Origin of the sequence: Nitrosospira multiformis (genome assembly GCF_900110185.1) — a bacterium.
GTDB lineage: Bacteria > Pseudomonadota > Gammaproteobacteria > Burkholderiales > Nitrosomonadaceae > Nitrosospira > Nitrosospira multiformis_A.
Genome location: NZ_FOCT01000002.1, coordinates 230,687 through 288,357, shown reverse-complemented (window position 1 = coordinate 288,357; position 57,671 = coordinate 230,687). Strand labels below are relative to the sequence as shown.

Below are 57,671 nucleotides of genomic sequence, written 5' to 3'. Positions count from 1 at the left end.
AGGCATATTCCCGGGCTACGCGCCCCATGTTTTCAAATGAGTCCTCGGGGTAGTCCGATGGGTCGTTCGACATGATTGCGATAGCGCCGACACCCTGCTCACGCAATTCGTTGACATCGCGGATGATCCGTTCGCGCACGGCCTTCACATAAGGACAATGATTGCAGATGAACATCACGAGCAATCCTTTTTCACCCTTGACTGAGGCCAGATTGTAGTGCTTTCCATCTACTCCCGGTAAATCGAAATCAATTGCTTTCCAGCCGAAATCACAGACCGGTGTTTCCAGGCTCGCCATATTTTTCCCCCAGATTTCATTTCCTTATAACGAATACCAGATGTCGTTTCCTGCGCAATCCAGGCAGAAGCCGAGCGGTGTCTTTTCGCAGAAGCTTGTCGTGCGGATATAATTGAAAGCAGCGCGGCTATCTCGACAGCGTTTGTTCAAGCAGGACTGCTGAGACCCCAATACTATCATGAGAAAGGCGCATTGATTGTTCCACCGTCTGATACTGAATATGCAATGACGCTTCCCCGCTTTTACTGCCCTATCGAAATTCTTGCCGGACAGATCCTGGAATTGCCCTCAGCAGTTGCGCATCATGCCGCTCGTGTTCTGAGACTCGAGCCAGGCGATGAAGTGGTGTTGTTCAATGGCGACGGTGGAGAATTCACCTCTGTCATTTCGCGAATCAGCAAGCAGGGTGTGGCTGTTGTAGTCGAAAGGCATGTACAGGTCGAGCGCGAATCCCCGCTCACCATTCTGCTTGCTCAAGCGGTGTGTATGGGTGAAAAGATGGACTGGATCGTGCAGAAAGCAGTGGAACTGGGTGTAACCCGAATTCAGCCTCTCATTACCAAGCAGAGTGTGGTGAGACTCAGCGGTGAACGCGGGGAAAAACGCGTGAGCCATTTGCAAAAGGTCGTTATCTCCGCGTGCGAGCAATGCGGCAGAAACCATGTGCCGGAAGTGCTGCCACTCGCGACCCTCCAGAACTGGCTGGGTAGGCAAACCGAATCATGCAGAACGTCCAGTGGCAGTCTTTCTCCCGATGCTTGCTTCATGCTCTCGCCTTTTGCAACAAAGGGTTTGCGGGATTTCAAGCACCCTTCGAATATCGGCTCGATCATTTTGCTCGTAGGGCCCGAAGGAGGGTTTACCGAGGATGAGGAAGCGGCTGCAATGGTTGCGGGTTTCATTCCGCTGCGTCTGGGTCACCGCATACTGCGAACGGAGAGCGCTGCGCTGGCGGCAGTGGGAGCAATGCAGGCGCTATGGGGTGATTATTGATCATGGATTTCGTGACCTGGTTCCGGTCGGTAGCGCCTTATATCAACAGCTTCCGTCATAAAGTTTTCGTGGTCGCTTTCGGCGGGGAAGTCGTTGCGGACGGAAAATTCATCGAACTCGTACACGATCTCAATCTGCTCGCCAGCTTAGGCGTACGTCTGGTGCTGGTGCACGGTGCGCGCCCCCAGATCGAGTCGCGCTTAAACGAACATGACCTGCAGACGACATATATACGGGGTATGCGCGTTACCGATGCGGCTGCGTTGCAGTGTGTCAAGGAATCGATCGGGCGGGTACGTGTCGAAATCGAAGCACTGCTGTCAATGGGTTTGCCGAATTCACCGATGGCCAACGCTGCGATTCGCGTCGCCAGCGGCAACTTTGTTACTGCAAGGCCAATCGGCGTGATAGAGGGTATTGACCTGATGCATACCGGAGAAGTACGCAAGGTGGATATTTCCGCCATCCGCTCGCGGCTCGAGCAAGGTGAGTTGGCATTACTGTCGCCGCTTGGCTACTCCCCTACCGGCGAGATCTTTAATTTGACGCTGGAAAATGTCGCAGCTGAGACTGCGATCGCCCTCAAGGCCGAGAAACTCATATTTCTGATGGATACCGAGGGGATCGAAAAGAGCACTGTAGACAGCGAACAGGCGTTGCTGCTGCGGGAACTGACGGTGGCGGAGGGCAGGAGCTTGCTTAAGGAGTTTGGCAGGAAAACGGTAAAGCTTGCCGAGGATGCACAGCTTTATCTGCCTTTTGCCTTGCACGCCTGTGAACGCGGAGTATCGCGCGTTCACCTCATAAGCCGGCACGTCGACGGCGCTATTTTACAGGAGCTATTCACCCACAGTGGCATCGGGACAATGATATCGGAAGGTCCGTTGCAAAACCTGCGGGATGCACGAATAGAGGACGTGGGCGCGATTTTGCAACTGATCGAGCCTCTCGAAGCGGACGGGACGTTGGTGCGGCGGAGCCGCGAGTTGCTGGAGATGGAAATCGATCGCTTCGTCGTGATCGAGCATGATCGCATGACTGTCGGTTGTGCGGCACTCTATCCTTTTCCGGACGACATGGCGGGCGAGCTCGCCTGTCTTACCGTTCATCCTGAATATCGTAGCGCGGGCTGTGGAGATGCGCTGCTCAAGGCTATTGAGGCGAAGGCGAGATCCCAGGGCAGTAAAAAACTGTTCGTCCTTACCACTCGGACAGCCCACTGGTTCGTCGAGCGCGGCTTCCTTTCAGCAGACGTGAGTCAATTACCCAAGGTGAAGCAGGGGCTATACAATTATCAACGGCGCTCGAAGGTATTTATGAAACCCCTTTAATCAGCGGTCAGATTCCGGCTGCTGGATCGACTATCCTGTCGCGGTAATCAAAGAGTGCAGCGCACGGCGCTCTGATAGTCTGCATTTTGTTATATTTCGGAGACAGCAATGGGAAGAACCGTAAATTGCATCAAGCTTGGGCGGGAACTGGAAGGTCTGGATTTTCCGCCTTATCCAGGCGAGTTGGGAAAGCGTATTTTTGAGAATGTCTCGAAAGAGGCATGGGCGGGCTGGATCAAGCACCAAACCATGCTGGTCAACGAGTATCATTTGAATCTGTCGGACATCAAGGCGCGCAAATATCTGGCCGAACAGCTCGAGGCATATTTCTTCGGAAGCGGTGCGGAACAACCTCGTGGCTATGTACCTCTTGCTAAATAATGCCAGATACATGGCAGCTTGAAGTGATTGCATTGGATATATTCAGAGACGGCATGACCGATTCCAGAGCTTCCGGTCAATTCCTCAATCGAGAGGTTGGCCAGATTGAATTCAACCGGAGGGTGCTTGCGCAGGCCGAAAATGAGGACACCCCGCTTCTTGAGCGCCTGAAGTTTCTTTGCATTGTCAGCAGTAACCTGGACGAGTTCTTCGAGGTTCGTGTCGCGGGGATCAAGGAGCAGATCAAACTCGATACCCGCGGTTTTGATCCAGCTGGCATGCTGCCGCATCAGATATTCAGATTGGTGAGCGAACAGACGCATACGCTGGTGGCGCGGCAGTACGCGTTGCTGAATCAGCAGATTTTGCCCGGCCTTGCCAGTGAAGGGATCCATTTTCTGAGGCGCGCCGCCTGGAATGACGCACAGCGCGCGTGGATCAAGTCTTACTTCTTTCGCGAAATGATGCCGGTGCTGACTCCCATCGGCCTTGACATTTCACATCCCTTTCCTCGAGTGCTCAACAAGAGCCTGAATTTTGCGGTTGAACTCGAGGGCAAGGACGCTTTCGGGCGTAATTCCGGAGTTGCCATCGTGCAGGCCCCCCGCGTGCTGCCCAGACTGATTCAGTTGCCGGCTGAAATCAGCAGCAGCACTTATAATTTTGTATTTCTCTCTTCCATCCTGCATGCGCACGTAGGGGAATTATTCGCCGGGATGAATGTGCTCGGCTGCTATCAATTTCGCGCCACGCGCAATAGCGATCTGTTCGTGGATGAGGAAGAAGTCAAGAATCTGCGCATTGCGCTACAGGGTGAACTGCCGCAGCGCCACTTCGGCAATGCCGTGAGGCTGGAAGTGGCGGACAATTGCCCCCTGCATATGTCGGCTTTTCTGCTGGAGCAGCTCGGTCTTGCTCAGGAGGATTTCTATCAGGTAGAGGGGCCCGTGAATCTGGCGCGGATGATGCACGTCTTCGAACGCATAGACCGGCCCGATCTGAGATATCTGTCTTTCATCCCGGGTTTGCCGCTCACGCTGCAAAAGAAAAAAGCGTCTGACATTTTTCAGTTGATTCGCAAGAACGATATCCTGTTACACCATCCCTACCAGTCGTTCCAGCCGGTAATTCATTTTCTCCAGCAGGCTGCAACCGATCCGGACGTAGTCGCCATCAAGCAGACCGTATATCGTACCGGTGCCGATTCCCAGGTCATGGCCGCGCTTATCGCCGCCGCGAGCAGCGGAAAAGAGGTCACTGTGGTGGTGGAGCTGTTGGCCCGGTTCGATGAAGAGGCCAATATCAACTGGGCCAGCCGGCTGGAGAATGTGGGGGCGCATGTGGTGTATGGAGTGGTAGGGCATAAGACACATGCAAAGATGGCAATGATAGTGCGGCGTGAGGAAGGCAGCCTTCGGCGTTACGTTCATGTCGGCACCGGGAATTATCACGCCAGCACAGCCCGGCTCTATACCGATTTCGGCTTGTTCAGCTGCCAAGAGGATTTCTGCGCTGATGTGAACGAGGTTTTCACGCAGCTTACGGGACTGGGCAAAGCGGGAAAACTCAAATATCTCTGGCAATCTCCCTTCAGTTTCCATAGCCAGATGATCGCATCCATTGAAAACGAAGCGCAGAATGCGAAAGCAGGAAAGCCTGCCCGAATTATCGCAAAGATGAACGCATTGCTGGAACCGGGAGTCATCAAGGCCCTCTATGCCGCTTCCGAGACAGGCGTAAAGATCGATCTCATTGTTCGCGGGGTGTGCGCCTTGCGGCCTGGGATTAAAGGACTCTCAGAAAACATTCGGGTACGCTCCATTATCGGCCGCTTTCTCGAGCACAGCCGGATTTTCTATTTTCGCAATGGCGGCGCTTACGATATCTACCTTTCCAGCGCCGACTGGATGGATCGAAACTTTTTTCGAAGGATCGAGATCTGCTTTCCGGTTCTGGAACCCAAGCTGAAAAAGCGCGTGCTCGAAGAAGGTCTGTATGTATTCCTGAAGGATAATTGCCAGGCCTGGGAAATGGACAGCGAGGGTCGTTATCATCTGAGGCAGTCCGGTCAGCGCAAGAAGCGAAGCGCTCAGGAGACGCTGCTGATGGAACTGGCCGCGGCGCAATAGAGGCGGCAGTCAGGAACGTTTTCCCCGTAGCGAGTAGTCGTTCCAGACACAGTCGGAAAAGAATCGTGCCGCTCGAAATCGAACTCAAATTAAGATTGTCCCCCGAGGATGCCGCCAAGCTTCAACATCACCCGTTCCTGAGATCTCTTACCGTTTCCCGCCCTGTTACGCGGAAACTTTTCACCACCTATTACGACACGCCTGATCTGTATCTGCAGAAGCATCACATGGCGCTCCGGTTGCGGCATATCGGAAGAAAATGGATACAGTCCATCAAAGGAGGGGGGGAAGCTGCCCTTGGATTGCACCAGCGTCATGAATGGGAGTCCATGGTGCCGACAGGGCGGCCCGATTTCTCTCAAATAACCGATCCGTCTCTCATCCGCCTGTTCGACGGAGCAGAACTGCACGACCAATTGCGTGTCCTGTTTACGACCGACTTCAAGCGCAGCAAGCGCATTTTGCACTTGGTGGACGGAAGCGAGATCGAATTTTCGCTGGATCAGGGAGTAATCAGAACGCCGGCTGATTTTACCAGGGAGATTTGCGAAATCGAGCTGGAACTGAAGTCCGGGAGGGCACAGTCGCTATACCGGTTTGCGCTGGATATATTGCACATCGTTCCTCTCAGATTGGAAAACGCAAGCAAAGCCGAGCGGGGCTATGGGCTCGTTACCGGCTTCAAACCCGCGCCTGTCAAGGCGGTACCTGTTCGACTCGAAACGGAAATGAAATTGGGCGAAGCCATCAAGGCGATCGCGTGGAATTGCCTGCAACACTTGCATGGCAACGAGGCAGGCATGCTGCAACATCAGGATCCGGAGTATCTGCATCAGATGCGGGTGGCATTACGCAGGATACGTACGGCGCGCCGTGTTTTTGCCCGGGCATTCGATGCAACTGCGTTTGCTTCTGCAACCCCGGACTTGAAATGGCTGTCGCGTTCCCTCGGTGCAGCGCGGGACTGGGATGTATTCGTGTCGGAAACATTAAGCGAAGTGAGGAATTACTTTCACGGGCGTCCCGGTATTTCTGCCTTATGGGAAGAGTGCGAGCAGATGCGGCAAAACCACAATGATGGAGCGTGTGAGGCGGTAGGATCTACCCGATACACGGAAGCAATGCTGAGGCTGGGGGCTTGGCTGAACGCGGAAACCTGGCTTCCGGCACCTGATCCGCAGCAGAGTGAATTGCGAAAGGCCCGGCTGGAATGGCCGGTGAAGAAATTCGCAGATAATGCGCTGTCGCACGGACAAGAAAAATTGAAAAAGTATTACAAAAAAGCGGACGGGCAGGGTACAGAGGAGTTACATGCCCTGCGCATTGCGGTGAAAGAACAGCGATATACCGCTGAATTTTTCTCGGACCTGTATCGCCGAAAAAAAGTGAAGCGCTACATCAAGTCTCTGACCGTGTTGCAGGAAACACTGGGGGCGGTAATTGATACTAGCGTGACCGAACGATTGCTGAATGAAGTCGGAGTTGAAGGCAGAGGCGAGAATGGCAGCACGTGCGAAGCAAGGGGTATTGTCCTCGGTTGGATCGGTCAGCGTGGGCTAACGAAAAGAAGTGAGCTTGATGAGGTATGGGGGGAGTTCGAGAAAAAGGAGGTGTTCTGGTAGCTGCCCGGATGCTTGCCGAGGTGGCGATTGCAAGTGCAAGATCAGGGGCCAGTCGTCAACTCTGGAAATTCGAGCAATTCGACCAGACCTTCAGCCTCCGGTAATAAAAAGGCGAACCGTATCAGTTCGCCTTTTTATCTCGTTCGAATTCCAGTTGCTTATAAACCCGGCACTGGCGTTGAACGGGTGGAACTGTCGGTTTACCTGATTACTTGATGACGGCCTTCAATTCCCCCTTCGCGTATTTGCCTGCCATGTTGTCCAGGGCGATAGGTTTGATTTTAGCCGCCTGCCCCGCACAGCCAAACGCTTCAAAGCGCGCCTTGCAAATATCCTTGGCGGCGGCAGTCGCATCCTTCAGATATTTACGCGGGTCGAATTCGCTCTTGTTCTTGGCAAGATGACGCCGTATCGCACCGGTCATCGCCAACCGGATATCGGTATCGATATTGACCTTGCGGACGCCGTATTTGATCCCTTCCTGGATTTCCTCGACTGGAACACCATAGGTTTCTTTCATCTCCCCACCATATTCGCGGATGATGTCGAGCCAATCCTGCGGCACGGAGCTGGACCCATGCATCACCAGATGGGTATTGGGAATGCGGGCATGAATTTCCTTTATGCGCTCGATGGCGAGAATATCTCCCGTTGGCTTGCGCGTAAACTTGTAGGCGCCATGAGAGGTGCCGATGGCGATTGCCAACGCATCCACACCCGTTTGCTTGACGAAGTCGGCCGCCTGTTCCGGATCGGTCAGCAGCTGATCATGAGACAACTTCCCTTCGGCGCCATGGCCATCTTCCGCTTCACCCATGCCGGATTCCAGGGAACCGAGACACCCGAGTTCACCCTCGACGGAAACACCCACTGCATGTGCCATTTCCACCACCTTACCGGTGACTTCAACATTATATTCATAGGAAGAAGGTGTCTTTGCATCCGCTTCCAGGGATCCATCCATCATGACGCTGGAAAAACCGCTGCGAATGGCATTCACGCAAACCGCTGGCGAGGCTCCGTGATCCTGGTGCATGACGATGGGAATGTGCGGATAGGCCTCTACGGCTGCGGCAATGAGATGGCGCAGAAAAGGCTCCCCGGCATATTTACGCGCGCCTGCTGAGCCCTGCATGATCACCGGGCTGTCGCATTCATCCGCCGCCTGCATGATGGCGTGAATCTGCTCCAGGTTGTTGACGTTGAAAGCGGGCAGGCCATAGCCATTTTCTGCCGCGTGATCCAAAAGTTGACGCAATGATACGAGTGCCATTAGAACCTCCTCAAAGTTAGAATCAGTGTATATGGTAAAACATCACAGGCAGTGAAAAGATCGAGGCGGATATCTGCACCATGCTCAGGATTCCACCTTCCGTTCCTGTTTTCTGTGCTCGCCTACCTTCACTATTTTCATCGTATTGGTGCCGCCTGCCTTGCCCACCGGTTCGCCGATGGTCATGATCATTAGGTCGCCGTTACGTACCGCGCCCCGTCTGAGCAACTCGTTTTCGGCGTGATTCAAGATGATCTCCGGGTCGTTCGAGCCTCCCCCGAACTTGACCGGGTACACACCCCGAAATAACGTCATCTTGCGCCGTGTATCCTCCTGAGGACTCAACGCGAATATGGGCACGGTGGAACTCCTGCGCGACATCAGCAACACGGTCCTGCCGCTTTGTGTAAGCGCCGCGATGGCTCTGATCTTTAATCCTCCTGCAGTGAACATGGTCGCACGGGCAATCGCTTCCTCGATATTATCGGGCAGGCCGCCCTGCAGCCGTCGGTTTTCACTGCTTACCAGGTATTCCTTTTCCGCCTCCAGGCATACCCTCGCCATTGCCGCAACCGCTTCGACGGGATATTGCCCGGTAGCGGATTCCGCTGACAGCATTACAGCATCAGTGCCATCCAGTACCGCATTTGCAACATCCGATACCTCCGCGCGGGTGGGGATGGGACTGCTGACCATGGACTCCATCATCTGGGTGGCGGTTACCACCAGCTTGTTCCCGGCTCGGGCAGTACGGATCATGCGTTTTTGCAACGCCGGCACGACTGCGTCGCCTACCTCTACCGCAAGGTCTCCGCGCGCCACCATGATCGCATCGGAGGCCTCCAGAATATCATCCAGCGCCAGGATTGCTTCCGATCGTTCGATCTTCGCCATCAATAAACTTTTTCCGCCTGCCTCGCGCATCACATCGCGCGCCCAGCGCATATCATCGCCAGAACGGGGAAATGATACCGCCAGATAATCGGCTTTAAGCGCTGCGGCGGTCCGGATATCTTCCACGTCCTTGCCGGTGAGGGCAGGCGCACTCAGGCCCCCGCCTTTGCGGTTGATTCCCTTGTTGTTAGACAGTATTCCGCCCTGCTCAACCACGCAATAAACCTGGCTTCCCTTGACTTCGGAAACGCCGAGCACGATGCGTCCATCATCCAGGATCAGCGTTGCACCGGTCTCGACATCACTGGGCAATTCCTTGTAATCCAGACCCACCCGTTCCTGGTTTCCAAGCTCGCATTCGGCGTCGAGTATGAATTGATCGCCCGTTTTCAGGAGAATTTTATTATTTTCGAATTTGCCGATCCGGATCTTGGGTCCCTGCAGGTCTGCCAGCACACCCACCGCGTGACCTGCGGCGCGTGCGAGGGAGCGCGCTAACTCGGCGCATTCGATATGCTCTTCCTTGGTCCCATGGGAAAAGTTGATACGGACTACATCAACGCCGGCGTTTATCATCCGCTCCAGCACCTTTGCATCTCGGGATGCGGGACCGAGTGTTGCTACGATTTTCGTTCTTCGAATCATTCTGATGAATGCACGTGTTGAATCCGCGTATCAATCCGCATATTCGCTACCTGGACCTATCTGCTGCCGGCGGCACGCTGTTCGAGTATTTCCACGGCAGGCAACTTCTTGCCTTCCAGAAATTCCAGAAAGGCTCCACCGGCAGTGGAAATGTAAGAAACCTTGTCATAGATATCGTATTTCTGGATAGCGGCAATGGTATCTCCTCCCCCTGCCAGGGTAAAGGCGTCGGTATCGGCGATAGCCATGGCGATGGTTTTGGTGCCTTCACCGAACTGATCGAACTCGAATACTCCGACAGGGCCATTCCATACTACCGTACCGGCTTTCATGATGATGTCCGACAACTCGCGGGCGCTCTTCGGGCCGATATCGAATATCATATCGTCATCTGTTACCGCATCTGCATTCTTCAATACCGCCGGTTCACTGGCGTCGAATTTTTTCCCGACAACAACGTCAACGGCAATTGGAATGGTCGCATCTCGTTTTGCCATTTTTTCCATGAGCATTTTGGCGGTGGGAACCAGGTCATCTTCGCACAGGGATTTTCCAACGTTCTTTCCCGCCGCTTTGAGGAAGGTATTGGCGATGCCGCCGCCCACCACCAGTTGGTCCACTTTTTCTGACAGGGATTCCAGAACGGTCAATTTTGTCGAGACCTTCGAGCCTCCGACGATTGCCACCATGGGGCGGGCTGGATTCAACAACGCCTTGGTCAGTGCGTCCAGCTCTTCTGTAAGCAGAATGCCGGCGCAGGCAACAGGAGCGTATTTGGCAATGCCATGGGTCGACGCTTCGGCACGGTGCGCTGTGCCAAACGCATCCATCACAAACACGTCGCAGAGCTTTGCATATTTCTGCGCCGTCTCATCTGCGTTTTTCTTTTCCCCCTTATTGAAACGACAGTTTTCGAGGATGACCAGTTCGCCTTCGGCAACGTCGAAGTTGCCGTCCACCCAATTCTTGACCAGGTGCACCGGCTTGCCGAGACGTTCGGAAATATTATCGGCCACCGGTTTGAGCGAGTTTTCTTCTGACCATACGCCCTCTTCCGGTCGTCCCAGATGGGAGGTAACCATTACTTTGCCGCCTTGCTTCAGGCAGTAGTCGATGGTGCCCATGGAGGCACTTATGCGTGCGTCGGAGGTAACTTTGCCATCTTTCACGGGCACATTGAGGTCGGCGCGGATGAACACGCGCTTGCCTTTCAGATCAAGGTCGGTGACTCTAATGACAGACACTGGGAACTCCAAGTTTTAAGACATAAGGACGTTTAGGGATTCCTTATGATGAATTGAAGAGAAGGACAGGGATCAGGGGGAAGAAAAACGATCCCAGGTTTCTTCCCCTTGTGACGAATTCGTCCTCTGCTACTTGCCGGCCACAACGCGGACCATCTCCAGAATCTTGCTGGAGTAACCCCACTCGTTGTCGTACCAGGAAACCACTTTTACAAAATTCCCGTCCAGAGCCATTCCCGCTTCTGCATCGAAAATCGAGGTTGCGCTTTCGCCCCGAAAATCGGTGGAAACAACCTTCTGGTCCGTATAGGCCAGCACACCTTTCATCGATCCCTCGGATGCCTTCTTCATGGCATCGCAGATCTCTTCGTAGCTGGCTTCCTTCTCCAGCTCAACGGTAAGATCCACCACGGAAACATCAGAGGTCGGAACGCGGAAAGCCATGCCGGTGAGCTTCGTATTGAGTTCGGGAATAACCTTGCCAACGGCTTTTGCCGCGCCGGTGGAGGAGGGAATGATGTTTTCCAGAATACCCCGGCCACCGCGCCAATCCTTGTTGGAAGGACCGTCCACGGTTTTCTGGGTTGCGGTGGCGGCGTGAACTGTCGTCATCAGGCCACGTTTGACGCCAAAGGTGTCGTTCAATACCTTTGCAACTGGAGCCAGGCAGTTTGTAGTGCAGGAGGCATTGGAAATAATCGCCTGACCGTCATATGAGTCATTATTCACTCCATATACGAACATGGGTGTATCGTCTTTCGACGGCGCAGACATGATGACTTTCTTCGCACCCGCGGCGATGTGTTTCTGGCAGCTTTCCTTGGTGAGGAAAAGTCCGGTTGACTCAACCACGACTTCAGCACCGACTTCTCCCCATTTCAATTCAGCCGGGTCTTTAATCGCCGTCAGCCGTATTCTTTTGCCATTGACAATGAGCGTACTGTCTTCGATCGAAACATCACCCTTGAAGCGGCCATGCACGGAATCATGCTGCAGCATATAGGCGAGGTAGTCGGGCTCAAGTAGATCATTGATGGCAACGACTTCAATATCCGGAAAATTCTGTACCGCCGCGCGGAAAACCATTCGCCCGATACGGCCAAATCCATTGATACCGACCTTGATTGTCATGTTTTACACTCCTTGGATAAAAAAAGAACCTCGGACGCGGAGAAAATTTTCTCCGCGTTTCGGCTGGCAATTGGTCAGAATTAAATGACGCTGTTTACCGCCTTTACCACATTCTCTACGGTGATGCCGAAGTGCTTGAACAGCTCTCCAGCCGGCGCGGACTCGCCGAAGGTATCGATGCCGACCACTGCTCCCTCCAGGCCTACATACTTGCGCCAGTAATCCGTCACGCCTGCTTCCACCGCCACGCGCCCTATACCCTTGGGCAGCACACTGTTTTTATAATCGACATCCTGGCGGTCGAATACGTTTGTGCAGGGCATCGAAACGACGCGCACATGAATTCCCGTTTCGGCCAGCGCTTTTTGCGCCATCATCGCCAGGCCGACTTCCGAACCTGTGGCAATGATGACTGCCCGCGGCTTGTTATCGGAGGCTTCCGACAGGATATAGCCGCCCTTGTCGATCAGTTTGAGCGTGTTCCCTTCGCGTTTCTGAAAGGGAAGGTTCTGGCGGCTGAAAATCAATGTGGAAGGGCCATCCTTGCGTTCGATTGCCCGTGCCCAGGCCACGGTCGACTCGACCGTATCGCACGGACGCCACACATCCATATTGGGGATGTAGCGCAATGTGGCGGTCTGTTCCACCGGTTGGTGGGTAGGGCCATCTTCGCCCAAACCAATGGAGTCATGGGTGAATACGAACAGGCATCGTATTTTCATCAGGGCGGCCATGCGAAGCGCATTCCGCGCATATTCCGAGAACATGAGGAAAGTGGCGCCGTAAGGAATGATTCCGCCATGCAACGCAAGTCCGTTCATGATGGCGCTCATGCCGAATTCGCGCACGCCGTAATATACGTAGTTGCCGCCATCCTGCCGGGCGATGCCTTTTGAACCTGACCAGAGAGTAAGATTCGATCCTGCCAGGTCTGCCGAGCCGCCGACCAGTTCCGGCAACTTGGGTGCCAGCCCTTCAATCGCATTCTGCGATGCCTTGCGGCTTGCAATGGTTTCTTCCTTTGCATGAACACGTGCAACCAGGGCATCCACGTGCTCCTGCCACTCCTCCGGCAGTTCACCTGCCATCCGCCGGCTGAATTCGGCCGCCTCAGTCGGGTATTTTGCAGCGTACTCTGCGAACTTGCGATTCCAGTCGTCTTCCAGCTTTTGTCCTTTTGCGCGCGCATCCCAGTTCTGGTAGACATCCTCGGGGATCTCGAATGGCAGGTGATTCCACCCGATATGCGGGCGCGCAGCGGCTATTTCCAGGTCACCCAACGCCGCGCCGTGCACCTCGTGAGTATTTGCCTTGTTGGGCGAGCCCATTCCGATCACGGTCTTGCAGCAGATCATGGAAGGTTTGTCCACGGCCTGCTTGGCAGCTTCGATGGCGGCCTCTATTGCTACCGGATCATGTCCGTTGACATTCGGCACAACATGCCAACCATAGGCTTCAAAGCGTTTGGGCGTGTCGTCTGTGAACCATCCCTCCACATGCCCATCGATGGAAATGCCATTGTCGTCATAAAAACAAATTAGCTTACCCAGTCCCAATGTGCCTGCAAGCGAGCAGGCTTCATGGGAAATACCTTCCATCAGGCAGCCATCGCCCAGGAATACATAGGTATGGTGATTGACGATATCGAAGCCGGGACGGTTGAATTCCGAGGCAAGTATTTTCTCTGCCAGAGCCATTCCCACAGCATTGGTGATCCCCTGGCCCAGCGGACCTGTGGTCGTCTCGACGCCGGGTGTATAACCATATTCCGGATGGCCGGGAGTCCTGGAATGAAGCTGACGGAAACGCTTGATTTCCTCCATCGGTAAATCGTAGCCCGTGAGATGCAGCAGGGCGTAAATAAGCATGGATCCATGTCCATTGGATAAAACGAAGCGGTCACGGTCAGCCCACTTCGGATTTGCCGGATTATGGCGTAGGTGATGTATCCACAATACCTCAGCAATCTCAGCCATGCCCATAGGCATTCCCGGATGCCCCGAGTTGGCTTTTTGCACGGCATCCATCGCCAGTGCACGAATGGCGCTGGTCAGGTTTTTGAATACCGGCGCTTCAAAATCTCGAAATGTTCCCATGAACATGAACTCCCTAGCTCAACAATTTATACGCACACAAAAACACCGCTCAAATAGCGGTGCGGGTCGGCAAAACCATTATTATCTCTTAAGATAGGATGTCAGACAATATGACAACTCCAATTGTAGAGAATGAATCTCAATTCCCTCGCAGCCTGATGCCAAGCAGCTTGAGCTTGCGGTACAGATGGGTGCGCTCCAGGCCTGCGCGTTCCGCCACTCGGGTCATATTGCCGTTTTCCTGTTCGATAAGCTGTTCAAAATACGTTTTTTCGAACATGTCCCGCGCTTCACGCAACGGTATGTCGAGCGGGATACCCGCCACTGCCTGTGAAGTCGAGGAAGGAACCAGCATCTGTTTTACGTCTTCTGCCGATATTTCATCGCTGGTGCAGGTCAGTGCAAGGGTATGCACTGCGTCCGTCAGTTGTGCGAGATTTCCGGGCCAGTCGTGATTTCGCAGGCAGTTGAGGGCAGCGGTGCTGAACTGGCGCAAGGGGACGTCGCCTGATTCGATATAACGCGAGAGTATCTGGGTCGCGAGTTCGGGAATGTCTTCCCGATGCTCCCTCAGTGCGGGCACGTTGATGCAAAGTCCGCTCAGCATCTCATACAGCTTGGGATCGTAGACCCCTTGAGCCGCCAGACTGGCAAGCGGCGTGGAGGTCACGCATACGAGCCGGACATTGTATCTTTCCAGCTTGCCTAGCAGCAGCAACAGTCCTTTTTGCGCCAGTTTGTTGAGCTCGCCGATCTCCTTGAGAAAAAGCAAGCCTCCTTTTGCTTGTTCAAGTAACTCAAACGGAGCATTCGACAGGGTGGCGAGAGTATCGGGTTCTACCCAAGGTGTATTTGGCTGGTGCAGAAAGCGGGCGCATAGATCCACGCCCGTTCCCGGTTCACTTATGAGCAGCACCGGTGCCGTGAGGCTGGCAACCTGTTCCAGTCGTCTTTTCAGGTCTGTAATCAGCGCCCCCCGTCCCAGGCTCGCCAGGGGAAGTGTCATGCGTGGCTTGGCCTGCCCGCTGCGCAACGCGCGGCCGACTGTACTCAGCAGTTTTTGCAGCGGTACCGGTTTTTCGAGATAAGCCGCTGCTCCCATACGCGTGGCTTCTACCGCGGTGTCGATTGTGCCATGGCCTGACATCATCACGACCGGCATGGTGAGAAGTCCGCTGCTGACCCATTCTTTCAACAGAGTGATGCCGTCGGTATCCGGCATCCAGATATCCAGCAATACCAGATCAGGGCGAGCCTGTTTCCGCCATGCGCGCGCCTGTGCAGCGTTTTCCGCCAGGGCGACGCGATAACCTTCATCGCGCAGGATTTCGGACAAAAGCTCACGGATGCCGATTTCATCGTCGACGATCAGTATCGTATTGTTGCTCATAATTCCAGGAATAGATTTGCTTGCCACGGAAATGAAATTGAACGTCAAGCCTTACCTCTTATTCTTTTGACTGCAGTTCACAGGAAAGTGAAAGCGCAGGTTCTCCCGCGATCGGTCGGAGCCATCTATCTTTGAGAGAAACCACGAGCTTGTCCGGGGAGAGGGGGAGTACGATTGAAATACGCGCGCCGTGCGGTCGCATATTTTCAATCTGTATCGTTCCCCTGTGTTCTTCGATTATCTTTTTTACAATGGGAAGACCCAGTCCGGTCCCTTTCGGTTTTGTTGTCACATAGGGTTCAAATACCCGTGCTCTCACCTGTTCAGGAAATCCCCCGCCGTTATCACTGACGGTGAAACGTATTCCTGAGGGCAGGATTTCCGTTTTTATCATGATTGCGGGTTGAGGCAAACCCGCCAGCGCATCCTGGGCATTCTGCAGGAGATTGTGTATCACCTGACGCAGCCGCGCGGAGTCACCTTTCATCATCGGCAGGTCGGGCGCCAGAACCAGATCAATATGCGGTTGCCGATTATCCGGCGCTGTTGTGGCTGGACTTTCATACAAGGCCAGTACTTCCCGTACCAGCCCATTGAAATCCAGCAGGTGAAATTCGGGTTCAGGCGCACGCGCGTATTCGCTGAATTCATTGACCATTCTTTTGAGCGCTTCCACCTGATTGACGATCGTTTCGGTGGAACGCTGCAGAATTTGCGCATCATTGTCATTCAGCTTCGCGGCAAGCTTGTGCTGTATGCGTTCGGCGGACAGTTGTATCGGGGTCAGCGGATTCTTTATTTCATGCGCCAGACGGCGCGCCACTTCTCCCCAGGCTGCAGCGCGCTGAGCTTCCAGTAGATGGGTGATGTCGTCGAACACGACGACGCCTCCACCGCCTGGCACATGCGCCAGCCATGTTCCCCGTAGCAGCAGGACCTGACGCGTACCCTCCCTCGCTCGCTCCACCTGGCGCTGCCACTCGCCCTTTGTTTCCGAATGAAATCCTTCCAGAATTCCATATGCGAAAGCATTCAACTCGGATTCACGCATCGCACATTCCTCGATCGTCAATCCTTCCAGACCGGGCAGCGGAACGTTCAGGATTTGCTCCGCACTCAGATTGGCTGTGCGCAAGTGCAGGCTTTCATCGAATACCAGGACGCCCGAGGAAAGATTGGCCAGGATGTTTTCCAAATAAGCCCGCGCGCTTTCCACTTCCTGTTGATTGTGCTGGGCAGTTGTCCGCGCTTCCTCCAACTGCTGGGTCATGAGATTGAATGATTCGGTCAGTACGCCCAGTTCGTCGCGGCTCCGTACCGGATGGCGTCTGCTGAAGTCGCCCTGCGCAACCGCTCGCGTACCCTCCGCCAGCATCCCCAGAGGCGCGCTGAGCCGTTCGCTGATCAGGAAGGCGGCGGCCAGGGCAGAGAAAAGCGCAAGCAGCAGCGCGAGCGTCAGGGTCACCCCGTAGAGGTGTTTGAGACCTTCCCGCGACAGCAGCAATTCCTGGTAGTCCCGATAGGCTGCCTGTACTATTTCCGCGTCTTCCGCCAGTTGTTTCGGCACGGGCTGCGTCAACTGAAGAATGCGCGTATTGTTTCTTACGCCGGGAACATCGATAGGTGACCATACCTTCAGGTACAAACCTTCACCGGGAATCGACTCAATCGTGCTGTATCCGTTTTCCGCCCTGATCTGATGCATTGAAGTCGTACTGAGTCCGTCAGGGACGGTTTCACTCATGTCCGCACGTGCAAATGCAACGACGTTACCTTCGTGATCGAACAGGACTGCTTCCTGCGCCTGCGTTTGATGGACGAGCTGGTTTAATGCCGGCGGCAAGGGCCCTGTTTGCTCAGATAATGCAAGCGCGGCGAGATCGGCTTTTCTGTGCAGATCTTCCAGCCGGCTGTCGAGAATGGTGCGCCCCAGTTCCAATCCGCCTTCCAGAGCGCGATCCACTTTTACGTCGAACCAAGATTCGATACTTTTTCCCAGAAACTGGACCGATATGCTATAGACCAGGACACCCGGGAGCACCGCCATCAGCGAGAAGATCAGCAACAGGCGCAGCGCCAGCCTGGAACCGAATACGCCCGCCTGAAGCCTGCGTCTGAGCCTCCACAACAGGTATCCGACGATTGCCATGAGGAACAGCACCAAACCGGCGTTGAGCCTGATCAGAAGCCTGTATTTACGGTCAAAGAGGCCGGTATCGGCGCCAGCGCTCGCGAGCAGGAGCAGCATGATCGCCCCCAGCGCCACGCCGGCGATGATGAGGTATTTCATCATTTGCTGCTGTCCTGCAGCTTCTGGGAGGGTAAGCGGGTATCCCACCGCAAAGTACCGGAACCGAGATCCCATTCCCGGGAGCCGAGCGTCTCCACCTGGAACGGCTTGGGCAGCGCTGCTATATCGAGACGCATGCGCAATTCCACGGTATATTCCCCGTTCGGGATCAATTCTTCACTCGCGTTGATCGGCCGGTCCCGCACGCGGCTTAACGCCTGCAATGCGTCGTTGAGCGAACTGAAGTTCTGTGACAATGCCCCCCGCGTCAGGCGATACTGACGGGTCAGCGCGTAGTAGCTCAATCCTTCGCGCACTCTGCTATAGCCTACTCTTTCATCGAACCAGTACCAGCGTGAGTTGACCAGGCCGAGCTCGGTGACAAAATAAAGCACAATACCCTTCTCCAGGGCGTGCTCCAGTTTGTGATTGAGAGTGATCTGGAAATCGGCATCAAACTCGTAGGCGCCTTCCACGGGTTTGATTCTGACCGACTTGATCTCTATGCTTGCTTCCCCATGTGCGCTGGATGCCTGTCCTACGAGCACAAGCAGCAGCACTGCCACAGTCATGCGCAGGAGACGCGCCAGGAAATCAGAGCTTTTCAAGCAATGCATAAAAAAAACCGTCGTGATGGGGGGCCGGCAACAACTGGCCGTCAACGATTTCTGGCACGGAAAAGGGCAGCAGACGAGCATCCGGGTGATGATTCAGGAAGCTTTCCACCTGAAGGCCGTTTTCCTCTGCGAATATGGAACAAGTGACATAGAGCAATTTACCGCCTTTGACCAGGGTTTGCCAAAGGGCATCGAGCGTTTTACGTTGTATCTCGGCAAACTGCGCCAGGTCGCTTTCGCGCCGTAGCCATTTGATGTCGGGGTGACGCCGCACCACTCCGGACGCAGAACAAGGGACATCAGCCAGGATACGGTCGAATGGCCTTCCATCCCACCACTCTTCCGGGTGCGTGGCGTCGCCCTGAATGATGCGATAAGGCTTGAGGCCGAGACGAGTGAAATTCTGCTTTAGCCGTTCTACCCGCTCGCCATCATTGTCAACTGCGATCAGTTCCAGATCGGTCAACTCAAGCAGATGCGCACTTTTCCCGCCAGGCGCAGCGCAGGCGTCCAGCACACGCATTCCGCTCTGGGGACATAGTAGCGGCGCTGCCATTTGAGCGGCCACATCCTGAACTGATACCAGCCCTTGACCGAATCCCGGCAGTTTTTCCACCGGGACCGGGTGAAATAATTCAAGCGCCTCTTCTACCCAGTCGTTTTCCGGTCGCCGGGCATTCAGTCCGGCATTGTGCAGCAGCTTCTGATAGGCTTCAACGTTTGTCCTCCGCCGATTGACTCTGAGCGCCATGGGCGGCCGCTGATTGGCAGTTTCCAGTACAGCCTGATAGCGGGTGGGATATTGCGCACGGAGTTTGGCGATCCACCATTGTGGATGGGAATACTTTCCTACTTCGGTTGCCGCCGCTTGTTCAAGCAGGGCAGGACGTTTGCGCAAGAAGTTGCGCAATATCGCATTGACCAGTCCGCCTATACTTTTCGCATGCCGGGGATCCCGCATGTTCCTGCTATTCCTACTATCGATCGAGGGGCTGCAAGAAGCGGATACGGCGCTGTCCACTACAACGTGCGGCGCCGTTTTGCTGTATTGAAGCTGATACAGTCCCACCAGCAGCAGGTAGCGCAAACTCTGATCCTTGAGGGGCTTGTTCAGCAATAAGCCAAGCAATATGTCCAGTTGACCATAAAAGCGCAGTACACCATAGCTTAAATCCTGAATCGCACCGCGCTGCTGGTCAGAGAGGCCGCTGTGGCTGCGCCAGGTTTCCTGCAAAACCGTTGTCAGACTCGCGCCACTCAGCACTCTTTCAACAGTGGTGGCGGCTAGGCGCTGCGTCCTGATCATTCCCGGCTTTCAAAACGATCACCCCGCCGTAGAGAATGCCCCAGGAGGAATTCAGCGGATCTTAATTTTTTACCTCCGGATTTTTGCACGATCTTCAATATCAAGGCATGCTTGCCGCATGCAACGACAATTCCATCTGGTCTTATTGCAACGATTTCCCCCGGTTTTTCATCTGTCTCTGCGATGTCTATGCTGGTCTGCCACACTTTCATGGAAATTCCATTCACGGTGGAATGCATGCCGGGACGAGGATTAAAGGCCCTCACTGCGCGATCGATATTTTCTGCATCCATCCGCCAGTCAATTTCGGCTTCCGGCTTTTCCAGTTTGGAGGCGTACGTGGCCGCCAGATCATTCTGGGGAGTGGCGATAATTTTTCCTTGCTGCAACAAAGCCAGCGCCTCTACGATACAGGCCGCTCCCAGTTGTCCAAGCTTTTCATGCAGTGTTCCGGCAGTGTCATCCTTTGCGATTGTAATACTTCGTACCAGTAGAATGGGGCCGGTATCAAGACCGCGATCCATCTGCATGATCGTAATTCCTGTTTCCCGATCTCCCGCCAGAATCGCCCGTTCGATTGGAGCCGCTCCGCGCCACCGGGGCAGTAACGAGGCATGAATGTTGACGCAGCCAAGTTTCGGAATATTCAGAACGGAGAAAGGCAGAATCAATCCATACGCAGCGACAACCATGATATCCGCTCTGATGGCATCGAGTTGCGCGTGCAACTCGGGTTGCCTGAGGGAGGGAGGCTGCAGTAGACCAAATCCCCGCTTTTGCGCCAGTAACTTCACTGCGCTGGGAGCATTTTTCATGCCTCTTCCGGCAGGTCGATCCGGCTGGGTCAGCACCAATGCAATTTCGTGTCCGGCATCTGCCAGCGCTTCAAGCGCGGCCGCAGCGAAAGGAGGCGTTCCGGCAAAAATAATTCTCATGGGGATGGACAGGAGTAGGCGCTCGACGGCAAGAAAGGGCTGTCAGTATCCGCATCCCGTTCCCGTTGCCGGAGCGCCGGTCAGCAAACTCTCCGGATAATCTCGCATTGCGGTTGCACCGGGTTTGCTGTGGAAGCAGGGAAATGCACCGTGAAATGTACCAAAAGCTTGCAAGAGACAGACAATAAAGATATAAATTTTTACATGGTTTGCTACATCACCTTTCGGCGTTGTTTCCGGAATTTTGCCTGAATCCTCGATTGCTTCATCCGCGACCAATACTCCACAAATACTTTTCCCAGCAGGTGGTCCATTTCATGCTGAATGCATACCGCCAGAAGACCGTCGGCATCCAGCGTGAAGCGCTCGCCGTCCTTGTTCAAAGCTTCGACGGTAATCTGCGCAGCGCGCGGCACCTTGCCAAATATGCCAGGCACGGACAGGCAGCCTTCCTCATAGTCCGATTCCCCGTCGTGTGCAGTGATTTCCGGGTTGATCAGCACAAGCAGTTGGTCATGGGTATTGGAAACATCGATTACGATAACACGCTTGTGCACATCCACCTGGGTGGCAGCCAACCCGACTCCCGGCGCGGCGTACATGGTTTCCGCCATATCCTGCACCAGGACGCGTATTTCATCGGTGACTTCGGGAACCGGAGCCGCAATGGTGTGTAACCGTTCGTCAGGATATTGCAATATTTTCAATAGCGCCATAAAAAGGCTTGAACATAAAAGAAACTGAATGCAAAATTCAAGGCGACGCCTCATAGCGATAGTCCGTCGCACCTTCGCAGGATTCCTGCGGATATATTATATCCTGATTTACCTGCAACCTTCTTTTCTCCGACTTTCAATCACTGCTAAGTTCCTATATTTCATCAGATTGTCTTGCCATGACCGTAACCGGAGATTTGCGCTCCAGGTTGATCACCGTGAGTTCTGCAGCGGTGAAGGGATGAAGTCCACCGGATGCGGTTACGGGATGAAAAGGCCATGTCATCGATACCTGACCAGGTAATTTCGCAGCGGAATATCGAACCGGATATCGAATCCTGGCTCGCCCTGGATTTGATCAATGGTCTGGGTGACGAGTCGATGAGGTGTTTGCTTGCGGCTTTTGGCAGCCCCGCTGCAATTCTTTCGGCCAGCATGACTTCATTGGAGCGGGTGGTTAAAAGGAAGGTGGTGGACAACATTATCAGGGGAGCTGACCCGCAAAAGCTGAACGCTTCGCTCAAATGGCTGGAAGACCCGCAGAATTCCGTCATCACCCTGGCAGATTCGGATTATCCCGCACTGTTACTCAATATCCCCGATCCCCCGCCGCTTCTCTATATCAAAGGAAAGCGCGGTCTGCTGAACACGCCAATGCTTGCCATTGTCGGCAGCCGGAATGCTACGCCCCAAGGCCTTTCCAATGCAGAAGCTTTTGCCGAGGCGGCGAGCGATGCAGGATTTTGCATTGCCAGTGGCATGGCGCTTGGCGTGGACGCCGCAGCGCATCGTGGGGGACTGCGAGGAAGGGCCAGCAGTATTGCCGTGGTGGGTACCGGACTGGATCTCGTTTATCCCGCAAGCCATCGCAAGTTGGCGCATGAGTTGGCGGAAAAGGGCGCGCTTGTCTCCGAGTTTCCGTTGGGTACGCCTCCCATCGGCAGCAACTTTCCGCGTCGCAATCGCATCATTAGTGGCCTGAGCAGGGGGTGTCTTGTGGTCGAGGCCGCGTTGCAGAGCGGTTCTCTGATCACCGCGCGACAGGCGTTGGAGCAGGGACGCGAAGTATTCGCCATTCCGGGCTCCATTCACTCGCCCTTGTCCAGGGGATGCCATGCACTCATCAAGCAGGGTGCCAAGCTGGTGGAAAGCGCAGGAGATATTCTGGAGGAATTCGGCTGTCCCCCTGGGGTCCCCGTCCTCATTCCGGAAGGGGATGAGGCTGCAAGAGAAGAATTTTTGCTGTTGAAACACCTCAGTCACGACATCGTCGATGTCGATACCCTCTGCCTGCGTAGTGGCTTGACGGTAGAAACGGTATCGGCGATGCTGTTGACGCTTGAACTGGATGGCATAATCGCCAGTCTTCCCGGCGGGCGTTACCAGCGGCTCCGGTAGGTTGCGGTGTTCGAGGTATGTACGGCTTCCATATGATAACCAGATCCGGGGGGGTAAGAGGGGGTAACGTGGGGTCGGAAGAGGTTGCAGGAGTTGCAGCGACCGGTACGGACGACAGGATTCCGCGCGGAGAAGCATGGTTGTTTTTCTGCTCAGCTTGCCTGCCTTCGGGGATTCCTATCATGATGATGTTTTTGGTTCCGGGTCGATGGCAGTGCTATCTATTTTTGCTTGCTCCCTGTTATGCTGATAAATCGCATGGGGGTAATGCGATATTTACAGGAGTTTCATGGGTAAAACCTTAATCATTGCCGAGAAGCCTTCTGTTGCCGCAGACATTGCGCGTGCCTTAGGCGGATTCACGAAACATACCGACTACTTCGAGAACGATGAATATGTCGTGTCATCTGCCGTAGGGCATTTGCTTGAGCTCGCGGTCCCTCCGGAACACGAAGTCAAGCGAGGGAAATGGAGCTTTACGAATCTGCCCGTCATTCCACCGCATTTTGACCTCAATCCCATCGAGAAAACCGAATCGCGGCTGAAGCTTTTGACCAGGCTCATCAAACGGAAGGATGTGGACGCGCTGATCAACGCTTGCGATGCAAGTCGGGAAGGGGAACTGATTTTTCGCTACATTACTCGCCATGTTGGAACCAAAAAGCCGGTTAAACGGCTATGGCTGCAATCGATGACGCCCGCTTCCATCCGGGAAGGTTTCAATAAGTTGCTGGATGATGAAGACGTGTGGCCATTGGCGGAAGCAGCGGTAAGCCGTTCGGAAGCTGACTGGCTAGTGGGCATAAACGGCACACGCGCCATGACCGCATTCAATTCACAGGAAGGCGGCTTCCATAAAACCACAGTGGGGCGTGTACAAACTCCTACATTGGCGATTCTGATCGAGCGCGAAGACATCATCAAGAAATTTGTCCCTCGCAGTTACTGGGAAGTGCATGCAACGTTTTCCGCCCGGGAAGGAAGCTATAAGGGTCGCTGGTTCGACGAGTCGTTCACGAAAGCCAGGAAAGACAATGAGCAAAAAGCAGAGCGGTTATGGGATCATGCGACTGCGGAAGCTATCCGCGCCAAGTGTCTCGGCAAATCTGGGGTCGTCACCGAAGAAAGCAAGCCTGCTACCGAAACCTGTCCTTTGCTCTATGACCTTACCAGTTTGCAGCGCGACGCGAATGGCCGTTTCGGCTTTTCCGCCAAGACTACGCTCTCACTGGCGCAGGCATTATATGAAAAGCATAAGGTGTTGACTTATCCGCGCACGGACTCGCGGGCTCTGCCGGAAGATTATATTGCCGCTGTTAAGGAAACCCTGGGTTCGCTCCAAAACTCTGGATACGGAGCATTCGCCGCGCAGATCCTCGGAGCAGGCTGGGTTAAGCCCAATAAACGTATATTCAACAATGCAAAGATCTCCGACCACTTTGCGATCATCCCTACCACCATTGAAGCCAGGGGTTTGAACGAGGTGGAGTCAAAGCTGTACGATCTTGTTGTCAAACGTTTTCTCGCGATATTCTATCCGGCGGCTGAATTTCTCGTTACCACCCGTATCACGCGGGTGGAGAACGAGCCCTTCAAGACCGAAGGTAAAGTTCTGATCAATCCCGGCTGGCAAGCTGTTTACGGCAAGGAGGCGCAGCCTTCGGGTACGGAGGACAACTCGACTTTGGTCAAGCTGGAACCGGATGAATCGGTGATCGCCGAGGAAATTGAGGTTACCTCGCACCAGACCCGCCCGCCCCCCCGATTCAATGAAGCCACGCTGCTGTCTGCGATGGAAGGCGCGGGTAAATGGGTGGAAGATGAAGAACTGCGGGAAGCCATGAGCGCAAAGGGACTTGGCACACCGGCGACACGCGCAGCGATTATCGAAGGCCTGGTATCGGAAAACTACATCCAGCGTGTAGGACGGGAACTGCATCCCACTGCCAAGGCCTTTTCTCTCATCACCCTGTTGCGGGGGTTGAAAGTACCGGAACTTACTTCGCCTGAGCTGACGGGTGACTGGGAATACAAGCTGCGCCAGATCGAACAGGGAAAGCTTGAACGCAACAAGTTCATGGCAGAAATCGCGGAGATGACGAGCCACATCGTGCAACAGGCAAAAAGTCATCGCGGCGAAACCATTAGTGGAGATTTTTCGACGCTCAAGTCGCCCTGTCCGAAATGCGGCGGGGTGATTCAGGAGACATATAAAAAATTTCAGTGCCAGAAATGTGATTTCGCGCTATGGAAAATTCTGGCGGGACGACAGTTTGAAACGGCGGAAATGGAACAGCTCATTACCCTGCGGGAGGTGGGACCTCTCCAGGGCTTTCGGAGCAGGATGGGGCGGTTGTTCAACGCCAACATCAAACTGACGGATGAATTCGAAATGAAGTTCGATTTCGGCGCAGACGGTGAGCAGGATGCCGAAGAGGTTGATTTTTCCGGGCAGGAACCGCTCGGAAAATGCCTCCGGTGCAGTGGCCGGGTATTCGATCACGGCATGAGCTACCTGTGCGAAAAATCGCTCGGTTCTGCACATACATGCAGCTTTAAAATAGGGAAAATCATTCTCTCGCGGCCGCTCGAGCGCGAGCAGGTCATGAAACTGTTGCAGACCGGCAAAACGGATTTGCTGACAAAGTTTATTTCCAAGAAGGGCAGGCCGTTTTCAGCCTATCTCGTTGCCGGCAAGGACGGAAAAATCGGGTTCGAGTTCGAAGTGAAGGAGGCAAAGGTTAAAACCCCGGCAGAGACGGAGGAAACAAAGGTGTCGAAATCGAGGGCTGCACCGTTGAAAAAAACCCTCTCCGCGAAAACGAGGTGAAAGGGGCAGTGGAGCGCACCCTGCTTCGTGAAGACCCGTGCGGGAGACCGGGAGATTGAGAGAATGAGAGAAGAGGGGAAGGGCGTGATTGCGTAACGCCTCTTCCTTTATTGGGGAGCTGCTGATGGCTGATGGGTTTCGATATAGGAGACGATATCTCCTACGGTACTGAATCCCTTTGCTTCCTCGCTATCGAAATTGATGCCAAACGCATCTTCAGCGTCAAACAGAAGCTGGATCGTATCCATGGAGTCGAGTCCGAGCTCTTCAAATTTTGAAGACCGGTTGATAGTGGAAGCATCGAGATTCTCGACTTTTGTGGCAATGAATTGTATGACCTTTGCTTCAATCTCCGCTGTGTCCATATCTAGTTCTTCCTTCATGCAAGGGTTGTGAAAAGAATGCTCGCATTGTTGCCACCAAATCCGAAAGCGTTACACAAGCCGGTGCGGACACTTCTTTTCTGCGCAACGTTGGGGGTGTAATCGAGGTCACACTCGGGATCAGCCTCATCAAGATTGATGGTCGGATGGATGATGCCGGTATGAAGCGCCATGATGGTGGCGATACTGCCGATTGCTGCCGATGCGCCGATGGAATGCCCTACCATCGATTTGGTAGCGCTGATGGCAATGTCAGTGGCACGCGCTCCAAAAAGATTTTTTATCGCCCGCGTTTCGACTGTATCGCCCAGCGGCGTGGAAGTCGCATGCGCATTGATATGCTCAATGAAATCCGGCTCCATTCCGGCATCACGGATGGCTTCCTGCATGGCAGCTATCTGGCCTTCCATGTCGGGCATGACGATATGCGTGGCATCACATGCCTGTCCATAGCCGGCAAGCTCGGCATATATTTTCGCTCCCCGGTGGCGGGCCTGCTCTTCCTTCTCGAGAATCAGTATTCCGGCACCCTCTCCCATGACAAAACCATCGCGGCCTTTTGCGAAAGGACGCGAGGCCCCGGCTGGATTATCATTGGAAGTGGTGGTCAGGGCATGCAATATCTCAAAACCGTTGATGGTGAGCGGCAATACGCATGCTTCAGCGCCGCCGGCGACCACCACGTCCGCTCTTCCTGCACGCAGGAGATCGAGTGCCGCACCGATGGCATTGGCTCCCGAAGAGCAAGCTGTACTGGAGGTCAGGTTCATGCCTTTGAACCCATGCCTGATCGCGATCCAGGCGGCAGCGGAGTTGGCCATTGTGCGTGGTACGGTGAAAGGCGGTACCGGCTGACTTCGAAACTTGCGCAGCGCGGACGATTCGAAGGTGGAAAAACCACCCATTCCCGAACCTATGCTTACCCCGATGCGGCGAGATTCATAAGCATCAAGCCCGCCGGCATCCTCGAGGGCAAGACGCGCAGCAAGCAGGGCAAGCTGGGTGAATCTGTCGGTTTGCTCGATATACTTTTGGGAGAGGAAGGTTGAAGGATCAAAGTCCGCCACTTCTCCTGCAATTTGAGAACGCCTGCTCGATGCATCAAAGCTGGTTATTCTTTTTATTCCGCTCACGCCATTGACAGCCGCTGACCAGAACTGGTCAACCCCGATACCAATGGGGGAAACAACTCCCATTCCTGTAACGACTACACGCATACAAAACCGGAAATAATCATAGGAATCTGCTCAACCTCATTATGCGGAGGCATTCAATGCAGTGAACAGGCGAGTTCTCATTGTGTAATGGGCAGCGTAAATGAGTAACGGAATCCGCTGGGAATCGTTGACCGGCCATTGCCTGAAGGTTTCCGGGCCTCACGGTTGCGCAGGACACTCGTATTGCTATTTTGCGTTGAATATCATTGGGAACAGGTATCTCAATATGCCTCCCATAATCCAGATGATGAGTAATAAACTCGAGATGACGGCTGCTCCTTCGATAAGCGCTGACAAGAGCGTTGCAGCCAAGCTATCGAATTCCTGTTGCCCGGCTTCGTTGCGCCGGCTCCTGCGGCGGTTCCTTACCCATATTTGCAGCCCGATAACGACAGGAATAAGGGCGAGAGACACTAGCAGGTTATACTCAGAACTTTCCATCAATAATCAACCTTCCGCAAATAATCGTTACAGAATCCATTGCCAGTCGCTGTTTTTTTTCCTTTTACTTCATTCGCTATACTGCACCGCTCATTTTTCGGACTGAGTGCGCGAAGATCGCGGGGATAAATGCTGAAGTTCGTCCTCAGGTAGCAGACCGGCAATTATAATATCACACGTCAACAAGGTGTCATCGAGTTAACAAGTTAACATATCCGCCCTGTCCGCGGGGTATGGACTGGTTCCTGTCGGGACTGGGTAAAGCAGAAACCGTTTCGATCTTCAACTCATTTTCGGGGCGCAGTCTTTCACGGTACAAACGTTTCCGGTCTCTGGGCGCAATGCGACCATGGAATATCCACATCTGATCATCACTTGGCCAGTTTTACATGAAAAAAAAGATTAGCGGCCCGCACTTCCCGGAAGTCATTGTCCGTCCGGTCAGAAGCTATCGGGAAATGGGAGTTTTTATCGATATTCCCTGGAGTATTTACGCTGACGATCCCATGTGGGTGGCCCCTTTACGGCTGGAGCGACGACTGCATTTTTCGAGATTCAATCCCTTTTTCAAGCACGGAAAATGGCAGGCCTGGATTGCATACAGGAATGATCAGCCGGTGGGAAGGATCAGCGCCCAGATCGATCAACTGCATCGGGAACGCTACGGCGGCGATACCGGACATTTCGGTCTGTTCGAGTGCATAGATGATAAGGAGGTTTCGGCTGCCCTTATCCAGATGGCTGAGGCATGGCTGAGGATGCAGCAGACGAGACATGTGACCGGTCCCTTCAATTTATCGATTAATCAGGAATGCGGCATATTGGTGGACGGTTTTGATACGCCGCCGGTAGTGATGATGCCGCACTCCCGCAGATGGTACGGCCGCCTGCTGGAAGAACAAGGGTATCAACAGGCAAAGGATTTGCTTGCCTATTGGATAGAACTCGATTTCAAGGTGCCGCGGCTGATGGACGCCTTGATCGGTAAATTTGCGGATCAGGTGCGTCTGAGAACCCTGCGCCGCGACAAGTTCAGCGAGGAACTGGAAGTCCTGCGTGATATATTCAACGATGCCTGGTCGGAGAATTGGGGTTTCGTTCCTTTTACCCAGGCGGAGTTCGCGGAACTTGGCGCCACTCTTCGCTTGCTCGTGCCCGATGATTGTATCCAGATTGCGGAGGTCGACGGGGTGCCCGCCGCATTCATGGTGGCATTGCCAAACCTCAACGAAATTTTTGCCGATCTGAACGGACACTTGTTTCCGTTTGGCTGGACCAGGCTGGTCCGGATCAGATCCAGGGGAGGGGTGCATACCGGTCGCATACCATTAATGGGAGTACGCAGGCGCTTCCATAATACTCCGCTCGGTATGGCACTTGCCTTCATGGTCATCGACGCGCCGAGGGAACTCGGACGAGCCATGGGAGTGAAGGCAATGGAATTATCCTGGATACTTGAGGACAACAAACCCATGCGGGCCATTCTGGATAGTTTGGGCTGCAGGGAGTATAAACGTTACCGGATTTACCAGAAGATGCTGTGAATGCCGGATGGAGCAACTGAAGAACCGGAATCGGTAAAACGATGCAATGAAAAAGAATGATCTGTTCACCGCCGTGGTGCTGGCAGCGGACCGCACGGCTCGTGATCCCGTCTCCTTGGAAACGGGAGCGCCCTGCAAGGCGTTTGCGCGCGTCGGGGGGGTACCGATGATCATTCGCGTACTGGACGCGCTGGAAGCCAGCGGCATGGTGAAGAGCATCATTTTGTGCGGGCCGCCCAAGTCCTTGCTGCCCGCTTGTCCGGAACTGCAGGAACGTATTTGCAATGGGCGCGTCGTCTGGCTGCCAAATCTCGATTCTCCCAGCCGCAGCGCCCGCAGCGGCCTCTCCCAAGTGAATCAGGAGACTCCGATATTATTGACCACAGCCGACCACGCGTTATTGACACCGGCCATCGTGCAATATTTTCTTCGCAGCTCCCAGGCTTCGGATTGCGATGCTGCTGTCGGAGTTGTCAAATATGAAGATGTGGCAGCTGCATTTCCCGGGGCAAGGCGAACGGTAATAAGGTTAAAGGATGCGAATGTTTGCGGCTGCAACCTATATGCCTTTCTCAATGATCGCGGCCGCGGTCTCGTAGCATTCTGGCAACGTGCGGAAGATCTGCGCAAGCGGCCGGTACGCTTGATCATGGAGACTTTCGGGTTCGCGACTGTCTTCTATTATCTGCTGGGATTATTGACGATAGAACGGGGATTGAGAGCAGTCAGAAGGAAAACCGGCATCAGGGCGCATCCGGTATTTCTGCCCTATCCTCAGGCGGGGGTCGATGTGGACAAGGTTGCAGACTTGGTGCTTGCGGAGTCGGTACTGGCGGGCGAGGCGCCGGCTGCCGGGGGAGGAGCTGGTTTGCGCGGACCCGCTCCCTGAAATGCAAGAGGCTTGAATTCCGATCAACGGCGACAGGCAACGTGAAAATAATAGAACGATATATCACGCGGGAACTGCTGATACCGTTTATGGTAGTCACCGTGATCCTCGCGACATTGTTTGCAAGTTTCAGCACCGCCCGTTTTCTGGCCGGAGCAGTGACAGATTCGCTTGGCCTTGTCCCTGTACTCAGGCTCGTGCTGCTGAAAACGCTGATCGCACTGGAAGTGCTGATGCCGATTGCCCTGTACGTAGCTGTCATCATGGGATTGGGCCGTCTGCACCGGGACCAGGAAATAGTCGTTTTGCGTTCCGCCGGAGTCAGTGAGCATCGCATTATCTATGCAGTGCTCATCGTTGCGGTTCCTGTGGGGCTTATCAGTGGTTTCCTTTCCATTTTTGCGCGTCCATGGGCGTATGAGGAAAGCTATTTGCTTAATGCCCAGGCAGAGGCAGAGTTGAATACAGATCGGTTCCGCGCCGGGCGTTTCTACGGCAGCGAAAAAAAAGGCCGGGTGATTTATGTGCAGTCCAAGGATAGCTCGGGCAAACAGATGAAAGAGGTATTCCACTATCTGAACAAGCATGACAGCACCGAGATCATTCTTGCCAGGAAGGCTTACCAGCCCGAGCTTGTGTTCGGCCAGCGCCCCCAGATACATCTGCTGGATGGCTCCATTTACCGGGTATCGCACACCGGAAAGGGTGATACCGTCGTTCAGTTTGAAAAGCTGGTTTATTTCACGGACAGCGGAAACGTAATGGATTACAGGCGTAAGGCTGCCCCTACCGCCGCATTGATGCAATCCGATCAGCCACGGGATATTGCCGAGCTTCAGTGGCGGCTATCGCGCCCGTTGGCAACGATCCTGCTGGCGCTGATAGCGGTGCCCTTCAGCCGCGCTTCGCCCCGCCAGACCAAGGGGGATAAGACTTATTATCTGGCAGCTCTGGTTTTCGCCATCTACTATATTTTGAGCGGATTGGCCCAGACCTGGGTCGAGCAGGGCACAATCGGCAGGGTGCCGGGGGTATGGTGGCTCTATGCTGTCATGCTGCTGTTTGCAATCTCGTTATTGTTGCCCGGTTTCTGGCGGAAGCTGCTTCTGCGCAGATGACGATAATTTACCGCTACCTGGCGCTCCAGGTTTTGATGGGTCTGGGAATCGCTACTGCGGTGCTTCTGCCGCTCTTCGGTTTCCTTGATTTGCTGGATCAGCTCGATGACGTGGGAAAGGGTACGTACAGCGTCAAGGATGCGTTTCTTTATACGGCCCTACTGCTGCCGCGACGGTTTATTCAACTCGCGCCTTTCATCGCATTGATGGGCAATGTAACTGCATTGGGAAGGCTTGCCGTCGGATCGGAACTCACGGCATTACGAGGAGCAGGTGTATCTCCGCTGGGCATCAGCCTCGCACCGGTTGCCGTTGGAATAATTCTTTTACTGTTTATTACTGTACTGGATCAGTTCGTGGCGCCACAATTTCAGCAGAAAGCCATTTCATCCCGCGCAGCCGCGCTCGAGAAGAGCGCCGCGCTTGGCAAACAATTGGGGATATGGACGCGGGATGAGCGGAATATACTGCGAATCGGAGAAATGCTGCATGCGAGAAGGGCGGCGAACATCGAAATAATGCATTTTGACGACAATGGTTTCCTGTTACGCTATACGTATGCCAAGTATGCTAATATCATAAATGAGGAGTTGTGGGAGCTAAGGGACGTCGTCATCAAGACATTCAACGGCAATGCCATGGAGATCGTAAGCAGAGAATCGGTGCCTTGGGAACCCTTCCTGAAGGAGGAGGATATCTCGACATTGACCAAATCGCCGGAAAGTCTCTCACCCGCCGAGTTATTTTTACATGTGCATTTTCTGCGCACCACGGGTCAGGAGTCGGATGCTTATGAGCTTGCCTTGTGGCGCAAGGCGGGCGGTGCCCTGACGACCATCGCGATGCTGCTGCTTTCGATTCCCTTTGTTTTTGGATTGGTGCGAGCGGGGCTCGGCAACAGGCTCGTGGTTGCATCGATGCTCGGAATCAGCGTCTATCTCTTCGACCAGATCATTGCCAATGCCGGCTTGTTACTGCATCTGAATCCCGCGCTGAGCGCACTTCTTCCAGGAGTAGTGCTGATCGCCGTGGCTTATTTCTGGTTACGGCGGATTTTTTAACAAAATCCGGATTTGTTCACGATTTTCTTGACTTGAATGCCTGCCGCAATCTCGCGGGAGGACTTGCGAAGCCTATCAATTTGACAACTCCAGACGCAGAGATAATCAAGCAGCCGGCGGATTCGTCGATGCCTGTTTATATCCGTATCATTGGCGATAGCGAAACCGATATCTGGGGCTTAAGTGGCCGGGAACGTCTGCAGCGCATGTTGAAAGCATTCGCCGGGACGAGGTGGGTCGACCATCCCGCACGGATTCCCGTTCCTGCCTCGGCACTGCTTTTACGCGGGGATTACCTTTTTGACGCTATCGTACTGGGCGCGCTGATCAAGGCAAAAATGGATCTTGTGCTTGTCAGCGAGGAGAGTAAGCCAGTCGCAGTGAGGATTTCCGGCGGGAACGTGCAACAGGCGCTTGATGAATTTGAGAGCGGAGGAGAAGGGCAAACCCTTTCTTTCTTGCCGCGTTATGAACTGAAAGACCTTGATCTGCCAAGCCTGCGCCAGAACCTCAAGAAAAGAGATGCCCCTTACGTTTTGCCGATCAGCAGGAACAGCCGCCGCAATCTGGAGTCAGAGCTATTCAAACGGTCTTACAAAGGGGTGACCGATTTTGTGACAAAGTGGCTGTGGCCGGCGCCTGCATTTCAGGCGGTACACTTCTGCATACGTGCGGGTCTGCGTCCCAACCATATTACACTGCTCAGTCTTTTGTTTGCCGTGCTGGCCGGGGTTGCGTTCTGGTACGGTTTCTATGGATCGGGACTGGTGATGGGATGGTTCATGACCTTCCTCGACACTGTCGACGGCAAACTGGCACGGGTAACCGTTACTTCCAGCCGATTCGGTGACGTGCTCGATCACGGCCTGGATATCATTCATCCGCCGCTCTGGTACATTGCCTGGGGGATGGGGTTGTCCACCGACTATTCCTTATCCTCGCATCTGCCGCTATTATTCGGGCTGATTCTTATCGGTTACATCGGTGGGCGGCTGTGTGAGGGAGCATTCCAGTTCTGGGTCGCATCATTCGATATTTTCATCTGGCGTCCACTGGATTCCTTCAATCGGCTCATTACTGCCCGCCGCAATCCCAATCTGATTCTGCTGACATTGGGTTGGCTCGCGGGCAGGCCGGATATCGGCCTTTTGTCCGTCGTGATCTGGCACTTGCTTTCGACCGGTTTTCTCTTAGTGAGAGTGGCGATGGGATGGCTATCGCGCCGGTCGCGTGGACCCTTGCATTCCTGGTTTGAGGAGATCGTTGCGGGGCAGGATGAAGGAAAGCTGGCCGTTCGTATTTTTGCACCTTTAAAATCACGTAGATGACAGAAAGATCACGGGTCGATAGATTGAAGTCCGGAACAGGATCTGTCGGATTGCTTTTCAATCCGCTCAGTGGGCGCATCCGTAAGCGGAAGGAGGCGATCCGGCGCGCTGTGGGAGAGATTCCCGGCGCCTGCAGGGAAGTGACGAATGCTCAAGAAATCAGCACTTCGGTGGATATGTTCGTGAATGATGGCACGGATCTACTGGTCATTATTGGTGGGGACGGCACGGTACAGGGTGTACTGTCCCATCTGTTCGCCACTCAGCCTTTGGCAAAGTGGCCTGTCCTGACGATAGTGCCCGGCGGTACAACCAACATGACCGCGCTCGATCTCGGCATAAGCGGCAGCCCGGAATCCGTCCTGCGGCAATTGAGCGCCTCCTTTCAAAAAGATTTCCCCTCCGCACTCGTGGAGCGTCATGTTCTTTGCATAGAACAGGCCGGCGCGGAGAAGGTTTATGGGATGTTTTTCGGCGTGGGACTCATCGCCCGCGCTGTGATCTTTTCCCAGAGCAGGATAAAGCGGTTGGGTATTACCGGAGAAATCTACTCTGCCCTTATCACCTTCGGTTATGTTGCAGGTTTCCTGCTCGGACGGCGTCAGGGAGCATGGGCACCGGTCCAGCTGGCCATTACCGAGAAAACCTTACCCCGGCACCACGGAACCTATGCGTTTCTTTTCGCCAGCACCCTCGACCGCCTGCTGTTCGGCATGAGGCCATACTGGGGCGAGCAGCCGGAACCGCTGCATGTCACATTCGTCAGGCAGCAGCGGCAGCTTCCCTTGCGCTCGATGCTCCGGTTGCTGATAGGACGTGGAAACGATCTCAAGGACAAGGATGGTTATCATAGTTGCAACACCGATGAGCTGGAGCTGCTGATCGATGACGATTACATCGTCGACGGCGAGTCTTATCGTGCCGCCAGCCAGAGTGGACCCTTGCGCATTACGCCGGCTGGCCCGATCGTCTTTCTGGCGGCGGAGAGGGCAGCCGCAAACGCGAAATCATGAGTATTCTTCAAGAGGCTGCAACAGCGGATCCGCCGCTTCCCGAGGGTTTGATTTCGGAGATGACGGTCCTGAGTTCAAGTACGGTATCCGCGGATTTTCTCGTTTTGCTCGAGGCGTTGAAATTGCGCTTCGGTTCAGCCCTCGACGCTGTGCTTCTTTATGGATCGTGCCTGCGCGCACGTGAGATAGGGGATGGGGTGGTCGATTTTTACGCGGTCGTGAGCAGTTACAGCAGTGCTTATCCGGAGCGCTACCTGCGTTATTTCAACGCATTGCTACCTCCGAATGTCTTTTATCTGGAGGTATCCCAGGCGGAGAAAACGTTTCGTGCCAAATATGCCGTGGTTTCGATGGCGGATTTTGAGCAGGGGACTCGCCGCTGGTTCCACCCTTATCTCTGGGCGCGTTTTGCTCAGCCCTCGAGGTTATTATTTTTCCGCGACGAGGCTGCTCGCAAGCGAATTTCGGAGTCTCTGGCCCATGCGGTCGTCACTTTTCTCGGATCCACCCTGCCCACCCTCGATTGTTCCGGGACTACAGCGACCACCACCGAAATGATCTGGACCAATGGATTGACTCAGACTTACGCCGCGGAATTGCGGCCCGAGAGAGCAGGGCGCGCGCGCCAGCTCGCACAGATGAACCTGGAGATCTATTCACGCCTGACTGCTCTGGCAATACCTGCACTGGCAGGAAAATTGAGGCTCCTGCCGGATGGAAGTTACGAATCTCTGATAGACGATGCAGGACGTCAGAGATCGCTTTGGCATTGGCGGCTGCGACGCTGGCAGGGAAAAGTGCTGTCTGTGCTGCGGCTGTCCAAGGCGGCTTTTACCTTTCATGACAGCATCAGCTATGCCGCCTGGAAAATCGAGCGCCATACCGGCGTTCGCGTCGAAGTGACTCCTATGCTGCGGCGTCATCCCCTGTTATGGGGTTTTAAAGTTTCGTGGCGTCTGTTGTGGCGAGGCGTGATGCGCTGACTTCAGCAAGCCCTGCCGTACGCGCTTTGAGAATGAGATCACAGACTTCCCGCACTGCGCCATTCCCTCCGGCCTGTCTGCAGACATGATGTGCCTCCTGCATGATTTCCGGAACAGCATCCGCGGGACAAAACGCCGCCCCGACCCGCCGCATGCATTCTAGGTCGCAGAGATCGTCGCCAATGTATGCGATATGTTGTAATGAAACCGACCAGCGTGTTGCCAGTTGCAGAAGAAGCGCGAATTTGTCACGGGCCCCAGGGTAATATTCATCAATCCCGAGTTTTCTCATTCGTGCCTCCACTGAAGGACTGGTTTCGGTGGTAATGACACCGACCCGGATGCCATTCTCCCGCAGCAGTTTCATTCCATGCGCGTCCCGGGTATTGAATTTCTTAAGGGCCTCACCGTCAGGTCCATAATACATCCCGCCGTCGGTCAGCGTACCATCCACATCGAGCAACAACGCCTTGATTTCGGCTGCGACGGCGTTAACCGTCTGGCGTTTCTGCTTGAGCAGGAGTTGTTCTACAACAATCCAGTCGGTTTCATCGTCAATTTCGACTGCGCTCTCCGCCGCCATTTCATGGATGCCGATACGCCCGCCCAACCGGCAACCGCATTCCTCCAGCAGTTTCCTCCGTGTCAGGTAAAAAGCGCCATTTTCCATGAGATATCCTTCGAAGTCCTGCCGTCTTGGCCGGTGCATCGGATCGTAGTTGACGGGTGTGCCGTGCACGCTCCAGAAAAAGCGCTTTGAAGGTACAGCGGTTAGAAGGGAATCAAGGTTTTCTGTCAGGAACTTATGCCTGGCGGAGCGAAAATCGTCTGCACGGGTGAGCGGCGAGGTCGCTTGGATAAGACACATCACGTCAAAGGGAACCTGCTGTTGAAATTCGAGCATTGCGCTTTCTGTACTGGCCGTATCCATGCAGGTTGCCGCGGAGCGTTCCAGAACCGTGACTGACGGAAATTCCTCCAATACCGCTTTCCGGATATTGGGAGAATCGGTAGCAACATAGATATCGTCGAAACACTGCGATGCGATTGCCTGTTCCAGGCTCCATGCGAATAATGGCCGCCCTGCGATGTTGCGCACATTCTTTTCGATAATCGATTTCGAGTGTGCGCGCAGAGGCATGAAAGCTACCCAGCACACTAGTGAAAGTGAATCCCTTGGATGCGTTTGAGCTTATTACGCTGGGCGGCTTCGATTTCCACTATCGGCGCATTCTTGAAAGCCAGCGCCTTGGATACTGCGCGAACGTCACGGACCAGCTTCCGCAACCCGTCGGGTTCGAGCGAAGCGGCATGGTCGGTACCCTTCCAGGTCCGGTCCAGCGTAAAATGCCGCTCGATCCATGAGGCACCCAACGTGAGAGCAGCAATGTCCACCGCAATGCCAAGGTGATGACCTGAAAAGCCGATTTCCTTGATGCGCGCTCCGAATCTTTCCTCCAGGGCCTGCAACTCGAGCAGGCAGACCTGCTCGAAGGGGACGGGATAACCGGAAGTGCAGGCGTACAGCACCACCCTGTGGGCGACCCCGTGCTTCTCCATCAATTGCACGATCTGTTCCTGCTCGGCGGGGGTGGTCATGCCGAGCGATATATGAATCTCCCCGCCATAGTTCCTTGCGAGATACTCCAGCATCGGGAAATGCAGATTGCATGCCGAGGGGATCTTGATGAATTCCGGGTTGAGGCCGACGATTTCCTTTGCCGAGGTCAGATCCCAGACGGATGTGGAGTAGCCGATTCCAAACTCCTCGCACCATTTCTGCAGCAGCCGATGCTGGTTTACATCGAATTCCAGAAACTCGCGATGCTCCCCGTAACTGTTGCCATAACTGTGCTGCGGGTTCGGATGCCGGGCATTATATTCTTCGGGAGTGAGCAATTCCCGGTTCGAGCGCTTCTGAAACTTGACGAAATTGCATTTGGCGAAGGTTGCGGCGATTCCTATCATTTCCCTGGCGATTTCGATATCGCCTTTGTGATTGCAGCCGATCTCGGCTACTACTGTCGGGGTTTTCATAAGTATTCGACCTGTACACAAATACTACGATGACTGCGATGGGATGGCGAAAATTTAACTGCGATGCGACTCTTCATCCGCTTCAAACCTCCGGGCCCAAAATGCCTGCTTTTCCCCACTTTCTGAAAAGCATCCTGCTATTGGGTATTCAACCGCCTAATCCAGAACAGATGCTTGGAGTGTTGTTCCACGCGAATAGTGCCGAAGCGATTCAGCAATTTTCCGAAACGGGCGATTTTCTGCTCGATCTCGGTCACTGAAATCTGCGGAAAACGGTGATCGTGGTACGCCAGCCGGTTGGGACCGGGCCGGTGCATATTCAACTTGGTCGCCATTGCTTTCAGCGTAGCGAGCGCCCATCCCTGAACGTAAGTTCCGAGAGGCTTTGGCGGGGGCTGGGATTGGCGGTAGCCGCTCTCCTCGAGAATGTCGACGATGCGCTCACAAGCCAATCGCCCATCCTGCGCCGCCAGATAGTATTTTATCAGCGCCTCGCGCTCCTCACCTGCCGCAGCGCCCAATTCACCGCCAAGAATGCGACTCAAGGTATCCCTTAATTCCTCGAAATTGAAGCACTGATGACTTAGCCGGGTGGGCAACCCCTGGAAATCATAGTCATAATACTCGTTGAACGTGGCCAGGTAGGATATTGCCGGTACTCCCAGAACATAAGCTTCCAGTCCGGTGGTGCACCCGTTGTGCACCATGGTTTTTGCGGCGAGAAGCCAGGGGATGACGTTTCCTTCGCTTGTTACCGCCACCCGCTCGCATTGCGCGGCAATATCGTGATAAATCTCGTGGTTTTCGCTCGGATGGGGACGGATAACGATGTTGAAATCGGGAAATGCACGTTCGAGCGCCGGAATGAGTTTAGTGAAATCTCTGAGTATCGCCTGCTTGTGATCCCACAGCCCTTCGGCAAACGCACGGCTCATCCCGATTCCCGATTGACCACGACGTGCTTTTTCCCCCTGCTTTTTCTCCGGCTGAAACAGGCCGATACTTCCGATAAAAGGATTTACATCGCTGAAATTGGTATTGATAAGAATGAAATTTCCGTGGAGATTTCGCAGTCTTTGCACCTCCGTCTCGAAGTAGGGGCGCATTTCACTTCGAAGTATGTCGCCACGGGGGTTTCCCGTGATGTGAATCGGCATGTTCGCAGGTAAAGCCGGATATTGTCGAAGCAGGTCGACGTTTTCCTGTCCCCATGCAAATATATGGGACACATTCTTTATCGTCGCTGGCGAAAGCCGGAGGGTGAAATAAGTATCCGCAGGGGGGTGTACGAGAGCCTCTTCCTCCCAGGCAACAATCTCATGACCGAGCTGGCGTACTATTCTGAACATGGTGTTGCTCAGACTGCGCATGCTCTTCGCAAGATACACACCGCGTGGAATCGACGCCAGTTCGAAATGGGCGTATGCGCGTGAGCCCATGATGACGGGAAAGCCGCGCTCGGCCGCAATGCAGGAGAGAAGGATTTTGGCATCCAGTTCGCGTACTTGGCTTTCCACGGGAATGATAAGCGTCGAAACAGAATTTCCCATAGGCTATTTCAAGAGTTCAATCAGGACATTTTAGACTATCTCCGGTTTTCGGGTTTGTCTCGTTTTTCAATACTTCCCATCGCGCGGCAAAAGCCCGAAAAAGCCCGGGATCGCTGGAAATGATGGCTATCTCATGATTTAGCCAGAATGACGGCTTGGTCCAGTTGAAACTGCCGAAAATGGTGAACACACGGTCGCCATCCTCCACCAGTATAAACTTGAGGTGCATCGGCAGATCCTGCGGATCCTGGAAACGTGAAAATTGCACATTGGCGGCCGAAAAGCGCCTTTCTACCTTTGCGGTTACGCGCCTCAGCATTGATTCGGCAAGAACCTGTACTGTAATCCTGCGCCGCGCAAGCGCGGTCATGATTTCAACTGCGCGTTCGGCTCTGATGTGGGATGCGACGACGCGCACCCTTGCGCCGGGGCGCACATTCGCCAGGAACTGCACTACCGGGTGCGGATATATGCGTGGCCAGAAATAAAGGCTTGTGTCCTTTCCATGAATTGTCTCATTTGCACGGGAAGAGAAGCGGTACAGGAGGCCGGGCGGCATGCGGTGCAAGCACCGGGCATGCGCCGTCAACTGCACGACCAGCATGGGATCGACGAGTCCGACAAGCACGTTGTGTCCTCTGTCCTGATCCCCCAGCTCGCGGATGATTTCCGGGTTTTCGTCCGGCATGTTTCCTGACGGATTGAAAGAGCCGACAAAGGCGATGGGCGCAGGATGCGAAAAACAGTAAAGTTTCTCGTGCAACTGGGGTTTCCACGATTTTCCCGCCGGGGCCGGAATACCTGGAATACGGATGATGCGCAGCGCTTTTCCGAGACCACCGGGTTGGGAAAGCAGAGCGATTACTTCGTCGTTGGCATAGGGAACGCGCGGCTTTCCTTCCAGGGTCACGGTCACTTTCACCCCTCGTCTGTGTGCCTGAACAAGTGCTTCCGCCAAACGCATATCGCGGAAATAATAAGTAACCCAATCGATGGCTCCTCCGGTCGGTACGGCAGCGATGTGCGCCGCCAATACATCGCGCAAGTAGCCCGGCGGCCGGTCTGGACCGCCGAAGTAAACCTCGAGCGGAACCTGGGTCTCCACCTCGATTATCAAGTCTGAAGAGGGGGATCTGCGGGCATGTGCAAGCAGCTTGCTCAATTAAGAGAGGGCCCTCAGAGTGTATTCGATGTTTTCATGCCAGTCTGCGGCTTTGCAGGTGAGCGGATTCCACCTTGGTTCTGCTGCGCGTCTGTTTCCTGGAAGTGGACGCTATCACGAGGCGGAAGAAATCAACCAGTTCCGGTACATGATGATCGAATGTGAACAGGTGCCGCTGCTGCCAAACCCGTTCACGCGTCGCTCGCAACTGCTTGCAATCGCGCAGCTGGGCGGCGAGCTCATCCACGGTGTCAAAAAAAATTCCAATGCCAAGCTGCTTTGTCAGTGTCCGGGTAGCGACGAATGCGCTCTCATTTGCTTTCTGCAGCATCGGCAAGCCGGCTACCGCAAGGGTGCTGAGTCGTGCCGGATAGTTCAGGTCATCCCAGTTTGCCCGCCTGATTTCCCCTCCATTGCTGCTTTCGAACAGGTGCAGCCAGCCCGCATCATATTGGGAAAACTCGGCAGTCCAGCGGCTTTGGTCCACGTTCGGATGTAAATGCAGGTGGTCTGGCGCCAACGCCCGGGTTTTTTCAATCCATTGCAGCCATTGTCCATGGGTTATCTCCCCATAAAAATGCAGATGGATGCCATGACCGGCCAACTCCGCTACATGATGGGGGTGCAAGCCAATGGGTCGCCCCGGGGATACGGTATGAATATCACCTTCGCTGGCGGAACGCAGCGGCGCTCTAGGGTGATCAAACCAGTCACGCTTGGGCAGGTCTCCATCCAGCAGATGAGTGGGTTTGTCCAGCGACAGGCCGGGAATGATGGTATCAAACCAATCCCGCATTTCGGGGCTGGAGAAGATCTGCCCGTCCGAATACCGGTGCAGGTCAATCAGGTGCGGCCAGGTTCCCTTTTCAAGGCAGATGAAAGGTCCCTCCTTGAAATGCCAGACGAAAGGAATGCCTCGCGTGGCCATCAATACCTCATGTGCAAACGGGACGGCCTGCCAGTTGAGCAGCGCATAGATAACATCGGGCTGCACCTGCTTCACTGCTTCGCGCCAGTTGTCGCGCGGCAGGTCCTCCACATGTCCGAAAGGCATCGGCCCCACAGCGTTGTACCAGTACGGGCTCTGCATCCACAGGCCATACAGCTTGTGCCCCTGCTCTTCCAGGGCGAGCACGCGATCCGCGTTATAAGCCAGTTCCCCGACCAAAAGTATTTTCAATCCGCTGGCGGATCGCAAAGTATCCGGTCGTTCGCGCATTTTCCGGTAATGTTCCGCTTCGTCGATCCAATGGCCTACGGTTGTATGAAAGCGCAGGGGTTCTTTGACGCGGTAATGGGAGCGAAACGTATTGATGCCGCCTTCCGGTTCCTGCATGATCTTGTGCCGTTGCATCGGGTGGGAGACCCACTCGCAGGTAAGACTTCCACTTTCGGCAAAAGCGCCGAGGGGGCGCAGCAGGCTCCAGTAGAGGCGTTCAAGATCATCCGACTCCAGTTCTGCGCGTTCCACCCACCGCACCGGCATTTTCCGGTGCATGCACTGCACCAGTTGCAAAGGAAATTCCGGAATCTGTCCAGCGGCCTCGCGGTTGTAATGGTGGCGAACGCCTGAACAAGCCAGTACAGCGCCTTTCTGCGTCTCGAGGCATGTTTTCAGGCTGCGCAGGTGATCGCGGTAATAAACGTCATCGCTTGGCAAGTAAGCGATGAGTGGCGCTTTTGCTTTGGCAATGCCTTCATTCAGGGCGTGACCCAGTCCCCGATTTTCGGGAAAGCGATAATAATGGATGCGCGTGTCGCCCAAGTATGCCGATACGACTTCCGCCGTAGAATCCCGTGAGCCATCGTCGATGATGACGGCTTCCCAATCCGTCAGAACCTGCGCCTGCAGGCTATCCAGCGCGCGTTCGATAAATCGTGCTTGCTCATAGGTGGGAACCACTACGCTGACTGAGGGAGAGGATGGCTGCGGCATCATGTGTCCTTTTTATCGTTGTGTACCTGAGGCCGCGTTAACTCCTCGCGGATAGCAAGTTTAATTATAGAAGCAGAGTCAGTATTTTTTAAGGTTCAGTCATATGAATTCATCTTTTCGCCCGTTTTCGATCCCCGATGCCTGCGCTTGTGTTTCAAGCAGCGCCACATAGCGCGGCAATACATCGGACCCGCCCACATGGAGCATTTCGTTGATGAAGCGTTGCCGGTGTTCCTCTATATAGAATGAATCGCAACCATTGGAAAGAAATCCCTCGATTCTCCGGTATACGTCATCCCGGCACTTCAACTCCGTTTCCGGCATGAAATGTGCCAGGGTAGAGCGGCCGGCGTGCAGGTAGTCGGCGGCGAGCACCGGTTTTTTTTCTTTGACCGCTTCAAATACTACCGAAGTGGCAAGATCGATGATGACATGCGCCCAGTTCATCAGATGAATGGAATGGATATGATCGGGTGCCACGCTTACATTGGGGAGACTACGCAGCGAGGCGTTTCTGGTGAGGGGTTGTCTCCAGCCGCCACGGGTATGAGGTTTGATCACCAGTTCCACGTTCGAAAAAGCTGCAATCATTCCCACTATTTCCTCGACCTCTTCCCAGAAGGTCGTAAAATTACTCTTTCTCAGGAATATCACGACTTTAAGGCCTTCGGTTTCCGTGGGCTCCTCCGTTCCTTTCGGTTCCTTCCGGGAGAGCTCTTTCTGGGAGAGGATCGCAGGCGGGGCAGGAGAAAGCCCCGCCAATTTTATCAGCCACTCATCACAGTAGCGGGGGGAGCCGAGGACGGCGATGGATTGATCGTCCAGGAATGGGCGAAAACGTTCCGCGCATAACTCGTTGGGCACCACCAGCTTGTCGAATACTCTTGCTGCGGAGTAGAGGGAATCCGGCTTGAGACTCCACTCGCGATGCCGTATCAGTTGAGTGGCATGCGGGCTGTCCCCGTGTGGCAGCGACACCGTGCCCAGGCCCTTGCTGTGTGCAAGGGAAACAACCACTTCGACCCATTCCACGGAAACAGGTGAATCCCTCGTGATCCAGTCAAACACCACTACGCCTCTGTCAGCTGCAGTGAAACTGCGTTCCAGCAATCTGCAGGCGGTGCTGCGCCAGAGTGGCTGACGCCGGTCCACGCTGTACGCGCTAACAAGTGCATTGACGAGCGGACCCACTATCGATCGTCGCAAGCGGTTGGCCAGCAGCAGTGTCTGTAGCCGCCACCCAAAAAATTCCAGGGAGGGAAGGAGATCACGAATATGGGCAACACGCGCGCCCCGCAATGTACTCAGAAATTCAACACGATAATCATTACGGAATTTCGGATTGCCTATCAGCACGACATCGCACCGGTGGCCGGACTCCAGCCATTTTGATACAACCGGTGTAATATGATCTATATCGTTGTAATGTCTGAGAAAAACGAGCGCTTTCATATGGGGATTAAGGGAAAGGCCTGTGCCGGAAGGGCGTTTTTGCCTTATCCAGCAACCAGGTATAAAGACAAAGACAGTACAGCTGTTTCAGCTCGTTGATCTATCCCGAACTTCCTTCTGAGATTGTTGTTCACAATTCCTTATGTTCGGTACCGCACAGTTGGTTTTATTTCCGGTCCTTAGATTTATCAGGCTAACCATGATCGAGCAGACTTTTTAGCAGCGTTCAAATTCAATGACCAAGATCATTGCCGCTTTCCCGCTGATGTATTACTTTACTGGTAGACTATTTGTACGTCCAACAGATCAGGGGATACCGTGATAACTGAGGAACAGGATGCGGGATACCAGGAAGGCGATACCGTGCAGATGCTGACGATAGCGCCGGGAGCCGACTTGAGGGCGCCCGAGTTGCAGCGCGCGGCAATCGACATGCTGGAAGGGGGTGGTGTCATCTATCTGCCCAAAAGCGGGTTTGAGTTGTCTGGCTATGAACGGGAGCTGATCTCTGACACGGCGAATATCCTGTCCCGAACGCCAGACGTCGAGGACGGGCGTCCAACCATCATTTTTGATCCGGAGCGTGGGCGTATCAAGAAATATCATTATGCTCAGGTGCGTGGAAAGATGATGCGGGCACAGGTCAAGGACTCGGCCCGTCCTCAGATCGAGGCGATGATGTCGCGCTACAGCAAATGGACGGAGAGTGTCGTCACTCAATTGTTCCCCACCTACCAGGCGACCTTGGAGCGGAAACGCGTTACCTATCGCCCTTTCCCCCGCAATAACATCCAATCCCTGCACATTGATTCAAGTTATGGCTATCCTACGCAGGGGCGAAGCATGCTGCGCGTATTCTCCAATATCAATCCCATCGACAGACTTCGTATCTGGCAGCTCGGTGAACCGTTTGAGCCCTTCGTGCGACGCTTCCTGCCTGCCGTGCACCTGAGCGAACCGAGTTGGATCACCTCTATTCTGGGCCGTCTCGGCATCATCGACGGCCCCAAGACCCCATACGACCGTTATATTGCAGCCTTGCGTTCTCTCGGCATGCGCGACAAGGATTACCAGCGGACAGCGCCGCGCAAGGTCATGGAATTTCCCGCAGGCGCGAGCTGGATTGCGATCACCGATCTGGTGTTGCATGGGGCCATATCGGGGCAGCATAGTCTCGATCAGACCTTCTATTTACCGGTGGAGGCGATGAAGGATTCCTCGCGCTCATCATTGCGCATTCTGGAGAGGTTGGCGGGCGAGGCTTTGGTTTAAGCGTGAGAGGCGCCGGTGGAAGGTGCCAGTGAGAGGTGACACAGGCTCCGATAAAATCATGCGGACGGTCATCGGATAAAAGCATCCAGGCGATCAGTTGGGATGAAACCGGGACGAAAGCGGCGGCCCACCTCGGCGGCTATCCATCTGAATCAATCATAAGCTTATCACCTATGCCCCAGACACTCGGCGCCAGTACCGGAATACAATGAGCGCCTGGAGTATCGACAGAATTGCGCAGGCATTGAGCGGTGCAATGTGGACGTTTTCCTTCCTGCCTGATGACAACTCAACCGCCACTTTTGTCCATCGATGTTTCCGGAGGCAAAGCTGGCGGGATGCCGGGTTTCGCGAACGCACCCTCATGTATGCGGCTTTGCCGTTTGCGCCATTCGTCACCGTGGTGTTGGCTATCGCCTTCACTGCGCTTAACGGACAGGCTATAAAGAAGCAGACCGGGAAAGGGATAATCTGGCAAGCCCGGGAACAGTTTGAGATCGCGCTGCGATACGCGATTTTGCCCCCCTGGTATTATATTTTTGAACTGCATGACGACGACAAGCGGCAGCGCGCTTCTGAATACATCAACCGCTTTGAAGTAAAAACCTGCCTCTACCGCATCCTCCGCGACTACAACGGTGGCCTTCCCATCCCTGCAGAGCGCAGCACCTCCTGCATCAAGGACAAATTATGCTTCCTGTCACGCTGTCGCAAGTTCTCCATTGCCGTATCTCCGGTATTTTTTGTTGTCTCAAAGGGGGAGATCAAGGCGATTGATTGGCGTGGTTCGGGACTTCCGGAAACCGATCTGTTCGTGAAACCGCTGCAAGGCGAGAATGGAAGGAATACGATCCGGTGGGATTATCTGGGTTCGGGGCAATATCGGCGCAACGATGGTAAGCACGCCACCGCCCAAGAGGTGCTAGAGAGCTTGTGCAAGGCATCATGGCGCAGGTCTTTCCTGGTGCAGCCACGACTTATCAACCATACAGAGGTTGCCCAGCTTGCAAATGGCACCTTGGCGACGGTACGGGTGATGAGCTGCCGCAATGAGTGGGGTGAATTCGAAGCAACCAATGCGGTTTTTCGAATGGCGCAAAATGAGACCGTGGTTGTCGATAACTTTCACAGAGGCGGAATCGCGGTCAATGTCGATCTTCATACCGGCGAATTGGGAAGCGGCACCTGCGGCGCATGGGGGGCTACAGGAGGAGGATGGTACGAGCGACATTACAAGACAGGTGTGCAGATTCTGCACCGCAAGCTTCCGTGTTGGACCGAGTTGCTCGACCTGGTTCGATACGCCCATGGGAGCGCGTTCTCCGACCAGGTGGTAATCGGCTGGGATGTTGCCCTGCTCGCCAGCGGGCCGTGCATGATTGGAATCAATAAGGCCCCCGACCTGGACATGATCCAGCGGATAAGCCGGTGCCCGCTGGGTAACGAGCGGTTCGGGAAGCTTCTGGCATTCAACCTGAAACGCACTATCGAAGCTATGCATCAGTCTTTTTAAGCGGATCCGAAGAGTCGAAACCGGAGTTCGATCATGCGGGTCGGAGCGGATAGGGATTCGACCAGGCATTACCGCGATGACACATTTGTAGCCTTGTTTATGCCTTCCTTGATGGTGCTGGTTGCTCAGCACTGATTTCTCCGCCGATTATTTGCTTATACTCCGCTCTCCAGCCGTTTATATTGCCTGCATGAGCCCTATTCCATGAGTGAGAAAGCTGCAGTTCCCTGCAATCCGGTTCACGACGTGCGCGCATGGCAGGATGTGGCCGCAAAGTCTGTGTTGCTGTTTTTCGGGATCGCTTTGTGGAGCAAATGGCTAAGCCTGGGCACTGGCATTCTTCTGACCTTCGTCTGGATTCTCGATAATGGTCCTCGCAGGCTCGGCCAAATCATTAAAGAGCCGCTCGTACTGGGAATACTCCTTCTATGTGCCGTGTTGGCGCTGGGGCTCCTTTGGGCAGATTATCCCGAGGCAGGGCGAATGAAATGGAGGCGATATTTTGGCTTCCTGGTTTTCATCCCGTTTTTATCGCTTCTCAATAGAGACCGCTTGCCTTGGGCGATTGCCGGTCTGCTCGCGGGTTACATCATTGTCCTGTTGGCAGGAGTTTACCAATGGGCTGTTTCCGGAGTGCAAGGCATTCCACTCCTTAACATGAGCTATCTCGTGTTTTCCTCCCTGTTGGGGATCGGTGTCATTCTTTTACTCTATCTTGCCGTGACCATCGACGAGATAAAATGGAAATGCGCCTTGGGGCTTGGGAGCTTGTTTTTATTGCTGATCCAGTTTGGGCAATATGGACGCGGTCCCTTGCTGGCGACGCTTCTTGCCGTTTTTTTGTTGGTTTTCCTGACTTATAAAACGGAAAAAAAAGCACTCCTGGGTATCATCACATCGCTGGCTCTCGTGGTTGCGGTTCTGGTATACGGTAGTAACAGCTTTCAGGCCAGACTTGAGCAGGTAGAGGTCGAAGTGAAGTTATCCCAGCAGGGAAAGTACGATACTAGCCTGGGATATCGGCTGGCAATGTGGGATGTCGGCCTGCACGGGATTCTGGAGCATCCGTTTTTTGGCCACGGCACCGGAATGCCGGAAAGCTATTTCGAAAAAACCGTGGCAACCTATAAGGGCGGGATTTACAGGGATTTACCCCAGTATGTAGGAGCATCTCATTATCATAATGACTGGATCGAGATTGGAATGCATACGGGCGCACTGGGAATTCTGGTTTACGGCTTTTTCCTGTGGAGCTGGTTTCAAACACTGAGATCGCACCGTCTTCCAGTTCTGGGGGCGGCTTTGGTGTTCTTCATCTTCCTATCCGGCTTGACGGATACTTTTGCCCTTTACAGCAAAGTTCCTACCTTTCTCGTGGTCATCACCGCCATAGCCATAGCCTGGCAGAGGGAAAGAGAAGGAAGGAAATGGGCGGAAAAATCTGGAAGCTTCATTCAGCAATCCTCTGCCCGCCCGGACTCCCAGGCTTGAACGGTTAGGGGATATATGACATAGCGCCGGCTATGTATGTTTTTCCTCTGCGCACTTGGGCGAGATTTGCCGATATTGTTTGCCGAGGTAGCCATGTGCAACGCGATAGTATACCCCCCGCAAAGATTTACCGTTCTCCGTGATGGCCAGTTGCCGAACCGGATCAGGGTTGGCAAGCATCTTCCCGATCTCGATGCTGTCTCGGACGCATTCGAGATTGTCCTGCCACATGCCGACGAGAATGAGGGGTCGGGTCGTAGGGGATTCCGACGGATACCAGAGATCGTACATGGCGCCGCTGTCGCCGAATATGTTGCGCGAGCGTATTTCCATGGGTTTGCCCCGGTTATAGAAAGTGACAATGCTTGCCACGGACCACTTGCTCATGCCCACGACGATGGGCTCCTGGCCGGTCTGCCGCCGCGTATCCTCTACAATTTGCTCGATGCCCATCGTTGCCTGGCGCCAGAAATAATGCTCGGGGAAACCTTTATATATGCCCTGGTAGGGAATGCCCGGGAAGCCGAGAACGAGGTAGTGCAGCGCAATCGCATAACAAACCAGGCATGCCAGAATAGTGGGCTTCCAGGCTGCCGTTACCCGATCCGAAATCGTCGGGTTACCGGAGAAATTTCGCATTTTTCCCATCATCGAAGCGATGGCAGGCAGTACCATAAGCCACAATGGACCGGTCCAATGGAATCGCTGGGTATCGAAAATGCTGAGAATCAGGAAAATAGCCAGTGGCACGCCGGTGAATACCATAATGAACAGGCGCCGCCTGCAAATGGAGGAGCCATTATTCTGCTTGTTACCGGGCAGCAATACTATCGCGGCAGCAAGCAAACCGGTCGGCGTAAGCAGTACGGCAAAATGAAGAATCAATTCGAATAGTCCGAACTCGTTATCTCCTATGCCCCTGACGCGGCCGGACTGGAACAATATCGACATCCAGCCATGCTCCATGTTCCAGATGATTACGGGGGAGAACAAGAGCAGCGCAAGCAGTACGGCGAGGTATGGATAAGGATGGCGCAACCAGCGGCGTGCAACCGGGTCGATAATCACAAAAACCAATGCGGCAATACCCACCAAACCCAGCGTATACTTGGAGAGAATGCCCAGACCGAAGGCAATGCCTACCCCGAGCCAGGCCCGCTCCCGATTGGCGATCAGGGCCTGCTCGAGATAGTACAGGGTTGCCGCCCACGCGGCCACGAGCGGCGCGTCTGTGGTCATCAATGCGCCAGTGGCAAAGAAAAAGGGAAGAATCGCGAGCAGCAGCACAGCGCGAATCCCCGTTGCGCTATCGTATAGATTGCGCGTGAGCGCAAATAAATAACCCATCGTTATCAAGCCGCACAGGAATGCACCGACCCGAACGCCAAACTCGCTGTTTCCAAAAATGGACGTACCAAGCCATATTAGCCAGGCAACCATGGGTGGATGATCGTAGAAACTCAGATCCATGTGCTGAGCGTAATTCCAGTAATATGCTTCATCGGGAATCAGTTGCGCCACGCCGATGTAGATGAGGCGCAACAGGATGACAAATGCGATGATCCCGAACGAGGCGGTACGCCAGTCTGCGTCAGGCGAGGGTACGGCGTTCCCGGTGGGAACCACGTAGAAAACAGATCCCAGATACAGTATTACGGCTGTTGCCGCGATTGCAGGGAGTATGGCCGCAGCCGGCGGTATATGCCAGACCTGGATCAGCACCGCTAATATGCCGCCGCGCACGGAAAGCGCCAGCACACAAATAACCAGGAAGCGGCCGAATTGAGTCCGTCTGGAATAACCCGCGAGGTCGTATAAAAGCCGTGGTCTCGAAATAAACCAGTAGTGCAGGGTGGCAGCCGCGAGGAAGCCCGCGATATGCGACAGGGCGAGGCTCGCTCCATAGTTCATCAGCGACTCGAACAGCAGTCCGTCGAGGAACGCGGCTAATAATCCTGGGAGTGCAAAACGACCGCGATCCGGAAATAGGGGGCGTCGCGCAACTCCAGCCAGCTCAAGCATTTTTTCCTGCTCCTGTGGAAACCATATCAAGTTGTCTTTGTTCTGCTATTCTCGCTTGTGCCGATTTTATCTATTCTGCTCTCAGATAAGATGAAAGATAACTCTGGAATTCATTTTCGTCTCCCTCATCTTGTAGCACAAGTTCGTTACACGGTGGTTATCCACAAGCCCGGGATTACCAGGCAGGTATTTTCGCAGACGGAGGAGGCTTGCAGACTCTGATCCAGCTACCATTCCGGCATCGGAATACTGGCTGCGTCTTCTGTTCAACGCTCAACCTCGCTCAACCTGTATGACCGGTTAATCCGGTGTCTGCGTAGTAATGCCGGATGGGATGCAGGTTATCGTCAAGCTCATAGATCAGTGGGCGGCCAGTGGCAACTGACAACTTTATGAGCTGAATAATGGACAGGCCATCCAACTGCATCATCAGCGCTCGCAGGATATGCTTGTGGGCGACAATGAGCACTCGCTTGCCGCGCTGGATTTCCGGGGCGATTGTTTGCTGCCAGTAAGGCAGCATTCGCGCGAAGGCTTGCTGCATGCTCTCACCAAGCGGCAGTTCCCCAGGATCGATGGTTGCATAGCACGCCTGGTTTCCGGGAAAACGGATATCGGCGGGATCGAGTGGGGGTGGTGGAGCATCAAAACGGCATTGCGAACTGAGAATAGGGCAAAAGCCGTATTTCCTGATTGCCTTCCAGCGATTGATTCCTTCCAGAGCCCCATAGTGACGTTCATTCAAGCGCCAGTTCCGTTGCACCACCGGTTCATTCTGCCCCATGACCGATAGCACGATGCGGAGCGTGTCATTGGCACGGCTGAGCTCGGAGGTGAAGCAGATATCGAACTTGTGTCCTGCCTTTTTCAAGAGGTTGCCCGCCTGCTCTGCCTCCCGCTCGCCCCGGGGCGTCAAAGGGGCATCACCCCACCCGGTAAAGCATCCGTCGCGGTTCGAGACGCTTTCTCCATGTCGCAGCAGAACGAGTTGTGTCATATGTGGTTTGCTTCTCGATTAGGGAATGGATTCGACAGGGACACGCTCCGTGGGGAGGGCATCTCTTTTGCATGAATGTGTCATTTGATTTGAAATTTCGATGATATGTACAACATAGACAAAATACCGGGAAAAAACTACTCGAGTTCACGACGAGGGCGGGTGCCAACAACCCGGGTCGGAACGGACATCTGATCGGGAGCGGGGAATGCGGCGATAGCCGAATTTCTCAAGGCTTTCTGAAGAGGCGTACCTTATCAAGGCCAACAGGAGATGAGATGCTGTCTTATCAGCCGATTGGTGTCGGCGTCCGTCTTTGTAGCCTTGTTGAAGTCGGGCGGACCCGGCCAACCGGAATCGATGAATTTCACGCCGTTGAAATACGGGCCTTCCCCATATCGCGGAATGACATGAAAATGCACATCCGGGTCGACCATCATCAGCATGAGGTAGTTAAGCTTGTCGTAGTTGAATGCTTTAGCCAAAGCTGATTCCAGCTGGCCCGTTACTTTGTGAAGCTCAGTAAAGCTTTCCTGACCAAGCTGGGAGAAGGAGCGGGCTGGCTCATGCGCAGCAAGAACGAGAGAACCCAGTGTCAACTGGATCGGACGCAGCATGACGATCCAGTGCTGAAATTGATGAATGATTGTCTCCGGCGCGCCGAATTTCCTCATCGTGGGATTCAGTATTGCGGTACCGGAGGGGGTGGGAGTCATTTAGCACCTTCTAAACGGGTAGTTTTGCTGATGAGGTTTGAATATGTGGATTATGCGGATCGGTCCAAAGGAGGCAGCATCAAAGGTTTTCCAGAATAGCATGAAGCCATGAATAAGTCCCTGCAGCCGCGAGTATGACCTTACGGGATGAGCGGCATGAACTGTAACGGCGGTGACGCGGCTGCTGACAGCAAAGGGGTATTTCAAGGGGAGAGCAAGCAGACCATACTCGCTTGCCGTGTTTTTCCCCATGCGTCATCTGTTCCTACTCTGGCAATTGGGGCTCGTGATCAGGGGATGATCGTGGAAAAACAGTCCCGGTTATGTGCGCTGTTACACATACACTTTTGCTACCGAGTGAAAGAATTTCGCTGACCCGAAAAACGCTGCCGACGATCGGTTTGACGCTTGACTGCCATTCAGTCACGCTCTCAAGAGCCTGCCTACGCGCAGGCTCGCCCAAGGTTCTTCAGCGGGCATGACAAAAACCAGAAATACATTACTATTCCCATTTTTGCCATCTCGTTGAAGGAAGCCGAAGGACCATGAAGATTGTGAATGATCTGGGTATCGACAGGATCACGCGGGACTTGAGCGGTGCCATGTGGATCTTTGCCCGTTTGCGTGAAGACGACAGTTCCGCGGCGACGTTTATCCACCGCTGCTTCCAGCGCGAGATCTGGCGCGAGATCAGGTTACGCGACAGGGTCGCGATGTGCGCGGTTTTGCCAGCCGTACCGCTCGTCATCATGGCGGTGATCGCTGTCTTCACCGCGATCAACGGGTCTGCCATAAAGAGACGCACAGGAAAAGGAATCATCCGCCAAATTCGCGAGCAGATCGAGCTTGCGCTCCGCTTTGCGATCCTGTCTCCCTGGTACTACATCTTCGAGTTGCATGACGATGACAAGAAGCGGCGCGCCGGAGAGTATCTGAATCGCCTCGAAACGAAGGCTGGACTTTATCGCTTTCTGCGTGATTACAATGGCGGTCTTCCTGTTCCTGCTGAGCGAAGCACACCTTGCATTTCCGACAAATCGTGCTTCATGGCTCGTTGCCGCGAGCATGGAATCATGACAGCCCCTGTCTTCTTCAAGATCATGGGAGAGAAGGTCACAGCAGTGGATTGGAATGGCACCGGACTGCCGGAGGCCGATCTCTTTGTGAAGCCATCGCACGGCCGGGGTGGTAGAAATGCCACCCGCTGTGTTTACCTGGGTTCAGGGCAGTACCGGCGCAACGATGGCGAGATTCTGACCGGAAATCAGCTGCTGGAGCGCTTGCAGCTGGAGTCGCGGCAAAAGGCTTTCCTGATTCAGCCTCGGCTTCTGAATCATGAGGATATCGCAGACCTTGCCAATGGTACGCTGGCGACGGTGCGGGTAATGAGCTGCCGTAACGAACAGGGCGAATTTGAAGTAACCAATGCAGTTTTTCGGATGGCCCGGAAAAAATCTGTGGTAGTGGATAATTTTCACGCTGGAGGAATTGCAGCCAACGTCGATATTCGCACCGGTGAGTTGGGAAGAGGAACCGGTGGCGCGTGGGGCGCGACTGCTGATGGATGGTACGAGCGCCATTGCGAGACGGGGGTGCAGATCCTGCACCGGAGGCTTCCATGCTGGCCTGCGCTGGTTGATCTTGTGCAATACGCTCATGCCAGCGCCTTTTCCGATCAGGTGGTAATCGGATGGGATGTTGCCCTCCTCAACAGCGGACCGTGCATAATGGAGGCCAACAAGGCGCCTGACCTGGATATCATTCAGAGAGTGGGAGGCGGTCCGGTTGGCGAGCAGCGACTGGGAAAACTTCTGGCATTTAATCTCAGACGAACTGTCGAGACTAAATACAACAGGCCTGCCGCCTAGCGCTGCAGGGTTACGCTTCTACTCAGCTTCTTCTCGCTGAAGAGTTCTTCTGCCTTTATCAGATCAGCGGGAAAATCAATTTCACACCAGGAGCTTTCCGGTACAAAACACGCTTTTACCAGTTGTCTGCTGGCGAGGTTCTCTATTATGGAGAGGTACCAGGCTTTAAGTCCGCTCTGATGTCGCAGCGCTTCATCCAGGGTATCGCGAAAAAGCAGCGGCCCACGTTCCCTGAAAAGAACAAGGCCGACAGATTCGGCATCGATCTGATCTGTCGGCAGGGTTTTGCTGACATGTCTGACCCATCCGTTTTCATCCAGTTGGACTTTCATGTCATCCGCATCATAGAAAGGCTTTTGATCTACACCGAGCGTAACAGGCGCTGGATCGGAGTCCAGCACTCTCGCCAGTAAAACTTCCTCAAACAGCGTATCCCCATTCAGAAGCAGAAAGTCGCGGTCCATGGCCGGGCGTGCGATCCAGCAACTTACCAGGTTATCCGTAATACTGAAAAAAGGGTTGAAAACGGTCTCGATCCTTCCATCGTTTCCATAACGCTGTTGCAGCAAAGTTTCAATCAGGCAGGATTGGAAACCGGTGACCACTGTCACCTGATTGATCCCCGTTGACAGCAGGGCATCGATCTGCCATTCGATGATCGGTTTGCCTGAAATCGGCAACAGGCATTTGGGAATACTGGTTGTTAGCGGACCCAGACGGTGTCCCTGGCCGGCGCTCAGAATAATCGCCTTGACAGGAAGTTTTTCTTCGCTACCCGCCATATTGCAATCAGCTCCCGAAATGGAACAAGCCCTTGAAGGTTATATTTTTAAAGCATTCCCGGTTTTGTATCTGGCCGCTTGCTGTGGAGTGAGTGGAGCATGCGACTGGGCGCTGTTCATGAGGCTGTATTCAAGGGAGTAACGGGCTCAGGTCGGGTAGTACATCTACATGAGCTGGAAAAGGATTTTGATCGCCAGGACGTACGCGGCCTATAAACGCGACATTGTTGACCATGGCGCTCTGATAATCGATCAAGGCGTCTCCGATCATCAGCACGCGCTCTGGCAGAAGGCGATGGGTAGTCAGGATATCCGCGATCAGTTTCTGCTTGGGAGTGGGTGAACCGCGCACAGCAGTAAAATAAGATCCCAGACCGCGGCGAACAACGATCGTATTCAATTCAGTTTCCGGCGTACCGGATGCAACAAACAAGGGAATTCGTCCAGCTTCACGCTGGATCAGTTCCGCTGCGCCAGGGACAGGCGCGCTGGCAATCACAGCTTCGACCACTAGTTCGGAGAAGCGCTGATCGAGTTGTCGCTCCTCCTCCGCGGTGAGCGGAGGTTTTTCCAGCAGCGTTTCCTGAAAGTAACGGAATTTCTGATAGCGCGACATGCCGCCGTTCAGGACATGATATTTCGCGACCTCGACCATTACCTCCTCGCCATATTCCTGGTAGAGATTGGCAAACGCCTGTGTCTTGATTTCTCCTGATTCGACCACGACCCCGTCGAAATCGAAGATGATCGCTCGCCACGCAGTAGTCTTCATGCCTTATTATCCGATGCCAACGGTATGATTTCCTCATTTTCACCCGAATGACGCATGCTCTGATGAATATCCTGAAGGCAATCCAGCAGTCCCTGGCCCAGATCGACATGCTCGTTCAGCACCAGCTTGCGGCCGATGCGCGGCTGATAAGCATAAGGCGTTACTTCGTAATGATGTCCCGCACGGGCTTCATCAAAACGCAGATCGACTTTCCAAGGCATGATTTCTGAAATCATTGTCATCACATCCTTGATGTGCAACCGCTCCTGCCCTGTCAGGATCAGGTGGCGATTCGCAAACTCTGGCGCCAGTACCTGTACGCTCATGCGCGCCGCATCTTCCACATGAATATATTCCCGAATTGCTTCTCCACTGCCGTGATAAGTAATCGAGTGCCGTTCCAGCGCCTCGTACAGCATGCGGTAGATGCCGTTTCTCGCGTCGGCGCGTCGGCCATAGAGCGAGCCATAGCGCAAAATACTATACTCCAGGCCATAACGTTCGTGGTAGGTTTCGATGAAACGTTCCGCTGCCTGCTTGCTAGCCCGGTAAAAGGAACCTGATTCGGAATAGACGTAAATCGTGCTCGCGAAGACGAAGCGCCGGGCGCCGGCAAGACGCGCCGCTTCCAGCGTATGCATGTTACCCAGCACATTGACGGTCGCGGTAGCGATGGGCTTTTCCTGCGCTTCGTCAATATCTGCAATGGCGGCAAAATTGTAGACTACGTCGGCACCGTGAGCCGCTTCCTTCACCTGCTCAAGATCCATGATATCGCCAATGATCATCTCCTGATCCGCCCGCTGGTAGCGCGAGGGAGAACGGTCGAACAGGCGCACCCGATACCCCGAGTCAGAGAGAGCGTCGGCGACATGACTGCCTAGAAAACCACTGGCGCCATAGACAATGGCAATATCGCTGGACATCTGCTGTTTTAACCTTTTTCCATTACACCCGCTTCGATTAATCCGCGCACCAGATTTTCCGCGGCTTCCAGTTCCATGCGCTGACGCGATTCTTTTGCAAGAGAGCCGATATGGGACGTCAGTATTGCGTTATCGCATTGCAGTAACGGGCCATGGTACGGTTCCTGCTCGAAAACGTCCATTGCCGCTCCCCCAAGCTGCCCGCTGTTCAGGGCGTCGGCCAGCGCTGCTTCATCTATCAGACCACCCCGGGCCGTATTGATGACGATCGCGCCAGGCTTCATCCGCGCAAATGCTTTTTCATTCAACAGATGGTGAGTGTCCGCGTCATAGGTCAGGTGCAGACTGATAATATCTGCTTCGGCTATCAAGGTTTCAAAGGGTACCAGTTTCACGCCTTCCATTCCCGGAGGCACTTCCTTTACATAAGTATCGTGCGCCACCACCTGCGCTTCGAACGCACGGCACAGTCGGGCTACACGTGATCCCACCCGCCCAAGCCCCACAATTCCCACTTTTTGGGCAGCCAACAGGCCTCCCTGGGCCCTGGGCCACTGTCCCGCGTGAACCAGTTTATCTGTCTGGCATATCTTCCTCAATGCTGCCATTATAAGGGCCAGCGAGAGTTCGGCAACCGCTTGGGCGGGAGCTTCCGGCGTGTTCAACACCTTGATTCCGTGCCGCTTCGCTGCGCCTAGATCGACGCTGTCGAGGCCGCTGCCGCAGCGCGATACGACTTTCAGGCTCCTGGCACAGGAGAAAACACGCTCTGTGAGAGGCTCCACGCCTGCGATCATCCCCACCGTATCTTCGCCCAGTAAGGCGATAACCTCATCCTCGGTAAGTTTCCGCTTATGACTGTTTTCGGCAATGGGTATGCCTCTCTCCTGTAAAGGCCGGAGAACCATATTATGGCTGACGTCGAATGACGAGGTGGAAATGGCAAGCTTGTTCATAGAACTTCCCTGATGTTTTGCAAATGACTGCGGCAGACGGTATCGAGAATGCGGATATCCAGGCCATAGCCAAGAAAACTGAAGCCCGCCTCGATATTGCGACGCAACTGTTCCGGATTGGGTTCGACTACATGAATCCCGCCTGCCTTGCCTGTGCGTCGCCCGGCATCTTTTACCCGTTCTATCGCGGCCTGGACTTCCGGATCATCGAGTTCTCCGGGACGGCCGAGTGATCCCGAAAGATCGTAGGGACCTATGATATAAGCATCGATTCCCGGAACGGAAAGAATCGAATCGATGGCATCGACCGCATCGATATGCTCGATCATGGCAATGATGACCGCATTCTCTTCCAGCCAGTGGCGATATTGCTGAAACCGCGCGCCATATCCCTGGGCGCGTGCGAGGCCGACCCCCCGTTGTCCACGTGGAGGATAATATACTGAGTTTACGGCTGCTTCGGCATCGGCCGCCGTTTTGATCATGGGCACCATTACGCCTGTTGCCCCTGCATCCATGATCCGCTTGATCTGGTCAGGATGATTCGACGTCAATCGCACGATGGCGGGACATGCACGGCTGTCGAGCACCTGGATCAGCATCTGAACTTCGCTTAGTTCCAGAACGCTGTGTTCCGTATCCAGCACCAGCCAGTCAAATCCCGCCGCAGCCATGATATCGGCGATGGAAGGATGTCCCAAGGTGATCCAGGAGCCGATGGTC

The 57,671-nt window shown here is 54.3% G+C and carries 48 protein-coding genes (2 of these 48 running past the window's edge); 18 read left to right on the top strand and 30 right to left on the bottom strand.

Going from position 1 to position 57,671, the window contains the following annotated elements; genetic code table 11:
- Window positions 1–298: the 5' portion of a thioredoxin family protein gene (locus tag BMY01_RS03555; protein WP_074744342.1), read on the bottom strand. The gene continues 260 nt to the left of window position 1, outside the view; 298 of the gene's 558 nt are visible here — the first part of the coding sequence; it begins with the start codon at window positions 296–298; its stop codon lies off the left edge, out of view.
- A 225-nt stretch (window positions 299–523) separates the two neighbouring features.
- On the opposite strand from BMY01_RS03555, the gene BMY01_RS03550 reads away from it, so the two are divergent.
- From BMY01_RS03550 to BMY01_RS03530, 5 genes are all read left to right on the top strand, one after another.
- Window positions 524–1,291 carry a 16S rRNA (uracil(1498)-N(3))-methyltransferase gene (locus BMY01_RS03550; RefSeq protein WP_074744340.1) on the top strand — a complete coding sequence of 256 codons (768 nt, stop codon included), beginning with the start codon at window positions 524–526 and terminating at the stop codon, window positions 1,289–1,291.
- Window positions 1,292–1,293: 2 nt separating this feature from the next.
- Window positions 1,294–2,622 (top strand): amino-acid N-acetyltransferase, encoded by a 1,329-nt coding sequence (gene argA / locus BMY01_RS03545; protein ID WP_074744338.1) that lies wholly within the window; start codon window positions 1,294–1,296, stop codon window positions 2,620–2,622.
- Window positions 2,623–2,730: 108 nt separating this feature from the next.
- Window positions 2,731–3,003, top strand: a complete 273-nt coding sequence (locus BMY01_RS03540; protein ID WP_074744336.1) for an oxidative damage protection protein — start codon at window positions 2,731–2,733, stop codon at window positions 3,001–3,003.
- Between the two features lie 53 nt (window positions 3,004–3,056).
- The gene (gene ppk1, locus BMY01_RS03535) at window positions 3,057–5,132 is read left to right on the top strand and encodes a polyphosphate kinase 1 (RefSeq protein WP_074744580.1); all 2,076 of its coding nucleotides are present in this window, start codon (window positions 3,057–3,059) and stop codon (window positions 5,130–5,132) included.
- 65 nt (window positions 5,133–5,197) lie between these two features.
- A complete protein-coding gene (locus tag BMY01_RS03530) occupies window positions 5,198–6,754 on the top strand; it encodes a CYTH and CHAD domain-containing protein (protein WP_074744334.1) in 1,557 nt (518 codons plus the stop codon).
- Between the two features lie 208 nt (window positions 6,755–6,962).
- Here the strand turns inward: BMY01_RS03530 and fba are convergent, their stop codons facing one another.
- The 12 genes from fba to BMY01_RS18570 form a co-directional block, all read right to left on the bottom strand.
- Window positions 6,963–8,027 (bottom strand): class II fructose-bisphosphate aldolase, encoded by a 1,065-nt coding sequence (fba, locus tag BMY01_RS03525; RefSeq protein ID WP_074705074.1) that lies wholly within the window; start codon window positions 8,025–8,027, stop codon window positions 6,963–6,965.
- Window positions 8,028–8,111: 84 nt separating this feature from the next.
- Window positions 8,112–9,566, bottom strand: a complete 1,455-nt coding sequence (pyk, locus tag BMY01_RS03520; protein ID WP_074744333.1) for a pyruvate kinase — start codon at window positions 9,564–9,566, stop codon at window positions 8,112–8,114.
- Window positions 9,567–9,622: 56 nt separating this feature from the next.
- Window positions 9,623–10,810, bottom strand: a complete 1,188-nt coding sequence (locus BMY01_RS03515; protein WP_074744331.1) for a phosphoglycerate kinase — start codon at window positions 10,808–10,810, stop codon at window positions 9,623–9,625.
- 129 nt (window positions 10,811–10,939) lie between these two features.
- Complete coding sequence (gene gap / locus BMY01_RS03510; RefSeq protein WP_074705079.1) at window positions 10,940–11,941, bottom strand: type I glyceraldehyde-3-phosphate dehydrogenase; 1,002 nt, start codon at window positions 11,939–11,941, stop codon at window positions 10,940–10,942.
- Window positions 11,942–12,021: 80 nt separating this feature from the next.
- Window positions 12,022–14,037, bottom strand: coding sequence for a transketolase (gene tkt, locus BMY01_RS03505; protein WP_074744578.1), 2,016 nt, complete (start codon window positions 14,035–14,037; stop codon window positions 12,022–12,024).
- 139 nt (window positions 14,038–14,176) lie between these two features.
- The gene (locus BMY01_RS03500) at window positions 14,177–15,427 is read right to left on the bottom strand and encodes a sigma-54-dependent transcriptional regulator (RefSeq protein WP_074744576.1); all 1,251 of its coding nucleotides are present in this window, start codon (window positions 15,425–15,427) and stop codon (window positions 14,177–14,179) included.
- 58 nt (window positions 15,428–15,485) lie between these two features.
- Window positions 15,486–17,717 carry a sensor histidine kinase gene (locus tag BMY01_RS03495; RefSeq protein WP_254772596.1) on the bottom strand — a complete coding sequence of 744 codons (2,232 nt, stop codon included), beginning with the start codon at window positions 17,715–17,717 and terminating at the stop codon, window positions 15,486–15,488.
- Window positions 17,717–18,334, bottom strand: coding sequence for a DUF4390 domain-containing protein (locus tag BMY01_RS03490; protein WP_074744327.1), 618 nt, complete (start codon window positions 18,332–18,334; stop codon window positions 17,717–17,719). The genes BMY01_RS03495 and BMY01_RS03490 overlap by 1 nt, the downstream gene beginning before the upstream one ends.
- A complete protein-coding gene (gene rsmB / locus BMY01_RS03485; protein WP_074744324.1) occupies window positions 18,312–19,640 on the bottom strand; it encodes a 16S rRNA (cytosine(967)-C(5))-methyltransferase RsmB in 1,329 nt (442 codons plus the stop codon). The genes BMY01_RS03490 and rsmB overlap by 23 nt, the downstream gene beginning before the upstream one ends.
- The gene (gene fmt / locus BMY01_RS03480; protein ID WP_074744323.1) at window positions 19,637–20,575 is read right to left on the bottom strand and encodes a methionyl-tRNA formyltransferase; all 939 of its coding nucleotides are present in this window, start codon (window positions 20,573–20,575) and stop codon (window positions 19,637–19,639) included. The genes rsmB and fmt overlap by 4 nt, the downstream gene beginning before the upstream one ends.
- A 212-nt stretch (window positions 20,576–20,787) precedes the next feature.
- Window positions 20,788–21,291, bottom strand: coding sequence for a peptide deformylase (gene def, locus BMY01_RS03475; RefSeq protein ID WP_074744574.1), 504 nt, complete (start codon window positions 21,289–21,291; stop codon window positions 20,788–20,790).
- Window positions 21,292–21,445: 154 nt separating this feature from the next.
- On the bottom strand, window positions 21,446–21,577 hold the full coding sequence (locus tag BMY01_RS18570; protein WP_302848415.1) for a hypothetical protein: 132 nt from the start codon (window positions 21,575–21,577) through the stop codon (window positions 21,446–21,448).
- Here BMY01_RS18570 and dprA point away from each other — a divergent pair.
- Entirely contained in the window at window positions 21,571–22,689 is a 1,119-nt protein-coding gene (dprA, locus tag BMY01_RS03470) for a DNA-processing protein DprA (protein WP_074744321.1), read from the top strand. The genes BMY01_RS18570 and dprA overlap by 7 nt on opposite strands.
- Before the next feature lie 289 nt (window positions 22,690–22,978).
- Window positions 22,979–25,519: a DNA topoisomerase III gene (locus tag BMY01_RS03465; protein WP_074744319.1), complete on the top strand. Its 2,541-nt coding sequence runs from the start codon at window positions 22,979–22,981 to the stop codon at window positions 25,517–25,519.
- A 107-nt stretch (window positions 25,520–25,626) separates the two neighbouring features.
- On the opposite strand, the gene BMY01_RS03460 is transcribed toward BMY01_RS03465, so the two are convergent.
- The 3 genes from BMY01_RS03460 to BMY01_RS03450 form a co-directional block, all read right to left on the bottom strand.
- Window positions 25,627–25,884: an acyl carrier protein gene (locus BMY01_RS03460; RefSeq protein WP_074705100.1), complete on the bottom strand. Its 258-nt coding sequence runs from the start codon at window positions 25,882–25,884 to the stop codon at window positions 25,627–25,629.
- A 14-nt stretch (window positions 25,885–25,898) separates the two neighbouring features.
- Window positions 25,899–27,119, bottom strand: a complete 1,221-nt coding sequence (gene fabF, locus BMY01_RS03455; RefSeq protein WP_074744317.1) for a beta-ketoacyl-ACP synthase II — start codon at window positions 27,117–27,119, stop codon at window positions 25,899–25,901.
- 186 nt (window positions 27,120–27,305) lie between these two features.
- A complete protein-coding gene (locus BMY01_RS03450; RefSeq protein ID WP_074744315.1) occupies window positions 27,306–27,560 on the bottom strand; it encodes a hypothetical protein in 255 nt (84 codons plus the stop codon).
- Between the two features lie 389 nt (window positions 27,561–27,949).
- Between BMY01_RS03450 and BMY01_RS03445 the strand changes: the two genes are divergently transcribed.
- From BMY01_RS03445 to BMY01_RS18240, 7 genes are all read left to right on the top strand, one after another.
- Complete coding sequence (locus BMY01_RS03445; protein WP_074744313.1) at window positions 27,950–29,104, top strand: N-acetyltransferase; 1,155 nt, start codon at window positions 27,950–27,952, stop codon at window positions 29,102–29,104.
- Between the two features lie 46 nt (window positions 29,105–29,150).
- A complete protein-coding gene (locus tag BMY01_RS03440) occupies window positions 29,151–29,993 on the top strand; it encodes a nucleotidyltransferase family protein (RefSeq protein ID WP_074744311.1) in 843 nt (280 codons plus the stop codon).
- 41 nt (window positions 29,994–30,034) lie between these two features.
- On the top strand, window positions 30,035–31,111 hold the full coding sequence (lptF, locus tag BMY01_RS03435; protein ID WP_074744309.1) for an LPS export ABC transporter permease LptF: 1,077 nt from the start codon (window positions 30,035–30,037) through the stop codon (window positions 31,109–31,111).
- On the top strand, window positions 31,108–32,172 hold the full coding sequence (gene lptG, locus BMY01_RS03430) for an LPS export ABC transporter permease LptG (RefSeq protein WP_074744307.1): 1,065 nt from the start codon (window positions 31,108–31,110) through the stop codon (window positions 32,170–32,172). Before lptF ends, lptG begins: the two co-directional genes overlap by 4 nt.
- A gap of 128 nt (window positions 32,173–32,300) precedes the next feature.
- Window positions 32,301–33,500, top strand: coding sequence for a CDP-alcohol phosphatidyltransferase family protein (locus BMY01_RS03425; RefSeq protein ID WP_074744572.1), 1,200 nt, complete (start codon window positions 32,301–32,303; stop codon window positions 33,498–33,500).
- Window positions 33,497–34,513, top strand: coding sequence for a diacylglycerol/lipid kinase family protein (locus BMY01_RS18245; protein ID WP_074744305.1), 1,017 nt, complete (start codon window positions 33,497–33,499; stop codon window positions 34,511–34,513). The genes BMY01_RS03425 and BMY01_RS18245 overlap by 4 nt, the downstream gene beginning before the upstream one ends.
- Window positions 34,510–35,496 (top strand): hypothetical protein, encoded by a 987-nt coding sequence (locus BMY01_RS18240; protein WP_074744303.1) that lies wholly within the window; start codon window positions 34,510–34,512, stop codon window positions 35,494–35,496. Before BMY01_RS18245 ends, BMY01_RS18240 begins: the two co-directional genes overlap by 4 nt.
- Here the strand turns inward: BMY01_RS18240 and BMY01_RS03410 are convergent.
- The 6 genes from BMY01_RS03410 to BMY01_RS03385 form a co-directional block, all read right to left on the bottom strand.
- Complete coding sequence (locus tag BMY01_RS03410) at window positions 35,453–36,637, bottom strand: acylneuraminate cytidylyltransferase (RefSeq protein ID WP_074744570.1); 1,185 nt, start codon at window positions 36,635–36,637, stop codon at window positions 35,453–35,455. The two genes, BMY01_RS18240 and BMY01_RS03410, sit on opposite strands and share 44 nt — an antisense overlap.
- A gap of 17 nt (window positions 36,638–36,654) precedes the next feature.
- Window positions 36,655–37,533, bottom strand: coding sequence for an N-acetylneuraminate synthase family protein (locus BMY01_RS03405; protein WP_074744301.1), 879 nt, complete (start codon window positions 37,531–37,533; stop codon window positions 36,655–36,657).
- 137 nt (window positions 37,534–37,670) lie between these two features.
- On the bottom strand, window positions 37,671–39,083 hold the full coding sequence (locus BMY01_RS03400; RefSeq protein ID WP_074744299.1) for a surface carbohydrate biosynthesis protein: 1,413 nt from the start codon (window positions 39,081–39,083) through the stop codon (window positions 37,671–37,673).
- Window positions 39,084–39,099: 16 nt separating this feature from the next.
- On the bottom strand, window positions 39,100–40,245 hold the full coding sequence (locus BMY01_RS03395) for a phospholipase D-like domain-containing protein (protein ID WP_074744297.1): 1,146 nt from the start codon (window positions 40,243–40,245) through the stop codon (window positions 39,100–39,102).
- A 34-nt stretch (window positions 40,246–40,279) separates the two neighbouring features.
- Entirely contained in the window at window positions 40,280–42,184 is a 1,905-nt protein-coding gene (locus tag BMY01_RS03390) for a glycosyltransferase family 2 protein (protein ID WP_254772585.1), read from the bottom strand.
- Window positions 42,185–42,280: 96 nt separating this feature from the next.
- Window positions 42,281–43,633, bottom strand: a complete 1,353-nt coding sequence (locus tag BMY01_RS03385) for a hypothetical protein (protein ID WP_074744295.1) — start codon at window positions 43,631–43,633, stop codon at window positions 42,281–42,283.
- A 318-nt stretch (window positions 43,634–43,951) separates the two neighbouring features.
- On the opposite strand from BMY01_RS03385, the gene BMY01_RS03380 reads away from it, so the two are divergent.
- From BMY01_RS03380 to BMY01_RS03370, 3 genes are all read left to right on the top strand, one after another.
- Complete coding sequence (locus BMY01_RS03380) at window positions 43,952–44,905, top strand: Kdo hydroxylase family protein (RefSeq protein ID WP_074744293.1); 954 nt, start codon at window positions 43,952–43,954, stop codon at window positions 44,903–44,905.
- A gap of 208 nt (window positions 44,906–45,113) precedes the next feature.
- On the top strand, window positions 45,114–46,418 hold the full coding sequence (locus BMY01_RS03375; RefSeq protein WP_074744291.1) for a sugar-transfer associated ATP-grasp domain-containing protein: 1,305 nt from the start codon (window positions 45,114–45,116) through the stop codon (window positions 46,416–46,418).
- A 204-nt stretch (window positions 46,419–46,622) separates the two neighbouring features.
- Window positions 46,623–47,909 (top strand): O-antigen ligase family protein, encoded by a 1,287-nt coding sequence (locus tag BMY01_RS03370; RefSeq protein ID WP_081353660.1) that lies wholly within the window; start codon window positions 46,623–46,625, stop codon window positions 47,907–47,909.
- Window positions 47,910–47,939: 30 nt separating this feature from the next.
- Here the strand turns inward: BMY01_RS03370 and BMY01_RS03365 are convergent, their stop codons facing one another.
- From BMY01_RS03365 to BMY01_RS03355, 3 genes are all read right to left on the bottom strand, one after another.
- Window positions 47,940–49,931 (bottom strand): glycosyltransferase family 39 protein, encoded by a 1,992-nt coding sequence (locus BMY01_RS03365; RefSeq protein WP_081353702.1) that lies wholly within the window; start codon window positions 49,929–49,931, stop codon window positions 47,940–47,942.
- Window positions 49,932–50,214: 283 nt separating this feature from the next.
- A complete protein-coding gene (locus BMY01_RS03360; protein ID WP_074744287.1) occupies window positions 50,215–50,928 on the bottom strand; it encodes a 2,3-bisphosphoglycerate-dependent phosphoglycerate mutase in 714 nt (237 codons plus the stop codon).
- A gap of 257 nt (window positions 50,929–51,185) precedes the next feature.
- Complete coding sequence (locus BMY01_RS03355) at window positions 51,186–51,644, bottom strand: HIT family protein (protein ID WP_074744285.1); 459 nt, start codon at window positions 51,642–51,644, stop codon at window positions 51,186–51,188.
- 545 nt (window positions 51,645–52,189) lie between these two features.
- Here BMY01_RS03355 and BMY01_RS03345 point away from each other — a divergent pair.
- The gene (locus tag BMY01_RS03345; protein WP_074744281.1) at window positions 52,190–53,512 is read left to right on the top strand and encodes a sugar-transfer associated ATP-grasp domain-containing protein; all 1,323 of its coding nucleotides are present in this window, start codon (window positions 52,190–52,192) and stop codon (window positions 53,510–53,512) included.
- Here the strand turns inward: BMY01_RS03345 and BMY01_RS03340 are convergent.
- The 5 genes from BMY01_RS03340 to BMY01_RS03320 form a co-directional block, all read right to left on the bottom strand.
- Window positions 53,509–54,294 carry a phosphocholine cytidylyltransferase family protein gene (locus BMY01_RS03340; protein WP_074744279.1) on the bottom strand — a complete coding sequence of 262 codons (786 nt, stop codon included), beginning with the start codon at window positions 54,292–54,294 and terminating at the stop codon, window positions 53,509–53,511. The two genes, BMY01_RS03345 and BMY01_RS03340, sit on opposite strands and share 4 nt — an antisense overlap.
- Before the next feature lie 130 nt (window positions 54,295–54,424).
- The gene (locus BMY01_RS03335; RefSeq protein ID WP_074744277.1) at window positions 54,425–55,066 is read right to left on the bottom strand and encodes an HAD family hydrolase; all 642 of its coding nucleotides are present in this window, start codon (window positions 55,064–55,066) and stop codon (window positions 54,425–54,427) included.
- Window positions 55,063–55,992 carry an NAD-dependent epimerase/dehydratase family protein gene (locus tag BMY01_RS03330; RefSeq protein ID WP_074744275.1) on the bottom strand — a complete coding sequence of 310 codons (930 nt, stop codon included), beginning with the start codon at window positions 55,990–55,992 and terminating at the stop codon, window positions 55,063–55,065. Before BMY01_RS03330 ends, BMY01_RS03335 begins: the two co-directional genes overlap by 4 nt.
- Before the next feature lie 8 nt (window positions 55,993–56,000).
- On the bottom strand, window positions 56,001–56,948 hold the full coding sequence (locus BMY01_RS03325) for a phosphoglycerate dehydrogenase (RefSeq protein WP_074744273.1): 948 nt from the start codon (window positions 56,946–56,948) through the stop codon (window positions 56,001–56,003).
- Window positions 56,945–57,671 carry the 3' portion of an HpcH/HpaI aldolase family protein gene (locus tag BMY01_RS03320; RefSeq protein ID WP_074744271.1) on the bottom strand. 35 nt of this gene lie beyond the right edge of the window, so only the last 727 of its 762 coding nucleotides appear in the window; its start codon lies beyond the right edge, outside the window; the stop codon is at window positions 56,945–56,947. Before BMY01_RS03320 ends, BMY01_RS03325 begins: the two co-directional genes overlap by 4 nt.

What these genes read in the sequence shown, in the direction of transcription:
- BMY01_RS03445 (WP_074744313.1), top strand. Translation starts at nt 27,950, where the DNA reads ATGAAAAAAAAGATTAGCGGCCCGCACTTCCCGGAAGTCATTGTCCGT.
- BMY01_RS03425 (WP_074744572.1), top strand. Translation starts at nt 32,301, where the DNA reads ATGCCTGTTTATATCCGTATCATTGGCGATAGCGAAACCGATATCTGG.
- fabF (WP_074744317.1), bottom strand. Translation starts at nt 27,119, where the DNA reads ATGCGTGTAGTCGTTACAGGAATGGGAGTTGTTTCCCCCATTGGTATC.
- BMY01_RS03550 (WP_074744340.1), top strand. Translation starts at nt 524, where the DNA reads ATGACGCTTCCCCGCTTTTACTGCCCTATCGAAATTCTTGCCGGACAG.
- gap (WP_074705079.1), bottom strand. Translation starts at nt 11,941, where the DNA reads ATGACAATCAAGGTCGGTATCAATGGATTTGGCCGTATCGGGCGAATG.
- BMY01_RS03390 (WP_254772585.1), bottom strand. Translation starts at nt 42,184, where the DNA reads ATGATGCCGCAGCCATCCTCTCCCTCAGTCAGCGTAGTGGTTCCCACC.
- def (WP_074744574.1), bottom strand. Translation starts at nt 21,291, where the DNA reads ATGGCGCTATTGAAAATATTGCAATATCCTGACGAACGGTTACACACC.
- BMY01_RS03385 (WP_074744295.1), bottom strand. Translation starts at nt 43,633, where the DNA reads ATGAAAGCGCTCGTTTTTCTCAGACATTACAACGATATAGATCATATT.
- BMY01_RS03335 (WP_074744277.1), bottom strand. Translation starts at nt 55,066, where the DNA reads ATGAAGACTACTGCGTGGCGAGCGATCATCTTCGATTTCGACGGGGTC.
- BMY01_RS03500 (WP_074744576.1), bottom strand. Translation starts at nt 15,427, where the DNA reads ATGAGCAACAATACGATACTGATCGTCGACGATGAAATCGGCATCCGT.
- BMY01_RS03440 (WP_074744311.1), top strand. Translation starts at nt 29,151, where the DNA reads ATGAAAAAGAATGATCTGTTCACCGCCGTGGTGCTGGCAGCGGACCGC.
- lptG (WP_074744307.1), top strand. Translation starts at nt 31,108, where the DNA reads ATGACGATAATTTACCGCTACCTGGCGCTCCAGGTTTTGATGGGTCTG.
- BMY01_RS03355 (WP_074744285.1), bottom strand. Translation starts at nt 51,644, where the DNA reads ATGACTCCCACCCCCTCCGGTACCGCAATACTGAATCCCACGATGAGG.
- BMY01_RS03490 (WP_074744327.1), bottom strand. Translation starts at nt 18,334, where the DNA reads ATGCATTGCTTGAAAAGCTCTGATTTCCTGGCGCGTCTCCTGCGCATG.
- ppk1 (WP_074744580.1), top strand. Translation starts at nt 3,057, where the DNA reads ATGACCGATTCCAGAGCTTCCGGTCAATTCCTCAATCGAGAGGTTGGC.
- pyk (WP_074744333.1), bottom strand. Translation starts at nt 9,566, where the DNA reads ATGATTCGAAGAACGAAAATCGTAGCAACACTCGGTCCCGCATCCCGA.
- fmt (WP_074744323.1), bottom strand. Translation starts at nt 20,575, where the DNA reads ATGAGAATTATTTTTGCCGGAACGCCTCCTTTCGCTGCGGCCGCGCTT.
- BMY01_RS03400 (WP_074744299.1), bottom strand. Translation starts at nt 39,083, where the DNA reads ATGGGAAATTCTGTTTCGACGCTTATCATTCCCGTGGAAAGCCAAGTA.
- BMY01_RS03360 (WP_074744287.1), bottom strand. Translation starts at nt 50,928, where the DNA reads ATGACACAACTCGTTCTGCTGCGACATGGAGAAAGCGTCTCGAACCGC.
- BMY01_RS03345 (WP_074744281.1), top strand. Translation starts at nt 52,190, where the DNA reads ATGAAGATTGTGAATGATCTGGGTATCGACAGGATCACGCGGGACTTG.
- BMY01_RS03340 (WP_074744279.1), bottom strand. Translation starts at nt 54,294, where the DNA reads ATGGCGGGTAGCGAAGAAAAACTTCCTGTCAAGGCGATTATTCTGAGC.
- BMY01_RS03465 (WP_074744319.1), top strand. Translation starts at nt 22,979, where the DNA reads ATGGGTAAAACCTTAATCATTGCCGAGAAGCCTTCTGTTGCCGCAGAC.
- BMY01_RS03460 (WP_074705100.1), bottom strand. Translation starts at nt 25,884, where the DNA reads ATGGACACAGCGGAGATTGAAGCAAAGGTCATACAATTCATTGCCACA.
- BMY01_RS03330 (WP_074744275.1), bottom strand. Translation starts at nt 55,992, where the DNA reads ATGTCCAGCGATATTGCCATTGTCTATGGCGCCAGTGGTTTTCTAGGC.
- fba (WP_074705074.1), bottom strand. Translation starts at nt 8,027, where the DNA reads ATGGCACTCGTATCATTGCGTCAACTTTTGGATCACGCGGCAGAAAAT.
- dprA (WP_074744321.1), top strand. Translation starts at nt 21,571, where the DNA reads ATGTCATCGATACCTGACCAGGTAATTTCGCAGCGGAATATCGAACCG.
- BMY01_RS18245 (WP_074744305.1), top strand. Translation starts at nt 33,497, where the DNA reads ATGACAGAAAGATCACGGGTCGATAGATTGAAGTCCGGAACAGGATCT.
- BMY01_RS18570 (WP_302848415.1), bottom strand. Translation starts at nt 21,577, where the DNA reads ATGACATGGCCTTTTCATCCCGTAACCGCATCCGGTGGACTTCATCCC.
- BMY01_RS03495 (WP_254772596.1), bottom strand. Translation starts at nt 17,717, where the DNA reads ATGAAATACCTCATCATCGCCGGCGTGGCGCTGGGGGCGATCATGCTG.
- BMY01_RS03450 (WP_074744315.1), bottom strand. Translation starts at nt 27,560, where the DNA reads ATGGAAAGTTCTGAGTATAACCTGCTAGTGTCTCTCGCCCTTATTCCT.
- BMY01_RS03405 (WP_074744301.1), bottom strand. Translation starts at nt 37,533, where the DNA reads ATGAAAACCCCGACAGTAGTAGCCGAGATCGGCTGCAATCACAAAGGC.
- BMY01_RS03375 (WP_074744291.1), top strand. Translation starts at nt 45,114, where the DNA reads ATGAGCGCCTGGAGTATCGACAGAATTGCGCAGGCATTGAGCGGTGCA.
- tkt (WP_074744578.1), bottom strand. Translation starts at nt 14,037, where the DNA reads ATGGGAACATTTCGAGATTTTGAAGCGCCGGTATTCAAAAACCTGACC.
- BMY01_RS18240 (WP_074744303.1), top strand. Translation starts at nt 34,510, where the DNA reads ATGAGTATTCTTCAAGAGGCTGCAACAGCGGATCCGCCGCTTCCCGAG.
- BMY01_RS03325 (WP_074744273.1), bottom strand. Translation starts at nt 56,948, where the DNA reads ATGAACAAGCTTGCCATTTCCACCTCGTCATTCGACGTCAGCCATAAT.
- BMY01_RS03370 (WP_081353660.1), top strand. Translation starts at nt 46,623, where the DNA reads ATGAGTGAGAAAGCTGCAGTTCCCTGCAATCCGGTTCACGACGTGCGC.
- BMY01_RS03540 (WP_074744336.1), top strand. Translation starts at nt 2,731, where the DNA reads ATGGGAAGAACCGTAAATTGCATCAAGCTTGGGCGGGAACTGGAAGGT.
- BMY01_RS03410 (WP_074744570.1), bottom strand. Translation starts at nt 36,637, where the DNA reads ATGCCTCTGCGCGCACACTCGAAATCGATTATCGAAAAGAATGTGCGC.
- BMY01_RS03365 (WP_081353702.1), bottom strand. Translation starts at nt 49,931, where the DNA reads ATGCTTGAGCTGGCTGGAGTTGCGCGACGCCCCCTATTTCCGGATCGC.
- argA (WP_074744338.1), top strand. Translation starts at nt 1,294, where the DNA reads ATGGATTTCGTGACCTGGTTCCGGTCGGTAGCGCCTTATATCAACAGC.
- rsmB (WP_074744324.1), bottom strand. Translation starts at nt 19,640, where the DNA reads ATGATCAGGACGCAGCGCCTAGCCGCCACCACTGTTGAAAGAGTGCTG.